This window comes from Facklamia sp. P13055, assembly GCF_050409445.1.
GTDB lineage: Bacteria > Bacillota > Bacilli > Lactobacillales > Aerococcaceae > Facklamia.
The window spans coordinates 1-57,671 of sequence record NZ_JBNUPL010000007.1; the positions used below are offsets into that span (position 1 = coordinate 1).

Sequence of the window (57,671 nt, forward strand, 5' to 3'; positions counted from 1 at the left end):
TTTCAAGCAGTAGATTAATGGCATCTTCTAAGGCCTGACGAAACAGTTCATGAATAGATTCTCCTTGGGCTAGTGCTGTGAATCATTTTGTGTTAAAGTCTTCCATAAGGGACCTCCTATTTGTGATTGTTTTGTGGTTATTACAATCTTACATAAGTGAAGTCTCTTTTTCTAGGGAGTTTCGGAGCTTACACAAGAAATTTTACGCTATGTCCCTTCTTTTTAAGGTTAATAATATTATACACTTTTAAACATAAATGTTAACCGTTTTCACAAAAATTTATTCTTTCAATTTTTGCTTGAATTGTTAAACTAAGTTCAATTCAACTTAATTCAATAAGAAAATACTTTTAGAATTTTTAAATTGAGAAAGTATCCATAGATTTTGGTCTAAAAAGTATATCATTCCAAATGAGCAAGTTTCTGAAATTTGTATATTAACCTATATTTACCTTATTGAGCACTCTAACTATCGCCATTATTTCTATAATTTTCAAATGATAGTTATAATGAAAAGAAAACGGATGATTTCAATAATTTCAGTCAATGGCAGATAGTAAAACATTTGAAGCACGTAATCAGGTGTTCTTTCACTCACTAAACATTCTCGTTCCTGAGAATTATTTTCTGAGAAAAATTGATAGCCATATTGATTTTTCGTTCATATATTCTTTAGTTGATGATTACTATTGTTTGGATAATGCACGCCCAAGTATTGACCCGATTACGCTTATCAAAACCTCCATTCTTCAACATCTCTTTTATACTCCAAGTATGCGGCAAACCATTCAAGAAATTCAAATAAATGTTGCCTATCGCTCGTTCTTAGGTCTATCTCTCACTGAATAGTGACACATTTTTGAACTTTAGGAAAGAATTACAAGCAGCGTTTTGAAAGGACAAGTATCGTCAAAAGATCTTTAGCCAAATACTCGTACTGTGTTTGGAGGCAGGACTAATCGACAACAAATCTAGTTTATAGATGTTACACACGTCAAACCTTGTGCAAATCGCCAAAGTATACGAACGAAGAAATGCTGGTGCCAACCATATGATTGGCAGATGAAATGAAGGAAGCTGTTAAAAAAATCGAACGATTCATGTAGAAAGCTACTAAAAAACACAAAAAGTAGTCTCAATGATACGGATACAGGGTTGTTTCATACAGGGGACTATAAAGAAGTCTTTGGCTATAATATTCAAATGGTTTTTGATTGCAATGGGTGGGTTTTAGGTTATAGTTTACACTCAGGAAATACCCACCACACACAATTTTTCTGTTCAATATTTAATAAGATTATTCCTTTTAACTTGAAGTTTTAATTGCGGATAGAGATATAAAACGCCCACCATCGCTCAAATTCTTTAAAAGCAAGCAATCACACCAATGTTCCCCCTTTGCACTGCCAAGACTTAAACCCGAGAATAGAGATATTGTATATGATGAATACTATGACTGTTATTTAGACAAAAACAATGTGGCCTATCATTATACGATTACCTATCGAAAAGGATATCTTGACTACAAGACTTCTAGTCAAGATTAGAAGAAATATCAAAATGAATCAGTTATTACTTGACATATGTGGCAAGAAGCTCTTGAAAGGTGTAAGAATATCAGGTATTCAGAAAGTGCGCGTGCTCTTTATAGAGAATGAAATGAGTCCGTTGAAAGATTATTCGGCACTACTAAAAAACAACATGGTTTTCGATACACATTTAATTGAACGGCCCTTGATGGAATTTAAAGCTGGCCTTACTTTTACGTGTATGAACTAGAAAAAATTGACAAATATACTGGAGATGAGAAGTTTCACTTTTTATATTATATAGCGAACTTTTAATGTAAACTAAGACAAACTGTTCTTTAAGGGCTAGTCAAAGAACGGTTTGTCTTCAATTTGAAGAATCCTTCTGAATATCCAGAAGGATTTTTTTTGCTAGAACTTAAATTAATTCTAAAGCTCTCTCAACATAGTTGGTTATAATGCGATCCACACCCGCATCAATCATCATCTGGATATGATCAGCTTCATTGACTGTGTAAGTGTTAATTTCGACTCCCTGACGATGACATTCTTCAATATCTTCTAAGTCCAAAGTCACAAAAGCAGGATGATAATGACCGACACCATGTTCCTTACAATATTTACCAGGGTTTAATTGACCCGACGCCGTTAAAAAGCCGTATTCAATTTTACTATCCCCTGCTAGGCGCATAAAATCACGCACACTGTGGTGATTAAAAGATGAAATCAAAACACGATCTTCTAATTTAAATTCCCTGATTAATTCTAAAACTTTAGCATTAAGACCCTCATAGCGAAAAATGTTAGTTTTCAACTCGATATTAACTTTAATATCTAGAGGCTGCATCCATTCAAAAAATTCGCGCAAAGTCGGAATTTGAATGTCTCTTGCGGACTTAACTTGTGTTTCTTTGAAGTTAGCATAATAGTTATACTGACGTAATTCAATTAAGGTCATATCTTTTACATAGCCACTACCTGTTGAAGTGCGATCAATCGCTTCATCATGAATGATGACTACCTCTTGGTCTTTAGTTAAATGGACATCTAACTCAATGCCTTCAATCGGAAATTTTGCCGCTTCTTTGAAAGCTAACATGGTGTTTTCAGGATATATTCCAGAATAACCGCGATGTGCAATAATTTTTACCATTATTTATCAAAATCCTCTCCCACTATTCGATTGAGTATCGACGCTTCTGTTTTCTGATCAAACAACATGATTTTATTCAAGTCCAACTGAACTTGAACTTCTTCGCCAATTTTAACAGGACGTGCCGGTGAAAAACGAGCCACCAACTCCCGACTAGAAGTAGGATGATCAAAATAAACAAAAGTGTCAGAGCCTACTTGCTCAACATTTTTAGCGATAACATTCAAACCTGAGGTGTTTAAACCCTCGGCCTTATGGTGCATGTCCTCCGGGCGAATGCCAATATAAACTTCCTGGTCTTCTACTTCAACAAGCAACTGATCTTTAACTTCTTCAGCGAGCTCAAACGATTGATCAGCAATTTTAAGGTTTACTTTCCCATCTTTAATGACTAATCTACCATTGAACATATTAATCATGGGTGACCCAATAAATTCAGCAACAAACTTATTACATGGATTATAATACAAATTGGCCGGTGTGTCATATTGTTCGATACTTCCAGCATTCATCACAGCTATTCGCGTTCCCATTGTCATGGCTTCTGTTTGGTCATGGGTAACATAAACAAAGGTCGTTCCTAATTCACGATGCAACTGGGTAATTTCAGACCGCATCGATACCCGTAATTTAGCGTCTAAGTTGGATAGAGGCTCATCTAATAGAAAAACCTTAGGATTTCGCACCATAGCTCGACCTAAAGCCACTCTTTGACGTTGTCCCCCTGATAAAGCGCCTGGTTTCTTGTCAAGTAGTTCCGTTAACTGAAGCGCTTTAGCAACTTGCTCTACGCGTAATTGACGATCCTTTTTACTGATTCCATTCATCTTCATTGAAAATCCCATATTATCACGAACATTCATATGTGGATAAAGCGCGTAAGATTGGAAAACCATGGCAATGTCACGATCTTTTGGCTGTAAGTTATTAACCCTTAAATCACCAATCCAGAGTTCTCCTTCTGAAATACTCTCTAAACCAGCAATCATACGTAAAGTTGTTGACTTGCCACAGCCAGAAGGACCTACTAATACGATGAACTCTTTATCTTCAATTTCCAAATCAATATTTTTGACTGCTTTAAAGCCATCATCATAGATTTTAGCAACTTTTCTTAAACTTAATTTCGCCATAAATATTCTCTCCTTATCCTTTCACTGCTCCGGCCGTAAGTCCCTTTACCATATTCCTTGATCCAACAATAAAAATAAGCAGACTTGGAACCATACAGATCATAACCCCTGCTACCATTAAAACCAGTGACTGTGAATCCACCGAATTCAGCATGCTAATACCTATCTGAACGGTACGATTCTGATCATTATTTGTCACTAGTAAAGGCCACATATACATATTCCATCCCGATAAGAATGATTGAACAGACATAGCTCCTAAGGTTGGTTTAATCAAAGGCATCAAAATGGTTAAAACAAATCTGAAATCTGTACAACCATCTACCTTAGCAGCTTCATACACTTCATAAGGAAAGCTCTGCAAGGCTTGAACGCATAAGAAGATATTAAAGGCTGAAATAATAAAGGGTATGATTAACACGTAGAGGGAATCATTCCAACCCCAAGATGAAATCATTAAGAATTGCGAAATAATAACGGCTTCGCCTGGAATCATCATTGTCGATAGGATCAATGCATATAACAGCCCTTTACCTTTGAAGTTCAAAAAGCGAAAGGCGAAAGCAGCTAAGACAGAAGTTATTAACTGACTAAGAGTGATGGCTACTGCAACAATCATTGAATTTCTTATATAAATTCCTATCGGTGCTATTTTAAAAACATCAAGAAAGTTAGTTAATGTAGGATTTTTAGGAAACCAAACACTTTCTGGATCGTATAGCTCTCCAGAAGGTTTAACGGACATCATTAGCCCGTACAATAAAGGCGAAAGAACAATCAGTAACATAACTATATTTAAAAGCAATCGTACAATACTCCATACAGTGATTGATTCGCGTCTTTTTTTAATTTTATTGTCCTTATTTTCTTTAATAAGTTCTGCCATTATGCACTCTCCTTTCCACGGATTTTAAACATGATACTGGTCAAGATCATAACGATTAAAAATAAAACAACTGACTCGGCTGAAGCATAGCCATAGCGATAATTCATAAAGGCATTTCGATAAATATCATAAACAATCACATTCGTTGCTTGACCTGGACCACCCTTGGTTAAAATATTTATCTGTCCAAACCCTTGGAAAGCGTTAATAACGTTGGTTACAACCACGAAAAAAAGGGTTGGCTTCAATGATGGAATGGTTATATAAATAAATTTCTTAATCCCGTTTGCCCCATCAATCGAAGCTGATTCATAAAGAGAATCGTCAATGCTGGCTAAGCCAGATGAGAAATACAAAAAATTCATCCCTGAATTCAACCAGCCGGTCAAAATACCCACAACTAATAAGGCACTGCTTGGTTGAGAGAGATAATTAATATAAGTTCCCAAAATCCGGTTCACAATCCCAACCGTTGGATTTAACATCACTTGAAAAATCATGGCCATTCCAGCAGACGCAATTGCCATTGGCATAGCGTATGAAGTTGAAAAAATTTTAATTCCTGGGAATGTTTTTTGACATAAAAGTGCTGTAATAAAGCCTAATACAACGCCTACAAAAACAACTATAACAACAAATTTAAAAGATACTAAAACACTGTTCCAAAAGCTTTCACTTGCAAAAAGTTCTGTATAATTCCCCAAACCAAGATATTCTGCATTTTGTCCTAAATTATTGGTCAAAAATAAACTCCGATAAATGGTCTGAAAAAATGGCCAGAACATAAATATAGATAAGATTGTCATCGCTGGGAGTAAATAGCCATATCCTTTTACTTTTTCCCAAGTACTTCTCTTTGACTCGATGATTACAATTTCTTCCATCTTTCCACCTCTTCCCATCAAAAATCTTCCACATAAAAAATCGAGAGAACACCAATAATGAAGCTCCCTCGATTATCTATACATTTAATTCATTAAATTATTGGTTGGCTTGATTGTAGTTTTCAATCGCTTTATTGATTTGATCTGCCATAGCTTGTGCAGCTGATTTAGGATCTGTTTCACCATTAATAACTTTTTCAAGTTCATTTTCAAAAACTTGACGCGCTTCTTGAGCAACACCTGCTAAAGCCCCTTGATCATCTGCGGTCGAATCATGCAGCTGATCAATCGCTGTTTGGAATTGCGGGAATGCTTCTAAATTGTCTTTAAAGTTTTGCTCCTCGTGGGCCGCTAGGTTAACTGGGAAATATCCTGTATCAACATTCCATTGTGCTTGTGAGGCAGGAGATACTAAGAATTGAATAAAGTCCCAAGCAGCATCTTTTTTAGCCTCATCATCTGATTCAATCATCCAAAGAGAAGCGCCTCCAATGGATACACCACCCTTATCTTCTGAGTCGATACCAGGATAATAAGCCGTACCAATTTCAAAACGCCCATCTACTTCAGTTAACAATTGACGTAAACTTGCAGTGGAACCAAAAGTAATAGCTGATTGCCCTGCAATAAATTCTGGATGTCCACCCTCACGACCTACGTTAGGCATAACACCCGCATCCACACCTTTTTTCCACATGGTTAAAATCTTTTCCATACCTCCATTTTCAATAAAGGCCACTGATTCAGGTGCTCCATCGCGTCCGTTAGCATGGTCAAAGATTTCTTTTTCCATTTTGTTAAACCATTGATCAATCCACCAACCATAGATTCCGATAGATGCTGGCATAGCGGCACCAGCTTCTTGTAATTTGGGTCCAATTTCAATTAAGTCTTCTAAGGTTGTTGGAACTTCTACGCCAGCTTTATCAAAAATATCTTTATTATAGTACATTAAAGGGGTCGAATTATTAAAAGGCATCGAGTGTAATCGATCCTCAATAGTGAAATAAGCCAATAAATTAGGCTCCAATAAATCTAAATCAAAATCTGTCTTATCTACATAATCTTGAATTGGAACCGTTAAACCTGAATCAATCATAAAGGTTGTTCCAACTTCAAACACTTGAACCACATCTGCACCCACTTCTGATCCTGAAGCAGAAGAACGTAATTTGGTTAATGTTTCGTCATAAGACCCTTGATACTGTGCATCAACTTCCACCGCATCTTGAGATTCATTATATTGATCTACTAGTTTTTGTAAAGCTTCTCCAACAGAGCCTCCCATTCCATGCCAGAATGATAATTTAACTGGCTCTGCAGCTTGAACAGTTTGACTTAAAGGTAATACACTCGTTACTGACATTGAAGCTGATAGTAATCCCACCATCAATTTCTTAATTACTTTTTTCATGGTGCTTCCTCCTTTGTTATCGATCCTTTTAAAGTGACCGTTGACAAAAATATAGCATGCTAGTATTAACTTTAAGTAAATTCATTGTAAATATTTTGTAAATTTACATGCAATTTTTTCAGAGAATAAAAAACACCTTTATAAGGTGGAAAATTACATTAAATCAAAAACGATTTTCAAGGCGCCTATAATACTAAATATACTAAAGGTAATTTCCCCCCATGCACCCATGTAGGTATGTCGCTTAGTTTCTTATGCAAAATACCCCTACAAACATTCGATATATCTTTATATTGATTAGCAAATTAATAAGTATTTATTTATATATACTTAATATCATCAACCTTTGCAACAAGTTTAAACTATATAATAATCTATTTTTTAATCAACATTAACTATATTATTAGCTTGTCTCTTAAAAGTAAAATAACACTCACCATGGTATGTACTCTCAATTATATAATCTTCTAGGAGTACTCTCTTTTAGATATAGATCCCCTCAGAAGCTTATAAAATAGACGATCAAGACAAAAAGTCGCATGAGTCACTTTCACACATTTACAACAATGTGACAGCGCTTAGATTATGTGTTGTTATGATAGCTTTTGATGACCTCATAAAAATATTCAAGAATATAAGAAGTTATCTTTTTGCTACCCTTTAAGTTTAAAAAATACTATAAAAGCCTATCTAATAAGGAAATTAGACAAAATAAAATAGGCACATGACTTCATCACTTATAGCTGCTACCTTCCGGTCCTGACTCGGTTCGTGAATCCATCATTGCCTTTTAATAGTATAGCATGAATGGCTCCTTTTGTAAAATTCATGTTTTAGAGCTAAGGTTCATTTCTTGCCTGTGTATAAAGTTGTGCATAAGTCGTCTTTTGCACAACTTTTCTGTGGATATCCTCCTATTTCGCCTTGTCTTTCTTCTTTGCTTTTTTCTTCTGTCGCAGTTGTCTAAAGAAATTAGACATCATCTGGCTACATTCTTCTTTTAAAACCCCCTCAATAACTTCCACTTGATGATTAAAGCGTTCCTCTTGTAATAAATTCATTAAGCTGCCACTGCAACCCCCTTTAGGATCTCTGGTAGCAAAAATTACTTGTTCAAGTCTCGCTAACACAGATGCTCCAGCACACATTGGACAAGGTTCTAAAGTTACATACAACTTAGCCCCTTGAAGCCGCCATGCTTGTAGCCTTTCATTAGCTTGATTTATCGCTAATATTTCAGCGTGACCTGTAGCTTGGTGCTGACTTTCTCTAACATTAAAGCCTCTTCCAATTATTTCATCATTGTATACAACGACAGCTCCAATCGGCACCTCACCAATTGCTTCAGCTTTTTTTGCTTCCTTAATTGCTTCAAGCATCCATTTTTTATGCTGGACCTGTTGATTTGAATCCAACTCTTTAAATAATAAATTCTCCATTCACTGACTCCTATTTAAATAAAAGTATTTCAAATTAAAAAGCAACCTCCATCTATAGGTTGCTTTTGACTATATATCTGTAATTATTAAAACAGATTATGCATTTTTTCACCAGCATCATCAGCTAGTTCTTTAGCACGGTTAATAATCTGAATAAAACCTTCACTCATTTGAGACTGAGTGGCCTTAGTCTTATTAGCAATACCTACTAAAGTATTTACTTCTTCATCAGAAAGGTCATTTACGATATTCACTAAATGATCGGAGCCTTTTAATTGATGCTTAACATAAGCTTTGACTTTCTCACGGTTAATCATGCCTCTTACACGTTCATTAGCATCATCATCTAAATATGTATAAAGAATAACGCCTGTAACGGCTGCAACAATTGCTGTACCAGCGATAATATTGGTCAATCTGTTCTTTTTATTCAACATAATATATTCCACCTCTTTATTAATTTCTTTTTACTTCATATAAACCTTATCACTAAACGTATAAAATAGATAGTAAAATGCTTTCAGCTTTTGATAGACTATCAATTATTATAATCAAAAAATAGTAGCTGAATAAGCTAGGCTTACTCGGCTACTATTCTAGATAAGATCATCGATTTTTCCAGCTATTTTGATCGGTTGTTAATCCGAATGGATCCTGAGCGACCACCAATTGTTATTTTATCTCCTAAAGCAATATCTCCATTCAAGAGCATCTCACTTAATTCATCTTCAATTTGTTTTTGAATAGCTCGGCGGATTGGACGCGCTCCATATTCTGGATCAAATCCTGCTTCCGCTATAATATCGATTGCTGTATCAGTTATACGCGCATTAATTTCTAATTCATCTAATCGTTTAACAATCTCATTGGTTTGAAGTTTAACAATTTCTTTAATATGTTCTTTATCCAATGAGTGAAAGACAATCGTTTCGTCGATACGGTTTAAAAATTCTGGACGGAAAGCACGTTTTAACTCTTCTAAGATACGCTTTTCCATCGCTTTAAAGTCATCAGCAAAGCTAACCGCGCTGAAGCCAACTGACTTCTCGTCGCGAAGAGCAGTAGCACCGATATTAGATGTCATGATAATAATTGTATTTCTAAAGTCGACCCGACGACCCTTACCATCTGTTAAATGACCGTCATCAAAAACCTGTAATAAGATATTAAAGACATCTGGATGCGCCTTCTCAATTTCATCTAGTAGAATCACTGAATATGGTTTTTGGCGAACTTTTTCAGTTAATTGTCCAGACTCGTCATAACCGACATATCCTGGAGGAGAACCGACTAAACGAGAAACGGCGTGTTTTTCCATATACTCAGACATATCAACACGAATCATATTATCTTGTGAACCAAACATGGAGTTAGCTAAGGTTTTGGCTAATTCTGTTTTTCCAACACCAGTCGGTCCTAAGAATAAGAAGGAGCCAATTGGTCTTTGTGGACTCTTCAAGCCTGAACGAGCACGCCGAATAGCACGCGCTACTGAAGAAACGGCTGAATCTTGTCCTATTACGCGTTCATGCAACTCAGCTTCTAAATGAACTAAACGTTTAGCTTCCGCTACATCCATTTGATAGATTGGCACACCTGTTGCCAGTGCTGTTACTTCAGCTACATGTTCAGCGGTTACTTTTGGATAACTTAATTCTTTTTGTTCATTTTTTTTCTTGGCTTTTTTGTTAGCCTTCTCAATAACTTTTTCTAAATCTTGCTCTTCTTTTCGAATATCGGCAGCTAATTCAAAATTGCGGTCGAGAATGGCTTGTTCTTTACGATTCGCTAGGTTTTTTTGTTGCAATTCTAGCTCTGCTAAATTATCAGTTTGCTTGCCTTCTTCGATTCTTACTTTAGCCGATGCTTCATCGATTAAATCAACCGCCTTATCAGGCAACTTACGCTCATTCATATAGCGTGAGGACAATTTGACTGCCGCTTCAATCGCTTCATCACTTATCTCCACATGATGATGCTGTTCATATTTAGACCTTAGTCCAGTTATAATTTGAATAGACTCAGCTTGAGAAGGCTCTTCAATCACAATTTTAGAAAAACGACGTTCTAAGGCAGAGTCTTTTTCAATATGCTTTTGATATTCATCGAAGGTTGTAGCTCCCACTGTTTGAATTTCTCCCCTTGCTAAAGCCGGTTTAAGAATGTTGGCAGCATCAATTGCTCCTTCGGCTCCTCCAGCTCCAATAAGTGTGTGGAGTTCATCTATAAAAAGAATTACTTTACCATCTTGAGATATTTCTTCGATTATCTTCTTCATTCGTTCTTCAAATTCGCCTCGATATTTAGTTCCTGCAACTAAAGCAGCTGTATCTAACATCATTAGACGTTTCTCAGCAATTTCACTTGGTACTTTCCCTGTCACCATTGCTTGAGCCAGCCCTTCAGCAATCGCTGTTTTTCCAACGCCCGGTTCTCCTACAAGAACAGGGTTGTTTTTCGTTCTGCGAGAAATAATTTGAATCATACGACGAATTTCTTTTTCGCGACCGATAACCGGATCTAATTTACCTTCGCGTGCCAATTGTGTTAGATCTCTTGAAACTCCATCCAAAGTAGCAGTATTAGATTGAGTATTCGTGTTTTGTTGACGTCGCCCTCTTTTACTTTGACTATCTGAACGCTTCTGCTGATTAATTCCAATTTCCTCGAATATTCCTTTACGTAATTCTGCCAGATTAATTCCTATATTTTTCAATAATACCGTAGCGAGTATTTCTTCTTTCAGTAAGCCTAAAAGTAAATGCTCTGTCCCTACTTTTGGAGCGCCAAGACGTTTAGCATCACTAGAGGCATTCATTATTACTTTTTTGGCGCGTGGGGAATAAGGAATGACCACTTCACCACGTCTACCTGCTTTTAAGCTTTTTCCATGAATCATTTCTAATTCATCTACAAGCACAGCATATTCTGCCCCATAATCTCTTAAGACTTTACCGGCAATTCCATTTTCTTCACGAGCTAATCCTAACAAAATATGTTCCGTACCAACTGCTTGATGGTGGAAAACATAGGCATGCTCGGCTGCAAACATCATGGCCTGGCGTGCACTTTCTGTAAATAATTCTTCAAACATTTATTTCACCTCTATTTAATAATCCTCGACTGAGAGCTAACTAGTTAATTCATAGCGTAATTGATGGAGAAAAGTTTTTAACAACATGGCTCGAGCCACTTGATCTTGATTTGAAATCGCATGAAGGACAGATTTTTCAATCACTGATAAAATAAGTCTTCCTTCCCTTTGTGTGATTATTTCTCTTTCAATCAACGTTTCAATAATATTCACACCATTTCGATATGAAATTTGATTGCCAATTAATTCTAACATTGAAGCAACTTCATCTGCATCCGAGGTCAATTGAGTTTTTAAAATACGGATATAACCGCCGCCCCCTCGTTTACTTTCAACCAGATAACCATGCTCTTGAGTAAATCGTGTATTAATAACATAGTTGATCTGTGAAGGGACACAGTCAAATTGATCAGCAATATCGCTGCGCTTTATCTCTACATGTTCTGCGTTTTGCAAGAAGGATTTAAGATAAGCTTCAATTATATCGGACATATTTTTTCTGGACAAATTCAACCCTCCTTCAAGCTAATTTTGTTTAACATTGACTTTCTTTGACCATTATACACAATCTTTTTATTTTTGAAAAGCTATTTGTTTGGACTTGTCTCTTAATCACGATTAAGTAGTCATAGGTATAATTTCATTCAATGTTTGTGTTTTTAAGATTGAAATTTTGTTTTTTAGCAAGTATACTAAACTACAGAACTTAATAAACACAATATATTGGGCTTTATTTTATCTTTATATCCTATATATTGTGTTTCTTACTATGTTTGTTAGAATATTCAAAATGTATCGAAGATCTTAATAGAGAGGCTGAACTGATTATGGAAACGAATACTTTAATTCCAAAGACTGTCGAATGGAACCGTCAAGATCTTAATGAGGCTATCAAACATTTCCCTCAAGTAACTCCTGTTACATCGGAAATGAAAATCACTCACTCTGGTGTCTCACGAATGGTTATGTTAGACAGGTATTCTTTTAAAGACACCGCTAAGAAAACTCTAAAAGCTGGCGATTTAGTAGTCTTAACTGTAAAGCCTGATCCATCCTATCCTGCAAGAGGTATTGGTATTGTGCAAGAACTTGATTGGGAAAAAGGTCAAGCTCTTGTTTTATTAGAAGAAGAATACCGTGGTAATCTTGAAAACGAAAAAGAGCGCCTTAGTGGCTTAATCTTGCGAAGCATTGACAGTTTAGATAAGCCTTTAGAAATATATTATGAACAAATCGCCCACCGTAATGCAGTCGGTTTAGCTGAAATTGAAAGTACAAAAGAAAAACAAGAAAGCTCTTTTGAAGCTTTTTATAATCAGCTTTCTAATTTAAACTTTGTCCCGGCTGGTCGTGTCCTATATGGAGCAGGCTCACAAACGGATGTTACTTATTTTAATTGCTACGTTATGCCGTTTGTCCCTGATTCTCGCGAGGGAATCGCTGAACACCGCAAAGAAGTAATGGAAATCATGTCGCGCGGTGGCGGTGTAGGAACTAACGGCTCCACTCTAAGACCTCGAAATACTCTGGCAAGAGGAGTAAACGGTAAGTCCTCGGGTTCTGTTTCTTGGTTAAACGACATTGCTCAATTAACTCACCTTGTTGAGCAAGGTGGCTCGCGCCGGGGTGCACAAATGATTATGTTAGCAGATTGGCATCCAGATATTATTGAATTTATCATTTCTAAAATGCAAAACCCCCGCGTTCTACGTTATTTAATTGAACAAACAGAAGATGAATTAATTCAAAAGCTAGCACAGGAAAAACTTAAATTTGTTCCACTCACTCCTAATGACCAAGTAATGCATGAAACAATTGCTTCCTATCAAAATAAAGAGGATTTTGGTGGCTTTAATGTAGATATCATTGAGCATTCTAGAGCTGTTTTACGTGATAAGGGTGCTTATGAAGTCCACAATGAAGACTTTTTAACAGGAGCAAATATCTCAGTAACTATCACTTCGGAATTTATGGAAGCGGTAGAGCAAAACCTAGATTGGGACTTACGTTTCCCTGATGTCGAACATTATAATAAAGAAGAAATGCATGCTTATAATACTCAATGGCATCAAGTAGGAGATGTACGTGATTGGGAAGAGATGGGATATGCAGTCAGAACATACCGAAGTATTCCCGCTCGTGAACTATGGAAATTGATTAATATTTGTGCCACCTATTCAGCAGAGCCTGGTATTTTCTTTATTGATAATGCTAATAAGGATACCAATGCTAAAGCCTATGGCCAAAAAGTCGTAGCCACTAACCCTTGTGGTGAACAACCTTTAGCTCCATATTCTGTATGTAATTTAGCAGCTATAAACTTAGCAAATATGGCTAATAAAGATGAACACACGGTTAATTTTGAAAAATTGAAAGAAACGGTTCGTGTTGGTGTGCGTATGCAAGATAACGTTATCGATGCTACCCCTTATTTCTTAGCAGCCAATCGTCATCAAGCTTTAGGAGAGCGCCGAATCGGTTTAGGTGTTATGGGGCTAGCTGACTTATTGATCTATACTAATCAACGTTATGGTTCTGCTTCAGGTAATCAATTGATTGATAAAGTCTTCCAAACGATTGCGATCACTGCTTATGAAACTTCGATTGAATTAGCCAAAGAAAAGGGAAGTTTCCCCTTCCTAATAGGTTCAACCGATGAAGAAACGAAACAATTGCGTCAAAACTTTATTTCAACAGGTTATATGCAGAAATTACCTAAGCACATTCATCAGGGTATTTTAGAACATGGCATTAGAAACTCTCACTTACTAACAGTCGCTCCTACTGGATCAACCGGTACGATGGTTGGAGTAGCTACGGGTCTTGAGCCTTATTTTGCCTTTAAATATTATCGCTCTGGACGTTTAGGTAAGTTTATTGAAGTAAACGCTGGAATTGTTCAAGAATATTTAGAGCGTCATCCAGAAGCAGATGCTGATCACTTACCAGAAACTTTTGTTTCAGCCATGGAATTAAAGCCAGAAGAACACGTCGATGTTCAAACAACTATCCAGCGATGGGTAGACTCATCCATCTCTAAAACAGTGAATGCCCCCAAAGGTTATACTGTTCAACAAGTCGAAGAAATATATGAACGTTTATACAGTGGGGGAGCTAAAGGCGGAACCGTTTATGTTGATGGTTCAAGAGATTCTCAAGTTCTTACTCTCAAAGCAGAGGAAAATGAAAAAGATCAAAATATTGCTCTTTTTGAGGTTGAAGATCAAGAAATACGTGTTGTCGATGAAGTTGAAGAATTGCGTCAGTTAGTTGATTTAGCTGAGAAAGATCATTATACCCAAAGCGGTCATACTGATGATGTGGTCTACGGTTCAGAAGTAGGAGATACTTGTCCAATTTGTCGTAAAGGAATCGTTGAAGATATTGGGGGTTGTAACACTTGTACAAATTGTAATGCTCAGTTACGATGTGGTCTCTAAGTATTTAAATTTGCTTGCACAAATGTAATCTCTAATTGATAAACCTTATCTTAATCTTGAGATAAGGTTTATCAATTTCTCTTTTAATCGACCCCCCAATCTTATTTTGTGAGTTTTTCACTTATCTATGTTATATTAAAGAAAAATTAAAAAGGAGCGGCTTATGAAAAATAAACTATTCAAATTTATAACGATTTCTATCGCAGTTACTGGTCTTCTCATAGGAAATCTTGCGCCGATATCAGCTCAAGAAATAGATCCCAATGTCGAACAAAAATTATCTATTATGTCGATTGGAGAACTAGCAACTCTAGACGCTATGCTTTATAATGATACCCCATCTTCAGATATGATCGGACAAATTTTTGAAGGACTTTACCGTGTTTCAACTGGTAGTGAAGTCGAATTGGGGCAAGCTGAAAATGTCGATATCTCTGAAGACGGTTTAACCTATACTTTCACCTTAAGAGATGGTTTAACTTGGTCTAATGGTGACCCTGTTACAGCTAACGATTATGTCTTTACTTATCAAAGATTAGTCGATCCGAATAACGCCAATACCTCTTCTTCTGTTGAAGTGTTTAAAAACGCTAGCAAAGTTCGTAATGGTGAAGCTGAACTTTCTGATTTAGGAGTGACTGCTCCTGATGAGAAAACTTTGGTAATTGAGTTAGAATATCCAGCTCCATATCTACCAAAATTACTCACAGGTTCTCGTTTTATGCCAGTTAACCAAAAGGTAGTTGAAGAAAAAGGTCAAGCTTATGGAACAAGCGCAGACAGTATTGCTATGAATGGTCCTTTCCTCATTGAAGGATGGGAAGGAACCAGTTTAGAATGGAAATTGATTAAAAACCCAAATTACTGGGATGCTGAAAAGGTCTTTTTAGAAGAAGTCCTAGTGTCTGTTGTTAAGGAAACAGGAACCGGAGCTGACTTATTTGACGCCGGCGAACTAGACTATACTATCTTGAATGATCAATTTGTAGGACAATACAATGGCGCTGATTTCTTCAACCAGATTCCTAAAGCAACTGTCGGACACCTACAGTTCAATGCCACCAAAGAACCAACCAATAATATTGCTTTGCGTAGGGCCATTATTCAAGCGATTGATAAAGACACTTATACCCAGTCAGTCATTCAAGATGGGTCAACTTCTTTAAACGGTTTCGTTCCTTCAGGATTTGATGTAAATGATGAAGGCGTGGATTACCGTGAAGAAGCGGGTGAAATGCTTACATTCGATATTGAGGCAGCTCAAAAAGATTGGGAAACAGCTCAAAAAGAATTAGGACAAGATAATATTGAGTTACAATTACTAATTTCTGACTCAGATTTAGCTAGTCGTACAGCTGAGTATATTCAAGCTCAATTAATGCAAAATCTTCCCGGATTAACGATTACAATTCGTTCTGTCCCTCTACAAAATCGTTTAGAATTACAAAGATCACTTGATTTCGATATCTTCTATGGAACTTGGGCTCCAGACTATCAAGATGCGATCAACTTTGTAGAACAAATGGAATCAGACGGAGGCATCAACTTTGGTCAATACTCCAATGAGAAAGTGGATCAATTAATTGATCAAGCCAGAAACGAGTTTGCCAATGACCCAGAAAAACGTCGTCAAGCTCTTATTGAAGCAGAAAAGATTGCCGTCGCTGATGAAGCTTCTCAGTCTTCATTCTATCAAGCATCTACTACCTACTTATTGGATACTAGCGTAAAAGGCTTCGAAGTTTTACCATTTGGTCGAACAATCAATTTAAGAACTGCATATCGAACTGCAGAGTAAATCTATAATAAATGAAACTCTAAACTTTCTTTATTAAAATAATTAGGCTACCTAGCAGTGGAAGATCCACTACCAGGTAGCCTAATTTTCGGTATTTATCATCCGTTCAATAGATACCAACCTGCTCAACTTCCGTTAGGAATCTCTTTTTTAAGAATAGCTAATATTATCTAACATACCATGTGATTGAATCACAAGCATCTCTCTTGGCTCAAGTTTTACCACAAATAATGCCTGCTTCCCTTCAATTTCAGCTTTAGGATATTCTCCTTCTTGCTAAAGTATTACGTTCAAAGTCGTCAAAGGTCACTAACTTATCCGATTGTTTAATAGCTTCTACTCAACGAATTCTAGCTATCGAATATCTGTTCTATCTAAATCTTTGAGACAAATCGCTTTCTTAATATCACCCATGTGTCACTCCCTTAAAATTAATCATTCTTTAATTATTTATAGTTCGAATAACAAATTTATTTAGTTTAAAAGCTTTAATTATTATTGGACTTTATCCATTTATCAAGTATTATACAAGCTAGATCATTAAACAGCCATGTAGTATTATTAGCTAGAACTATTAATAGTCTGCCAATATTCTACTAAAGCTTTAAAATTTAATGGCTTTCCATTATAAATTTTTGACTCTATCAGCTCATGAAGTGGATAATTCTTACTTAATTGTATTAAAATAAAAGATAATATAAGCAATAATGGCATGATTGACACAAAAGGGTTTATACTGTTTAACTTTAAAATACGAAAGGTGGATAACCATGAATTCCTACACAAAATTTATAATCCGGCGTGTTTTTTATATGTTAATTACGCTTTGGATTATTATTTCCGTTACCTTTTTCCTCTTACAGTTCTTACCTGGTTCCCCTTTTGCCAATCAAGATCTTTTAACCGAGACCCAACTTCAACTTTTAAATGAAAAATATGGTCTCAACCAACCTTTACTTGTTCGCTATTTTTCCTACTTAGCAAATATATTAAAAGGGGATTTAGGGGTGTCCTTTCAATATAATAACTTACCTGTTACTAAAATTATTTTAGATCGAGCCGGCCCCTCTATGATTTTAGGAGCTCAAGCCATGGGTTTTGGTGTGGTAATTGGAACTATCTTAGGAATGATTGCAGCTGTTAAACAAAACACTTGGATCGATACCTTCACCTCCGTTTTTGCTATTGGCGGAAGATCTGTTCCCAACTTTGTTTATGCTGTGGTCCTTCAATTTCTGTTTGCTGTTTGGCTAGATTGGCTACCAATTGCTTTCTGGCGTGACGGCTATGCCTCAACTATTCTTCCAAGTCTTGCTTTAGCCATTTCACCTATGGCAGAGTCTGCTCGTTTCGTTCGAACTGAGATGATTGAAGTGCTTCACTCTGACTATATTGAATTAGCAACCGCTAAAGGCTTTTCAAAATTTTATATAATTACTAAGCATGCGCTGCGTAATGCGATTATACCTCTATTAACAATAGTAGGACCCATGACAGCAGCTGCCATGACCGGCTCACTGGTAATTGAACAAATTTTTTCAATTCCTGGAATTGGTGAGCAGTTTACCAAGTCAATTTTAGTGAATGACTACCCAACCATTATGGGAATTACAATTATGTATTCTGTCTTATTAGTTGTTATTATTTTAATCGTCGATATTCTATACGGCTTTATAGATCCTAGAATGCGACAAGTTGAAGGAGGTGGCTAGATGCCAATCGAAAATTCTTTAAATACGGCGAATAATGCTTCAACAAAACACACAGCGGATATAGATCCAAAGCTCTTTCAACCGAAAATTTCTATCCAAAGTGAAGACAACGAAAAGATTGAAGCCCCTTCACTGAACTTTCTACAAGATTCATGGCGGAGATTAAAAAAGAATAAAGGTGCTATGATTTCACTCTTTTTCGTTATTTTAATTCTACTTCTTGCTATTTTAGCCCCATGGATTGCACCCGCTTCACCGTTCCAACAAAATCCAGCTCAAGCAAACCTCCCTCCTAAAATACCAGGTTTAGAAGATTTTTCATGGTTTAGTGGTAAAAGTGTCAACCGAGGTGGTGCTTTGACTGATGCCTATCAAAATGCCAATGTGGCTGAGGGAACCTACTACTATCTTGGAACAGATGGTTTAGGTCGTGACCTCCTCTCACGTATTTTATATGGAACTCGAATTTCACTTTTAGTCGCATTTATTGCTGTTCTAATCAATGTCATTATCGGTGTAACCTATGGCATGATATCTGGTTGGCTAGGCGGTAAGGTAGATACACTGATGCAAAGAATACTGGAAATTATTTCAGGTGTTCCCAATTTAGTAATCGTTGTTCTGATGCTTTTAGTATTGCAGCCCGGTTTACTATCTATTATTATTACGATTGCTCTCACCTCTTGGATATCAATGTCCCGGGTGGTAAGAGCGCAAACACTTCGTTTAAAACAACAAGAATATGTCTTAGCTGCTAAGGTATTAGGCCAATCGACTGGCAAGATTCTATTAAAACATATCCTTCCCAATATGTTAGGAATTATTATTGTCCAAATGATGTTTGCTATACCATCTGCCATCTTCTTTGAAGCTTTTTTAAGTTTCATCGGGATTGGAATCCCTGCACCCAACGCTTCCTTAGGAACTTTATTGAGTGAAGGTTACAAGACTTTTCGCTTTTTACCCCATTTAATGTGGTATCCAGCAGCTGTTATCTCATTAATCATGTTGTCCTTTAACTTATTAGCAGATGGACTGCGTGATGCTTTTGATCCCAAAATGAAAGAGTAGGTGACTTCATGAATAAGGCTATCATTCAAATTAAAGACTTAAATATTTCCTTCAAAACCTTTGCTGGCCAATTAAAAGCTATTCGTGGAATCAACTTATCCTTGTATGCCGGTGAAACATTAGCAATTGTTGGCGAATCAGGCTCAGGTAAATCAGTAACCACACGTGCATTGATGGGGCTTCTAGCTAAAAATGCGACCATTGAAGCAGGCGAAGTGATATTTGAAAAACGAGACCTTTTAAAATTATCTAAAAAAGAAATGGAAGCTATACGTGGTAGCAAAATTGCCATGATTTTTCAAGATCCAATGACCGCCCTCAATCCTACCCTAACCATCGGAAGACAAATTACTGAAGTTTTAATTCGTAAACGCGGTTTTAATCACTCACAAGCGCGTAAAGAAGCCATTAACCTTTTGGATTTATGTGGAATTGTTCAATCAGAGAAAAGAATTAATCAGTATCCACATCAATTTTCAGGTGGTCAAAGACAGAGGATTGTGATAGCGATTGCTTTAGCGGGAGATCCTGAAGTGCTTATTGCCGATGAGCCCACAACTGCTTTAGATGTAACCATTCAAGCACAAATCATTGAATTACTTAAAAAAATTCAACAAGAAAAGAATATGACCATTATCTTTATCACTCATGATTTGGGTGTGGTTGCCAATGTAGCAGACCGAATTGCCGTTATGTATGCGGGTAAAATCGTTGAAATAGGGACAGTGGATGATATTTACTACCATCCTCAACATCCCTATACCTGGGGACTTTTGACAGCTATGCCAACCATTTCCAAACAAGATCAATTATATGCTATCCCCGGTAGCCCACCTGACCTTTTAAATCCTCCTAAAGGAGATGCTTTCGCCTATCGGTCAGAATATGCTTTGGCTATCGATTTTGAGGAGGAACCGCCCATGTTTGAAGTCAATCCTGGACATTATGCAGCCACTTGGTTACTCCACCCAATGGCTCCAAAAATGACCCCGCCAACTGCTATCTTAGAAAGATATCAACGTTGTCGAAAAAAGCAGTCACAGACCGATAAGAGTGGAATGGAGGAGCATTATGAATAAGCATGCACCTATTCTACAAGTTAAGCACTTGAAACAATACTACCACCAAGGAACTGATAAGGAAGTCAAAGCGGTAGACGATGTTTCCTTTGAAATCTTTCCTGGAGAAACTTTTGGGTTAGTTGGAGAATCAGGTTCTGGTAAATCAACGATTGGCAAAGCAATTGTTAACCTCTATCAACCGACCAGTGGTGAAATTATCTTTCAAGACAAAGCTTTATCGAGTAGCTACAACAAAAAGGAACGTTTGAAATTCCATAAAGAAATTCAGATGATTTTCCAAGACCCTTATGCTTCTTTAAATCCTCGTATGAAGGTTCGTGATATTATTGCTGAAGGCATTGATATTCATGGACTCGCACAATCAAAAGAGGAAAGAGACGAAAAAGTCAATCGACTCTTAGAAGATGTAGGGCTCAATATTGATCACGCTGGTCGCTATCCTCATGAATTTTCTGGCGGTCAACGTCAACGTATTGGGATAGCACGAGCTTTAGCAGTTGAACCAAAATTCATTGTTGCCGATGAACCGATATCAGCTTTAGATGTTTCCATTCAAGCTCAAGTGGTCAATTTATTACAAGAACTAAAAGAATCAAGAGGACTAACCTATCTCTTTATTGCCCATGATTTATCCATGGTTAAATATGTCAGTGATCGCATTGCCATTATGAACCGTGGTCGGATTTTAGAGTTAGCCGAAGCTGAGGAATTGTATGCAAACCCTTTACATGCCTATACCCAGTCCTTACTCTCAGCAATTCCTTTACCAGATCCTGATTACGAACGTCAACGTCAACGTATTCATTATCAGGTTGATCCAGAAAAGTTGGCTGAAGAGATCCTTAAAGAAGTCAAACCTAATCACTGGCTTGCTCAATAAACTAAACAAAAATCACCATTGAATAAGTTTATTCAATGGTGATTTTACTTTTAACTCTTTAATAGTTGACAAACAGCTTGGCTACTGCTGTTAAATTTTCCTCTGTATGAGTTAGTAGGTCTTGCAAGGAGCTTGGCCCAGGCGTAATACTCAAAATCGCATCAAAGCCTAACTGATATAAGATTTCAATATCATTTCTGACAGAACCACATAATGCGATCACTTTCGACCGGAAAGCTACTTGTTTAGCTAATTGCATGACTCCAAAAGGGGTTTACCGTATTGCGTTTGAAAGTCAATCTGACCCTCTCCTGTAAAACAAATATCGACATCTTGTAAAGCTGTCTTCAAATTGACTGTTTCTATAACAATATCGATGCCTCTTTTATGTTTTGCAGAAGTAAATGCTAATAATCCTGCCCCTAACCCACCAGCAGCCCCAGAACCAGCAATATGAGCCACTTCACGATTCAAGTCACGATAAATAAGGCGTGAGAAATGTTCAAGATTCGCATCAAGCTTTTCAATCATTTCTGGACTTGCCCCTTTTTGCGGACCGACTACAGCCGAAGCTCCTTGCGGACCACACAGCGGATTATTGGCATCACAGGCAACCTTGAAGATAGCATGCTCTAGACCAGGATGAATAGTCTGACAATCAATCCTATCCAAATGCGATAAGCCTTGATTGCCGAAAGGAATCTCTTGGCCTTCTATGTCTAATAAACGATAGCCTAAGGCTTGAGCCATACCGGCTCCCCCGTCATTCGTAGCAGACCCTCCAATCCCTAAAATAAATGAGCGAACTCCTCGATCTAGACATGCCTTAATGACTTGACCTGTTCCATAGGTTGATGTTAATAAAGGATTACGATCTTCTTTTTCAATAAGATGAATGCCTGATGCACTGGCCATTTCAATTACGGCTGTTTTGCCATCTCCTAAAATACCATACCGGGCTTGAATTTTTTCTCCTAAAGGTCCCTGCACTTCGACTGTATAATAAACTCCCTGACTCGCATCAATCAAGGCTTCAGTGGTACCTTCACCTCCATCTGCCATCGGAAGCTGAAGAATTTCTGCTTGAGGAAAGACTTGTTGCACACCTTTTTTTATAGCCTGGCAAGCATGTTTTGCCGAAACCGCTTCTTTAAAAGAATCACAGGCCATCACAATTTTCATTAATTTTACTAACCTCCTAAAACGCCATAGATACTGGTTGAAACAATAGTTAAAACGAAACCTACTAATGATTCATATGGAATTAGTTTTAGACATTCTTTAAAATCGGCTGATACGGATCCTCCTGTCGCGTGGAAGAATGAACCATGAGGTAAATGGTCTAATACTGTCGCCCCTGCGTGTAACATAGCAGCTCCACTGATAGGAGAAACACCTGACGAGAGAATAGTTGGTGAAAAAACAGCTGAGCCAACTGCCGATCCTGAAGTAGTCGAAGCGGTCGCCGCACTCATAAAAATTCCTGCTAAAGGTGCTAAAAGATAGGCAGGTAAACCTAAAGAGTCTAGACTATTAGTAAGGACATCTCCTAAAGTAGAATTGGTAATCACTCCTGCGATTAAACCTGTTCCTAAAAGGATAATAGCCACATTAATCATCTTACTTAAACCATATTGAGTATATTCTTGTAAGTGCTTAACATGTCCCACCATTATCAAGCCAAAAAGACCTCCCAGAGGAAGAGCCAACATAGGATCAATCATTATATTAAACAAGGGGCGTAAAGATAGTAAAACAATCGCTAAAATAGGTCCTGACAAGGCTTTCCATAAATAAGGTAAATTTTCTGCTGTTTGATCGTCTCTTGAAGTTCCTGTTTGTTCAATTTGACTGCCTTTATTAATTAATCGTTTGGCTAGCCAAGCTGTAAACATCACCCCAATCAAGGCTGGAATAAGACCAGCTAACATGACTTGAGTTAAGGAAACACCAAAACCATCGGAAACAGCAATAGAGTTAGGATTTGGTGAAATAATATTACCTGATTTGCCGCCACCAATCATAGCCATCAAAAGTGCAGTCCGTGAATAACCCAATTCTTTACCAATCTCTAAAGCGATAGGCGCAACTGTTATGACAGATATATCAATAAAAACCCCCACAAAAGTTAAAATCATAGTAGCAAGTGCGATCGCTAATAAAGCTCTTTCGCTTCCCAAACCCTTAATAATAGCATGGGCAATGGCAGCTGCCGAACGTGTCTTAATTAAAACACCTGCAAGGATTCCAGCTGCTAGTATCCTTAAGATAGAGGTAATCATGCCTTGCGCACCATTTGTCATGAGACTGATGGTTTCACTTAGATTCGCTCCTCCTAATAATCCTCCGAATAAAGCGCCGATAAATAAAGCATAAAAAACTGGAAACTTTTTAAAGATTAATAAGATAGCCAATAATAGACCTAACAAAGCGCCGATAGCCGTTACTGTTACTACTTCCATTTCCCCACTCCTAATTGATTATTGAATGGCTTCATTATATTGTTTCTTAATATCTTTGCCAATCTTATCAGCCAATCAGTGACTATATAAAAAGACAGCTTCAAAAGAGAAGCTATCTTTTTCTAATGATTTAATAAATGGATTTAAAAAGTTGATAAAGTTCTACATTGGCTGTGTCTTTAAAATGATGAACCGCTAAATTGTCAGGTCCTTCCATGGTAATCAAAACTCTTGGGATTCCTTGATCTTCAACAAATAAATAAAAATGTCGTTCCGCTCTAGGATTATCTTGATCACGAATATCAGTCATTGCCATTAAGACATTGATTTCATCATTAATAAGCTGTTCAGCTTGATAATGAGCCTTTCGTTCCTGACCATCTAAGTGAATTACCATTGACTTTAAAGGAAGGTCCCCACCTAAGAAGTCTATAGGCGTCTCTGGAGTGACAAACTCATATTTTTGACCCATTTTTGCTTGCCAGTCTCTGACTGCTGTCATCAATGCTTGTTTTTGCTTTGATGACCCATTTAATGATTGCTCTTTTGCTTCAGTCGATAATGACTGGACTTGATAATTGGGGTAATAATTATTAATCACTCGACCATATACTTGTGACCAATCGTAAGCTACTAAAGGATGTAGCTCAGGACTAGCCAAGTGACCCTCTGTGATTTTACCAGAAGGAATATGGAAATAATAAGGAGTCGTTCCCCCAATATCTTGTACAAATGCTCCGTTGGTGATGGTATACATTTCATATTGTTCACTCGGATACTCTAACTCTTCAGGAATAGTAAACATCTCGTCACCAAAACCAAAACTATAGGCTTCTGGTGCATAGCTAGAAGCTAGACTGATGCGAATTAATTGGTCGAGATGTTGATCATCAAGTGCTAAATATTTCACAATGTTTTTTGCAAAATCAGTCCCCTCTAATAGAAAATAGCCCGGTAAGTTCTGATTGATACCGGCTTGATAAGATTCCATAATCGCACTGACTATGAAAAGACGTAATTGATTCAAAGCTTTTTGATCTGCTGAACTTAATTCAGCTAACAACATCTTTTCTAGACCAAAAGAATGTGAAAATATTTCTCTTAAATTGCCAATATGATTCGCGTCTTCTTCAACACTTTGATATTCAATAAGATTCTCATAATAATCATTGTAAAGCTTTGGAATGATCCAATGATAGGAGGTATCAAAATTAGCCGGCCCCATTTGCTGTAAACTAGCAATAGTATATTGGGGAGCATCTAATGAATAGGATTGTACCGTTTCTTGCCACAGTTCCATTGCTTGTCGAACTTCTTGAATATCTACTGCTTCTTCGGCAAAGACTAAATTCTCACCTTGAGCAAAGTAACTTTGATGAGGAGAATGAACCATCCCCATACCACTGAAGCCAGTCACCATCATCAGGCCAAGTCGTAAAATTTTCTTCATTGCTAACACCCTTTCCCTTATTTTTTATTCATAACGATTGAACACTTTTAGTTGATAACAACTTGGTAAGTAGCATTAGCTTTCATTAACTTATGCATGGGACAGCGTTCAAGAGCAACTTCTACGATAGAATCAGCTAAATCTGCTTGAACATGGGGCATAGAGATTTGAACTTTAACCACAAATTGATAGCCGGGATTATCTTGGTGTAGTTCGACCAAGACAGATACTTGAGTCTGGTGTTTAATCCCTCGACGAATTTCTTCTGCTTCTATGGTAGCATTTAGACAAGTTGCTATGGCCATTCCCAGTAGCTGCTCCGGATTACTACCTTCTATTTCACTTAATGGACTGGAAACCTTAACTTCAAAACCTGCTGGATCTTCAACAAAGGTTTTGCCTTGAATACCGTCTCGATTAACTACTTTAGTTTGATAAAGCGTTTTTCCTTCCATCATTTGCAAAAAACCTCCTGTACTCTTTCTGATACTATTGTATAAGCTTTTTTTAGAATATGCTATCTATGTCTCACTAAAAACTAAATCTTTCGCTTTCATTACTTGATAGCTCACACTCTATTTTTTTATAATCATCGAAATAGCTTGCTCTAGTCGTTGATTCTGCTTTTCTGAATCTTTATCACCAGTAGTTAAACATTCTTTTAAATTTTCAACCATGATTATGCCCATAATACGATCCACACTCGAACGAATAGCAGTTAGTTGGGTTACTATATCCATACAGTCTCTGTCCTCTTCTAACATCTTTTGGACCCCTCTTAATTGACCTTCTGCTCGTTTTAAACGATTAAGTAGGTTTTTCTTATTATTATCTTTATGCATGATAAACTCCTCTTATGTATTTGTTCTTAAATTTTAAAACTTGACAAATCTTTTGCATTGATGTTTAATATACCCTACCGGGTATGTTAAGTATATAATTTATTGGCTTAAACTACCACTTATTTATAAAAAATCACTTTTATATGTCAAACAGAAAGGAAGATACCATGTTCCCAACGATTTCCATTGAAGAACTTTATCAAAAATCTCAGGAAAAATCGCTTAATATTATTGATGTTCGAGGTGAAGCTGAATTCCAAGAAGGACATATCCCTGGATCTAAAAACATCCCCTTGAATCAGCTCCCAAATGAATATACATCTCTTAATCAAGATAAAGAATACTATTTAGTATGCCACTCGGGTGGACGTTCTAAAAGGGCTAGCCAATTCTTATCTAAAATGGATTATCAAGTGACTAATGTTACACCTGGAGCACCTTCTTGGCCTGGTGAACTAACCACCGACTAAGCAGAAATTATTAAATTATAAAAGCCATCAGATCTAATAAGGCACTGCCCCCAAATAGTGAGGCAAACATAAAAACACCTCCGTTAAATTCGTATGAAATGAATTTAATGGAGGTGTTTGATTAGGGTTAATCACCTAGCTTATTCTGCAGAAACAAAATGGAAATGTATTGAATTGAAACGTCATCAAGCAGCGATGGATGTCCTAAAAAACACAAAGAGTTGAAGAGGAGTGGGTACCAAAAGTGGTCGTCGAAACGGTTGAAAGTTTAAAAGCGCATGATTCGGTGAGTTTAATCCTCTCCTGCTTAGGGATCCGCTCGATCTACTTATTATCGTTGGAAAGTTCGTGTAAATGCTAACCTAGAAAATGAAGGGAAAATTAAAATTGGACAATTATGTAAGAAACAGCCTTTCACCTATGGTTACCGTAAAATCACCCATTTAATCAACTTAGAAACAGAAAAAACTGTTAATCATAAGCGAGTTCAACAAAAATTAGGCTAGGTGTCACCGATTCAATACCGACAACAAGCAGCCTAACAGAGGTATTTTTTATTCTGTCCCATTTATGGGGTACAGTGCCACAACAGATCATGATGGCTTTTTGTGCTAATTATTTGACTGAAGTATCCTCATGTTCTAACCAAAGCGGCGCAAAATAATCAATAAAGATAGCGCCTAATGGAGCTGTTATTAAAATAGATACAGTGGCGGCTATTAAAATTAAAGAACCACTAGCAATACCAGCCATTAATGGGAGTCCACCGAGGGAAGCTTGAACCGTAGCTTTTGGTAAATAAGCTCCCATAATAAAATAACGCTCTTTCTTTGCAAATGGTGTCTTTAAAATGGATAAAGCAACCCCCAACATACGGAAAATAAGACCTATTACAATAATGATTACTATCGGCCAGCCCGCTTCTAAGGCTAAACTCGGATTGACAATCACTCCTAGGAAGACAAAGAGGAAAATTTCAGCAAACTGCCAAATTTTTTGATACGAGGCTGTTAAAGTGACAGCCCTTTGCGGCGCTTTCTTTTGCACAATTAGGAAAATCACTAAAACAGCAAGCACACCTGAATAAGGCAGGATGTCAGTTAATAAGCTCTCTAAACCAAGAACTAAAAAAGAAATAGCTAAAGAGACAATTAAAGCTTGTTGCCCTTCCCACTGATAGCGGTTTAAGAAATAACTTAAGCTATGCCCCACTAAAAACCCCAAAAATATTCCTGTGACTACTGAAATAGGTGCAGATAATACCGTTGATGCTGAAACACCTTGACCTTGAGCTAATTGCATAAAGGCTGCAAATAATACAAAAATTAAAATATCATCTGCTGTCCCGCCTGCTAAAATCATTTGAGGAATGGCCTGTTTAGTTCCTAATCCTCGGTCAATTAACCCCACCATTCTCGGTACTAATACCGCAGGTGATACAGCCGCCAGTACACTAGCTAATAAAAATGAATCAACATAAGATATGTTTAAAAGATAAGGTCCAATCAAACCAATAGCTAAAATTTCACAAATTGCAGGTAAAAAACACATTAAAATAGCTGGTCTTCCTACTTTAATTAAATCCGAAAATTTTAAAGTTAGTCCAGCTCTAATCAAAATAATCATCAAAGCAATTTGACGAATTTCTCCCGCCAAATGTGTTAATTCACTAGATAATAAATTGAAAACATTTGGACCTAAACAAATACCTAATACCAAATAGGCTAACAGTTTTGGTAAGTTAATTTTTTCGAATAGTTTTCCAAACAACCACCCCAATATCAAGACAAGCCCTAAACTCCACAACATTGCTTCTCCTCCTTTAAAATACAAAAACTTCTGTATGCCAAAAAAGCATACAGAAGTCATCAGCTAATTAGCGGTTTATCTACCTTGCTGAAGGTAAATAGGAAGTACTTCATTTCCTTTAAATCTTAGTTTACCCTATTCTATTTTGTTAGGCAAGCTAAACTTTTAAGAAAAGCAATAATTTTAAAAGGGTAATTTTATTTGCCAAATTCCTAGTTCGTGCTATAATTTTTATAGTATCGTTTTACGATGGATACTGGTTCGTTCATTTCGATCAGTAGGGTTTATCTGATGCTTATATCGTCGATAAAGAGCCTAGTTGAAACCTGATGTGGGGTCTGCAAAGGCTAAAAAGATTACTAGAAGCTCAGAGTTTTACCAAAAGAAAAATTAGCAAACAAAAAAAGCATCCATACCATCTTAAGATTGCCGTACGAGGTTAGCCTACGACACAAGCAGTCTTTTTTTGTGTCCTAATGAGACTTCGTGTAATAAAAATTAGGAGTGTAAATATGCTTAAGCGCTTTTTGAGTCGCTTTTTATTAAGTAAAAAAGAAATATTGGTTATTGCATTAGGAGCCTTTATCATGGCTTTTGGCTTGGTGAACATTCATATACCCGCTAAAATTACAGAAGGGGGTGTCATTGGTTTAGTTCTCTTCTGCTATCATTTCTTTGACTGGGAGCCATCTAAATTAAGTTTTTTAGCAGATATTACTTGCTACCTTATTGGCTTATCCTTATTAGGTAAAGATTTTATTCGCCGTGCCATTCACGCATCCTTTCTATTTGCTGTTTTCTATCGCCTTTGTCTTTGGATGGGACCTGTTCTTCCAAGCCTTTATGATAGGCCTTTATTAGCTGCTATCTTAGGAGGCGTTGCAATCGGCGTAGGATGTGGTTTATGTATCAGTCAAGGTTGTGCCGCAGGGGGCGATGATGCTTTGGCAATGGTTATTTCTGAGAGGGCCTACGTCTCGATTACAAAAGCCTATCTGTTAACAGATGGCGTGGTTTTATTACTTTCACTGCTATATATTGCTCCACAACACCTGATCTTTTCTTTTATTACCACTTTAGTTTCATCAACAATTATTGGTCAATTCGAACTACATTTTCCTAGCTTTGACTTACCAAAAGCTTCATCCGTTGCTAAAGCCCAATAAAGGAGTGTGCCTATGACTTTAATTATTTTCTCTCCCAGTAAAGAGATGGATACGATAGTCGGTAATGGTTTAATACCACAATCAGATCCCGTCCAAGCCATTATTAAAGAGCTTGCCTTAAAAGATACGACTGAGTTAGAAAAACTCTTTAAATGCTCAGCTGAACTTGCTCAAGATATCTATCATCGTTATCAAGTCATTAATAAAAAAACAGCTCGTCCTGCCTATCAAGTCTATCAAGGCCTAGCCTTTCGGCAAATCAAATGGGATAAAATAGACTTGAACTATGCCATTGACCATCTGAAAATTCTGTCTGCTTTATATGGGCCAATCTCTCCCATTCAACCAATCAATCCCTACCGTTTAGACTTTAATACCTCGCTAAAAATCAAAAATCAAAGCTTGAAAAGCTTGTGGAAAGCTCACTATAATAAAGCTTTCGAAGAACAAACCGTCATTAATCTCGCTTCTAATGAGTTTGCTTCTTTACTAGACCCTAAAAAAATGCAACTCATTCAAATTAACTTTTATAAGGATATAGAATTAAGTAAAAAAGCACCCTCAGCCACCAGTAAAAAATTGAGAGGGGCTCTACTCAACTATTTACTACAAACAAAATCTTTAGATTTAAATACCTTTAAAGCATTTAAGGCCTTTGAATATAGCTATGCCAATGGTGATTTCGAAAACAAAGAAATTAATTATTGTCTAAATCAATAAAGTAATTAAAATATTCAAAATCTAAAACCCTCTTAAAACAACTTGATAAGGTGTTTAAGAGGGTTCTTATTTAAATCAATTTCATTTATCTGCTGGAAACTCTACAGATTTTACCTACATTTTAAACTATATTCTATAAAATCTTAGTTAAGAATAAATTTTGATTAAAATATCGTATTAATTATCTCCAGTAGATAGATAAAAAATTTCTTCAAATTTCTTATCGAGTGCTAAACATAGTAAATAGGCCAATTTTGCAGTTGGGTTATACTGACCTGTTTCTATTGAGGAAATAGTATTTCGAGATACTCCAACCATTTTTGCCAATTCTTCTTGGGTTAGTTTTAATTCTTTTCGTAAACCTTTTAGATTATTCTTTAGTTTTAACTTTTCATCCATAATAAAGATCCTTTAAAAAAAACACTATTGCAACTAATCCCACTGTAAACAATAGGATAAACAAAAATAAATATTTTATTTCTTTCCTTGCAAAGTATTTATATAATTCTCCTACCCCAATTGAAAGACACAGCATGGCAAGAATATCCAAAAAAGGGAGATTCTGCGATTCTTTAATAGCGGAAATAAATGCAGCGATACCAATTAATGCCCTCGAAATCCAAACGCTCGATTTATCATTAACAAAAATCTCTCCCTCATCTTTTTTTCCTTTTGAGCCAGCTTTAAAAAATCATCTTTTTCCAAGTTTATCTCCCCTTTGCCATGTTTACTTTTCTTAAATTGTATATTTGCAAAGTTAACTTGTCAAGATAAAAATTTATTATCTTCAATAATTACGAAAAAACTATGAATTGATTGGCTCAAACATCTCCTTCGCATAAATCCTCTGACTTAGAAAGCTTTTATGAGAATAAAGCTTTTAACTACGCTTATATGAAAGGTAATTTCCAAAAGAAACAAATCAACTATTGCTTAATGAAATAAAATCATTATAAAAATCCCTTCTAACTACCTAGTACAGAGGTGTTTTAGAAGGGATATTAATTTAAATCAATTTCATCTGTTCTTCAGGAAATTCTACCGACTGTGCAAATTTAATATCATTGTATAAGTGACATGCCACAAAGTGACCCGGTTCAACTTCTCTGAGTTCAACTGGAGTTGTCTTACAAATCTCCATACAGTGTTTACATCTACCAGCAAAACGACAACCCTCTGGAGGGTTCACCGGACTTGGTACATCTCCTTCTAAGAAAATCCGCTCTCGTTTAACTCCAACTTTTGGAATCGGAATAGCTGAAAGTAAAGCTCTCGTATAAGGATGTAATGGATTTTCAAAAATCCGATCATAAGTACCTAATTCTACGATCTGACCAAGATACATAACAGCAATCCGGTCAGAAATATGCCGAACAACTGATAAGTCATGTGAAATAAAGAGATAAGTCAGACCAAATTCCTCTTGCAGTTGATCCATCAAGTTTAAGATTTGAGCCTGAATGGAAACATCCAAGGCAGAAACCGGTTCATCTAAAACAAGAAACTTCGGTTGAAGAATAAGTGCCCTAGCAATACCAATTCTTTGACGCCGTCCGCCATCTAATTCATGTGGGAATGAACCTGCTAACCGTCTAGCTAGACCTACCGTCTCCATCATTTTATACACTTTTTGCTCTAATTCAGCCTGGTTTCTTGTCAATTTATTAACACGTAAGGGCTCAGCTATTAAGTCAAAAGTGGACATCCTTGGATTAAGAGAAGAGTAAGGGTCTTGAAAAACTATTTGCATCTCTTGACGCATCAAGCGCATTTCTTTCAAGCCCTTGTATTCCATAATGTTCTTACCTTCAAGGTAAATCTCACCGGCCGTTGGTTCATGTAAACGAATAATGGCACGTCCTGCCGTAGACTTTCCACAACCAGACTCACCCACTAGACCCAAAGTCTCACCTTTTTTAATATCAAAACTAATATTATCAACCGCTTTTAAATCACCGGCTTTAGTGGGGAAATATTTTTTAAGATTACGCACACTAATCAATGCTTCTTGATTATTGTTAGTCAAGGTTTTCTCCCCCTTCCTGGTTATATAAATGACAAGCTACATAGTGACCAGGTTTTACTTCACGATATTCTGGAAATTTATACTTACAAATTTCCATGCAATGTTTACATCTTGGATGGAAGCGACAGCCTGACGGTAAATCCGAAGGGTCCGGTGTTGAGCCAGAAATGACTTTTAATTTATCCACATCTTCATCGGCACTTGGAATGGAATCAAACAAACCTCGCGTATAAGGATGCAGTGGTTCTTCATATAAACTCTCAACAGAAGCATGTTCCACAATCGTACCAGCATAAATAACCGATACATAGTCGCAAATTTCAGCGACTACACCTAAATCGTGAGTGATTAAAATCATTGATGTATCGTATTTATCTTTTAAATCTTTCATTAATTCTAGTACTTGTGCTTGAATGGTTACATCGAGAGCCGTTGTCGGTTCATCGGCAATAATTAATTCCGGATTACATGCAAGAGCCATCGCAATAACCACCCGCTGCTTCATACCACCAGAGAATTGATGTGGATAGTCATTCAATCTTTCTTTACGGATTCCAACTAACTCTAACATTTCTTCTGCTTTTGCAACGGTTTCTTCTTTAGTAAGATCTTGATGGAGTTCGATAACTTCCTTAATTTGATCTCCAACGGTCATTATCGGATTTAATGAAGTCATTGGATCTTGGAAAATCATCGAAATTTTATTGCCTCGGATATTGAACATATCCTTTTCTTTAACATTCATTAAGTCTTGATCTTCAAGTAAGATTTCACCTGAGGTAATCTTACCAGGAGGATCTTGAATTAATTGCATAATAGCTAAAGCCGTTGTTGTTTTTCCTGCACCAGTTTCTCCAACTAACCCCAAGGTCTCTTTCTTACCGATTGATAAATTCAAATTATTAACTGCGTATACAGTTCCTGAATCTGTCTCATATTGTACACTAACATTTCGTAAGTCTAATAATTCCACCATAATCTTTCCCCCTAGCGCTTCAGCTTAGGATCGAGTGCATCACGCAGACCATCCCCTAAGACATTTAATGCAAAAATCGTTGTAACAATAGCCAGTCCTGGGAAGAGGGTCATATGTACAGCATCTCGAATGTAAGAACGACCACCTGATAACATAGCTCCCCACTCTGGTGTTGGTGGCTCTAATCCTAAACCGATAAAACTTAAACCAGCAGCATTAATAATTGCATAGGCAACCCCGAGGGTCGCTTGAACAATAATCGGTGCCATACAGTTTGGAATGATATGTTTTAAGATAATTCTAAAATCACTCGAACCATTTGCTTTAGCTGCTTCCACAAATTCCATATCACGAATAGAAAGCACAGAGGAGCGTACTAAACGCGCATAACCGGGAATAGCTGCAATCCCCACAGCAATCATAAGGTTTGCCAATCCGGGCCCTAAAGCTGCCATAATAGCAATCGCTAATAGAATATCTGGTATCGATTGTAGAATATCAATAAAGCGCATAAGCATATTATCTACTCGACCACCATAATAACCTGTCACTGCTCCAATCGCTACACCAATAATCAGTGAAATCGATACCGAAATAAATCCAACTTTTAGGGAAATTCTTGATCCATAAATAACCCTAGAAAAAATATCACGACCCAAATCATCTGTTCCAAATAGATGTTCTGAACTTGGTGGTGCAAATTGATTTTGTAGGTTTTGTTCAGCAAAACCATAAGGAGCAATCTGATCTGCAAAAATAGCCACTAATACCAAAAGTCCAATAATAAAGAGACCCACCATTGCCAATTTATTACGTTTCATACGAATCCAAATGTCTTGCAGACCACGGAAGCGACCACGCTTGTGTTCTTGCTCTTTCAGATAATGGTCCTTTACAACTGAATGCTCTTCTTCCATTCCGCTAACTATCGGATTACGGTCTAATTCAGCTACTTCATCTTTTTCAGAGTTTAATTTAGGATTTTCCATGTTGATACCCCCTTACACATATTTTGTCTTAATTCGTGGGTCAACATAGGTATATAGGATATCCACAATTAAGTTAACAATACTAAAGGTTACCGCCACAAAGAGAACACATCCCAGAACCATCGGCATATCACGCATCTTGATGGAGTCAACCATCAAACGACCAATACCAGGAATTGAGAAGATTACCTCTGTCATTAAGGCTCCCCCCATAAGCTGACCAAACTGAGTACCGACAATTGTAATGATTGGAATCAAGGCGTTTCCAAGCGCATGCTTCCAAACGACAACATTTTGCCGCTGACCCTTGGCTTTTGCTGTTTGAATATAGTCTTGTCGAATAACTTCCAGCATTGAAGATCGAGTCATCCGCGTAATAACCGAAACGGACTGGGATCCCAAGGCAACAGCAGGAAGAACCATCTGAGATGGCATTGAAAATCCTGATGATGGGAACCAGCCTAGTCTAACAGAGAATAACATAATAAGTAAAAGTCCTAACCAGAATACTGGCATTGAAATACCAATTAAAGCAAAAACCATAGCGATATTATCAAAAATAGAATACTGTTTAATCGCACAGATAATTCCAATTGGAATACCTAATAGAACAGCAAAAGAAATGGAAAGAAATGCTAATTTTATTGTAGCACCTGCTCGGTTAAAAATCTCAGCTGCAACTGAAGACTTAGTAATATAGGAAGTTCCTAAATCTAATTTAGTAAATACATTCTTAATGTAACGACCAAATTGTACTAAGAACGGATCTTCTAATCCCATTTCTAGTCTTAAAGCCTTAACTGCTGCCTCAGAAGCAGAAGGTCCTAAAGCATTTCGTGCAGGATCTCCTGGAGTGATATAAAGCAAAGCAAATACAATAAAAGAGACGCCTAAAATGACAGGAATTAAATACAGTAGCCTTTTTAATATATATTTTAGCATGTTTTAACGCACCCTCTTCTTTAGATAGAGGAGATGTTTCCATCTCCTCTAGAATACAATGAACTATTTTTCTCCCTTAGTTACCGGCGCTAATTGATACCATCCAAATGGAGAAAGTTTAATATTTTTAACATCTTTTTGAGCACCCACTGTCAATTCTTTATTGTGCTCTGGAATCCAAGCTGTGATATCCATTAAATGTTCTTGTGCTTGACGGTAAAGGTCTGCACGCTCCTCATCATCTTGAGAGAAACGGGCTTCTTCTAACATCTTATCTAACTCATCATCTTCAAGATAGATGTAGTTACCACCTTCACCTTTAGCTGAAGAGTGGAAGCATGGATATAAGAAAGTATCTGGGTCTGGAGAATCTGCTGTCCATGCAATTTCAAACATATCGTGTTTACCATTCTTAATTAACTCGTTAAATGCTGACCATTCTAATACGTTTATTGAAACATCAATACCTACTTCTGATAATTGTTCCTTCATAGCAGTTGCCATATCAATCCGGTCTTTGTTTTCATTAGTTGAAATAGAAGTTTCAAAGCCATCTGGGAAACCAGCTTCTTCTAGTAATTCTTTCGCTTTTTCAACGTCGCGTGCACGTGGCTCATATTCATCAGAGATAGAATAAGCTAACGTAGGTGACATTACACCTGTAGCTGTTTGACCTAATCCTTTAAATACAGCTTTAACGATCGAATCAATGTCAATTGCATAAGAAATCGCTTCACGAACTTTTGGATCATTAAATGGTTCTTTAGCAATATTAAATCCTAAATAAGTTGTCCCATAGTCAAAAGATTTCAATAATTGTAATTTATCATTGTTTTCAACCTTCTCAAGATCAATTGCTGAGATGTCATAAGCAATATCTACCCCACCAGATTCCAACTCAATCACACGGTTACTTGGTTCAGGGATTACACGGAAAATTAAATTCTTGTATTCAGTTTTTTCCCCATGGTAATCATCAAAACGTTCCATTTCAACAGAATCTGCCTTGGTCCACTTAACAAATTTCACAGCGTTAGTTCCTACAGGATTACGTGCGTAATCATTACCTGCTTCGTTTACTGCTTTTTCATTTACGATATATGCACCAGGGTGGCATAAAGCAGCTAAAATACCAGAAAACGGCTCAGTTTGTTTAAATTCTACTGTATAGTCATCAGTAGCTTTTACAGAGTCAATATCGATTGTTTCGAATAAGTGCTTCACGTTTGGTGCTTCAATCGCACGTTTTAGAGAAAAAACAACGTCAGATGCCTTTAATTCTTCTCCGTTATGGAATTTGATTCCTTGTTTTAATTTAAAAACGTATGTTGTTTCATCAGGTTGATCAAAACTTTCAGCCAAGCTAGGTTCTGCCTTACCCTCATCATTGATTTTAACTAATCCCTCATATATTTGAGTCATAACATGACTGGACTGGTTATCATTGGTGGCAATCGGATCGAGTGAAATTGCATCCCCAGATACAGCAACTGTTAAAGTTTCGCCACTTCCTCCACCAGAACAGCCTACTAATAAAAATACGCCCATTAACAATAACGTAAATAATCCTAATTTTCTTTTCATCATAATTGCTCCTTTATTTATTTGAAAAATCAACTCTCTTAAAAGTGAAATTTTTCACAAAGACCAGATAACAATAACTTACCCATTATCCTCCTTCCATAAATATTCATTCCGTTGCAAGCGGATTCATATTTTCAGTCTACCTTTTACCTGTTTGTTTGTCAACGCTTTCTTTATTGACATACAGCTATCTTTTAAAATTTTTATTTTGCTCTAAAATATAATATGAGTAACTATCAAAAAATTTATTGATTTATTTAGTGAAATTTTTTAGTTAATTTTTGGTTAATATTTTATTTATATTGTGAATAAATAAATATGAACGACCTTCATTTTTTTGTTGAGCATATTATTCATTTAAATAGTTTCTTTTCTTTGATTTTCTTCACAATCTTTATTGGATAAGAACGACTTTATTTCAATGAATTAAGTAATTATAGATTGTGCATTCTCTAGATCAAAAAATTCAATAAAAAAATACTGGATCTAAGTCCAGCATTTTTATATCACTTTATTGAAATGTTAATTTGAAAATAAATTATTAAAAATTTTATTAGGCTAATGCTTTAATTTCTTTAGACAGTAAAGTCTAAGCTTTGGGAACGGTCGACAAAAATAACACTGACTAAAGTTCCAAGGACGAGAGTTGGAATCCATGCAAAGCCAATTTTTACTAGGGGCATATCTACAAGCCACTTCCACTCGATGACTTTAGCGTTCAATAGAACAGAAAAAAAGCTAACTAATAAGACGAACAGTAGAGGTAATAAAAATTGCATTCTGTTAAGTGGTCGCACTTTATGTAAGATGACAAGGAAAATAAGAGACATAGTGACAGGATAAATTATCTCTAAAACAGGACCACTAGTCGCTATAATTTGATCCAATCCTTGATTGGCCATTAACCATGACACAGCAGTCATTATGATAACATGATTTTGATAGGAAATCTTAGGGTATAGATCATGAAAAAACTGACTAATTGCTGCTACTAGGCCACAAGCGGTGGTTAAACAAGCTAAAAAGACAATAATTCCTAACAAAGCAACACCGGATTGCCCCATAGCATTATTTGCTATAGTCTGTAATAGAAAAGTTCCAAGATTTTGACCTTCAGGCAGAGCCTCTGTTAGACTAATATGATTACCAACCCATGCTAGACCAAAGTAGAAAAGTCCCAATAAGCTTGCTGCAATTAATGAAGCCTTGCTTCCTTCTTTTAATAGTGTTTTTTGATCAAAGACACCTTTTGTTTCAAAAGCACTTTTAACAACAATAGCAAAGGCTAATGTGGCAAGTGTGTCCATAGTAGCATAACCCTTAACAAAACCTTCAGCCAAAGGATTGTTTTGATATGCTATTTTCATCGGAGCAGAAGGTTCATTTGTTCGATAAAGGAAATAGGATCTTACTAGAAAAATGACTAAGGAAATTAACAAAGCTGGCGTCAGCCACTTGCCAATCGCATCAACTATCGAATTCTTATTTAATGAAATCCACAAAACAAGGCCAAAAAAGACGAAGGTAAATAGGGCTAAAGTAATCCCATTAGCGTTAGATATATATGGAAGAGCGGACATCTCATAAGTAGTTGTGGCCGTCCGCGGAATAGCAAACAAGGGCCCTATGATTAAATAGTTACAAGTTAATAAAACAATCGCAAAGACAGAGTTAATTTTACTCAAAGCATTAAAATAACCGCCTTTTAAACTTGAGCCAACAATCATCGACAATAATGGCAACCCGACGCCGGTAATGATGAAACCTAAAATAGCTGGTAATAAACTCTGACCAGCTTCGTGGCCGAGAGCAACTGGAAAGATTAAGTTGCCTGCTCCAAAAAACATGGCAAATAACATAAAACCAATAGCTAATAGATCTTTCTTCTTCATACTAATCCCTCCAGAAAATAAAGTAGGTTTATTTTATTAAAATTGCATGAGGATTTCAAGAGGAATTTCTAATAAAAATTAAGTAAACGAATTCATTTATACAATCAAAAAAGCTGGCCATTAGCCAGCTTTTACTTTTTCTATTATTCTGCTTCTTCTGAAGAATCATCTTGATCATCAGATGCTTCTTCATTCTGATCGTCTTCATCGTCTTCATTGTCTTTAGAATCAAAAGCTGGTTCTAAGTGTCCTTCTTCCGCTAATTTATCGACAAATTCACGTACTTCAGGAGATGAGAAAGCTTTTTGTAATGCCTTAGCTGCTTCACTATCTTTATTTCCTTCACGAACTGAAAGAATAATAGCAAAAGTATTTTCATCATCTTTTTCTAAGAACAAAGCATCTTCAGGTTTTAAATCAATTGAAGCAATATAAGTTGGGTAGTTGAAAACTAATTCAACGCCATCCTCATAAGCACCTGTTAGGTTTAATAAGTCAACACTTGTAAACTCGAAGTTATAAGGATTTTCAGTAATGTCATCTACTGTCGGGAAAAGACCTGCTTCATCATCTAATTCAATTAAGTCATTTTGTTCAAGGACGAATAATGCACGTGCCTCATTTGTTGGATCTGAAGGAATAGCCACTTCTGCGCCCTCTTCGATATCTTCCATTGACTCATAAACAGGTGAATAGAACCCAACAACAGCGTTATATACTGGTTGAATGGCTACTAAATCTGCTTCACGCTCTTCATTGAACATTTCCATAAATGGAAGGTGTTGTGCAAAACTTCCAAAAGCTTCATCATTAAACACTGCTTCATTGTATTGAATATTATCAGAAACCTCTACTAATTCAATAGAGTAAGGCTCTTCAATTACATCCGCTGCAATTTCAACGATATCAGTCATCGGTGGCATATGAGAAGCAATCTTTAATACATTATCTTCTTGTGCCGAAACGGATAGTAGACCGCTTAAAGCTAGTGACACTGATGCAAAAGTAACAAAGCTCTTAAATAAATTTTTATTAAACATCTAATTCCTCCTATTATCTCTTATCTAACTTACGCGCAATTTTTAAACCTAACCATTGTAGAATTTGAACAATGATTATGATTAGAATAATCGCAAAATACATGATATCCGTTTCATACCTCTGGTAACCATATCGGATAGCAAAATCTCCTATCCCACCGCCGCCAACTACCCCCATAATGGTCGAATAAGATAGAAAGGATACAAAAGCAGTGGTAAATCCAATAATTAAAGATGACCGTGCTTCAACAAATAGAAATTGAGTGACTAACTCCCAAGTATTCGCTCCAAGGGAATCAGCTAATTCCACCACGCCTTTAGGAATGTCATGCAAAGACTGTTCCACGAAGCGAGCATAAAGGGCAATGGCAATCAACATCATCGGAAAGGATGCTGCAATCGGATCGCCAGTTGCTCGCCCATAAACCATTCGAATAAGGGGTTGCATTGCGACAACAAGTAACAAAAAAGGAAAAGAACGAACAATATTTACAAATAGGTTTAAGCTAGAATTCAAAAAATAATCCTTTCTTGCTTTACCCATTCGCTGACCCGGACTAGTCAAAAATAAAAGAGTACCTAAAGGAAGACCTAACAAAATAGCTGCTGCTGAGGAGAAAAAAAGCATAATACTTGTTTCTTGAAGACTTTCCCATAATTTTGGCCAATATTCAATGACGCGCACTATTATTTCTTCCAACATCTTAGCTTAGGACCTCCTTCACTTTATCATAATAACTTCCTACTAGTTCTTGGTCACGGTCGGTCAAATTATCAACTATATCTATTAAACCACCTTTTTCCATAATTGCCACTCTGTCGCAAAGTTGCCTTACAAAACCCAATTCATGGGTCACCACTATAATTGTCATGTCGAATTGTTGATGTGCTGCTTTTAATATTTGAACAATTTCATTCGTTCGCATGACATCCAAAGCAGAGGTCGGCTCATCACAAAGCAAAATTTTTGGTTTAGTAATTAACGCTCTTGCAATACCAACTCTTTGTTTTTGCCCCCCCGACAACTGACCAGGATATTGATCTTTTTTATCAGCTAGACCAACAAAATCAAGAACAGAATCAAGAGACAGGGCATTTGAATATTTAAACAATTTAAGGGGTAAGGTGATATTTTCACCAACTGTTTTATTATTCAATAAATTAAAATGCTGAAAAATCATACCTACAGACTTACGATGGAGTCGCAGTTCTTCCTTGCTGAGTTGCAATAGATCTTGTCCATCAATTAATACCTTTCCTTTATCTGGTTTTTCTAAAAGATTAATAAACCTTAAAAGAGTCGATTTTCCAGCACCACTTTCTCCTACCAAACCAAAAATTTCCTTATTTTGGATCGTTAGGGAAACACCATCAACCGCTTTAACTTGTTTATTATTCAAATAGTAATGTTTAGCAACATCAAATAATTCGATCACAACCAATCACCACCTTTCTGCCACAAGTCATAAGAGCATTATAACATAACTTTTTGATATTTCACATTAAATGAAGATTAAAAGGTATTGTGAAAATATAAATTGAAACGTTAGTATAAATGCTTTTATTTAACTTTTTATTGTGATTGGTTTAAATTTAATTTAAAAATGTGCACAAAAAAAGTAGTGGAGAAATATTCACTACTTTAAATATAAACTTATTATCTATATAGCTTACGATCGAATAAACGAGGGGCTGCTTGATAGACTAGGATTAGAATGATTGCCGAAGCAAAAGATGTTAATAAGGCACTCGCTCCATTCATGATAAATGAGAAGACTAAGGGTGACATCCCTTCAGGTGCATAAGATCCCCAATAAATATAGCCAGCGACAAAGTGCCAGAAGAAACGTGCAAATGTTCCAATGAAAGTTGCTAAAATTAAAGGCCAAGCTTTATTTTCAGACTGATAAAAACGCTCAGACATTAAGCCCGCAAAACCACCAAAAGCAAAAGCAAGGAGGTATTCAATTAATACCTGACTAACGCTTAAAAAATATACATTCCCTAGGGGGAAATGTAGCAAACCCCATAGAAAGCCGCAAAACAGCCCCCATTTAAATCCTCGTTTTAAGGATAAAATTGTCAATGGTACCATGCCTAAAGAAATCGATAATGAAGCACCGAAATTTGTCGGTAATAAAGACAGGACCACTGCGATAGCAGCAAAAATAGCTGCTTCTACTAGAAGTAAAACATTTTTATTCTTTCCCATAAAAAAACTCCTTACATTTTTGCAAAGTAAAGAGAAAAGGCATAAAGTCCCTATTTCAAAGTAATTCCTACGCACGTTTGACCGTGATCAGGTTCAAGGGTCTGGAACAAGTCCACTCTCAGCTTCAAGGCTCCCCTTTACTTTACGATTATTTAACTGACATTATTTTAGCATTCAAATGTTTGCTTGTAAATTAATTCTTTTCAATTTTCATTTTAAAAAAGCTAATATTTCTTGACCGTTTTTGAAATATAAATTGATGATTGCTTCTAATAATCTATCACTTAGCGTCTTAAATCGATTCGCTCACTGATAAAATAGATAATTATTCCTCCAGCCAATAGAGATAAGCCTTCACTAACCATCATACTTACAAGTCGGGTTATAAAAGTTTCCCAAGGAGCTCCTAAAAAAACAACTAACAAGGCAATATTAACCATCGATATAGTCATGGATAGGCCAATAATTAAATATTTGAAAAACAGCGACTTATTAATTTCATCTTTCTTACTATCAATTAAAGGAAATAGTTTTTCAATGATAGAGCAAGCTAAATGTAAAAAAATAAAGCTAGTGAGCGAGCCAATGATCATATCCCAAATACCGTAAGAAAAATAATTGACAATAAAAACGCCTAAAGTAACTCCTAAAATATAACGTTTATTATAAAGGGCTAAAAAATTCAATCCCTCACTGATACGAATTCCCAATCCAAAGGAAAGAGGGGAAATTATCAAAGTCAACACAATGTAGCAAGCAGCAACTAATGCTATTCGCGTTAAATCATTAGTAGTATATTTTTTTTTCATATTAGTCTCCTTTATAGAGCAGGCTCTAGTAATTACTATGACCAAAGGACTGAGGGCGGCTTGATCCACCGAAGAATCATAGTGTTCATAAAGAACAGACCGTAGTATATCATAAGTAGATTGCACAAGTAAAGACTCAGATTCCTAATAAAAAAGCCAAGAATCGGTCTATTTTCGACTAATTCTTGGATAAATTATTAGTAGTTTCTATTCAGCGATAATATCTCTTAACTTATCTTTTGCTCGTCTCAAAGCATTTTTGACTCGATTTTTATCAATGCCTAAATACTCAGCAATTTCTCTTGGTTTCATTGATAAATCACTATAACAGAAGATAATCTGTCTTTCAAAAAGACTTAGCTTAGCAAGATAACGTTCTTTTTCTTCATTGACAATAACTTGTAATTCGGGAGTAGTTGCTAATTGATAGTCATAGCTTAAGCTCTTATGACTAATACTATCACCAATTTCAAGCTGATCGCGTTCAGCGTCCATTCCAAAGCGAATGGTCTGAGCTTCTTTGGAATTGCGACGGAGTAAATTAATCAGGTAATTATACAATGATCTTTGAAAATAAGGGGCAAAATAACCACCATAAGCAGGATCATAATGTTGAATTACCCGATACATCAGGATAACTCCTTCTTGAATAATGTCTTCTGGTTCATAGCCATCCACTGGCATTTGATAAGCAAATTTTTTTAAGAGGGGAATAAAACGTTCAACTAGTAACATAAATGAAAACTCATCAGCGATATTTTCTTTCAAGCGCATAATCAACATTTCATTGGTCAAATGGTCAAACTCGTTCATTTCATCTCTCCATTATTCATTCTTGTCATCATCTAAGCGAAATCTTAGATCATCTAATAGCTTCAATTGGTCAAGCTTCCAAGGGCTCCGCCGCCTGATTAACTGTGAATAGTGGTCTTCAACTGTTTGTCGAACTTGTCTTTTATTAAATTGTAACTGCATATAAAGCTCATTAGCAGACATTCGCATGGCACCTTTTTGAAAAATTAGCCATTGCTCTGCCATATCGCTTGTCGCAACTACCACACGATTAAGAGGAGAAATCCAATGAGCTACTTCTCTTTCAATATAGGAATCAGCTGTTTCCCCTTCTTGTGTAAAAACAACTTCGACTTGATAGTGTTCATAAATTTGTGTTATTCCGGGAACAAATTGTGCATCAAAGACAACGATAATTTTGAGGTCTCGGTATTTTCGATATTCTGAAAGCTCAAATAATAATTGATCGCGCGCTTGATTTAACTGGTCCATTTTTTTAAGTTGGGTAAGTTCTGGCCATGCACCAATCATGTTATAACCGTCAACAAATAAAATTTCCTGACGTTTATATCGCATGATAATCCCTACTTTCCAATACGGTGGCGTGCTACTTCATACATCAAGACTGCACTTGCAACAGATGCATTCAGACTTTGCACATGCCCAACCATCGGAATAGTAACGATTCCATCTGCTGATTTTTTTACAAGTTCAGAAACCCCTTGACCTTCATTACCAATTACTAATGCAATTGGTCCATGTGAATCCCACTGACGCATATCTTCTCCAGCCATATCCGTCGCAAAGATCCATATTCCCTTTTCTTTTAACTGATCCATAACCTGTTTAATGTTAGCTACTCGGATCACTGGAACATGTTCAATGGCTCCAGTAGATATTTTTGCAACTACATTGGTTAATCCAACTGAACGTCTTTTAGGGATAATCACCCCATGAACGCCTGTAGCGTCTGCCGTTCTTAGAATAGAGCCCAAGTTATGTGGATCGACAATCCCATCTAAAATAAGAATAAAAGGATCCTCTCCTCTTGAAGCTGCTAACTGAAGAGCATCTTCTAGTTCAGCGTAATCAAAAGGAGGAATAGTTAGAACAACACCTTGATGATTTTCACCATCAACCATTTCATCTAGCTTCGACTTTGGCACTTCCTGGAATACAATTCCTTTAATTTTAGCCATTTTTATTATACTAGATATTACTTCTCCTGCAATCCCTATTTGAATAAATAATTTATTAACTTGCTTTTTTGTTTCTAAATAAGCTTGAACAGCATGTTTACCGTAGATCGATTCACTATTTTCAAAAGCTTTTGAGTCTACCAAAGGCTCTTTGAAAGAATTTATATTGGAGCGTTTTTTCTTATGAAAATCCGCTGTATGATTTTTCTTTCTCATTATTAGGCTCCTTCTTCATTAATATATTGAATCGCTAGTTGAATTAAATGATAGCAACGCTCTTCTTGTCCACTTAATTTAAGCCAACCCAATAATGCCTCAAATCCGCTTGCTTGACGGTAATCACCGATCGAAGCATTTTTAGCTTTTGTATTGGCCTTATGATTGCGCCCACGTTTATAGATTTGAATTTCTTCAGCTGTTAAAAAATCGTCTTGCTGAATCCAATGATGCATCACTTTCGCTTGCCCCTTAGCCGAAACATATTTGATGGCGGCTTTGTGCAATTTATTGGGATGCGTTTTTCCTAATTCAATCACATGCTTGCGTATCTCTACTTCAAAAACAGCATCTCCTACATAGGCTAAGGCTGCGCCATTTAGCAAAGAATACTTATCTGGTGTATTTTCATTTGTCACTTTTATCCTCTTTTCCACCTTGTTCCTTGCGGAGTATCATCTAATAAAATATTTTGCTCTTTCAACCAATCACGAATTTCATCCGCTCTTTGAAAGTTTTTCTCTTTACGCGCTTGATTTCTTTCCTCAATTAAATTTTCAATTTCGCTATCAAGGACTTCTGTCGAATTTAATTCCAAACCGAAGATCCCTAAAAGTTGATACATCAATTGATTGATTTCTTTTAACAATTGAAGCGCCACAGCTTCTTGATCAAGATAGCGATGAATTTGCTTGCTCATTTCAAAAATAGCTGATAAAGCATTAGCCGTATTGAAGTCATCTTCCATCGCTTGATTAAAAGCATCCACGCCTTCTTTGATTGCTTCTCTTACTTCCTGTTCTCTATCAAGACTAGCTTGTCCACTTCCTAAATGATCCATTCGATAGGCTAAGCGATCCATCAGTTCTTTCAAACGTTCAACTTCACGACTTGCAGTAGCGATGGCATTAGCATCATAACGGATAGGACGACGGTATTGCACACTGGCTAAAAGATAGCGTATAACCATTGGATCGTATTCTTTAATAATATCCCTTAGAAGCACAAAATTACCTAACGATTTCGACATTTTCTCTCCATTGGATCCCATAGTTACAAACCCATTATGTAACCAATATTTAGCAAAGGGATGAGAATAATCAGAATGGGCTTCGGACTGAGCGATTTCATTTTCATGATGAGGAAACTGTAAGTCTTGACCACCCCCATGAATATCAATCGTTTCTCCCAAGTATTTCGTAGCCATTACCGAGCACTCAATATGCCATCCGGGTCTACCTTTACTCCATGGCGATTCCCAAGAAACCGCACTTTTTCCAGCTGCCTTCCATAAAGCAAAATCAATCGCATTTTCCTTTTTTTCACTCTCTTCATCAGTAATTCGTTGACTAGCGCCATCACGCAAATCGCTGATAGACTGGTCCGATAATTGGCCATACTTCTCAAATTTAGCTGTCCGATAATAGACGTCTCCTTGGCTTTCATAAGCATAGCCCTTATCGATTAAAACTTTAATAAAATCAATGATTTCTGGGATATTTTCCATAACACGCGGGTTATTGCTGGCGGGCTTAACATTAATCGCACGCATATCTTCTTTATAGGCAGCAATATACTTATCAGAAAGCTCTTTGGCTGTTAATCCTTCCTTTTCAGCTGCCTTAATAATTTTATCATCCACATCAGTAAAGTTACTGACAAAATTCACTTCATAGCCGCGATACTCTAAATAACGACGAATAGTATCAAAAGCAACAGCAGAACGTGCATTACCAATATGAATATAGTTATATACTGTTGGCCCACAAAGATAAAAGCTCACTTTTCCTTCTTCTAGGGGAATAAAGTTTTCCTTTTGACGTGTTAAGGTATTAAATAATTGAATAGCCATCTTATGAACCCTCTTTCTATCATTAAACTTGAGGCTTATTATATCATTACTAGCACTTACTTTCGAATAAATATATTGGCATTTAATGAGTCCATAAAGAATTAAAAAAGCCGGAAATATTTCCGGCCAATAATTTATTGCACTTTTATGAGAAAATCATTTCAACAAGCTCTTCTGCTTCAACATTTCCTAAATATTTTTTAAGATCCATATTTTCTAGGGCCTTTAAAATACTTTGACGTTCAAATTTAACGCCAGTTATAGCATTTTCTACATCTTCAATTTCACCAAGTCCAAAGAAATCACCATAAATTTTGGTATCGGTAATCATGGCATCTTTAATGTTGAAGCGCATATCTACAAAACCGAAAGGGAATTTGTGAGAGGCTTGAATATCAAATTTTGGTGAGTGACCGTAGTTCCAATCCCAATTACCAAAACGCTCTTCACGAATTTGATAAACCTTTTCCCAGTCTTCTTTTGTCAAATGATATTCTTTAACATCTTCGCGTTTTTCAACATTAAAGATTTCTAATAAGACAAGGTCTCTGAATTGCTCAGTAGTTAACTCTTTATACTTATCATCCACGTAAGGCTTTAAGTTTGTCACCCGTGAGCGTACTGACTTGACACCTTTAGATTCAAACTTTGCTTTGTTTGGTTTTAATGCATTATTGACTTCGTCTAAATCAGAATCGAATAAAATCGTTCCATGAGCTGTCATACGCCCACGTTTAGCATACATTGCATTACCAGAGAACTTCTTGCCATCTACTAGTAAATCATTTCGGCCTAACAATTCAGCTGAAGTGGCTCCCATCTTATGTAAAGCATCAATGACGGGTTGAGTAAATGCTTTAAAATCTCTAAATGTTCCATCATCATCTTTGATAAAGCAGAATGAGAAGTTTCCTAAATCATGGTAAACGGCTCCCCCACCTGACATACGGCGAACTACTCGAATATTATGTTCATCAACATAAGCTTGATTAATTTCTTCAAAAGTATTTTGATTACGGCCAATAATAATCGAAGGTTCATTAATGTAGAAAAGTAAAATTGGCTCATCGACTAAGCGATTCTCTACTAAATAAGTTTCCAAAGCAATATTGACACTCGCATCATAGTTATTTTCATTATCTACGAAATACATAAGTAGCCTCCTTCAAATTTGTGCATATTTATTATGACATTCCATTATTTAAAGCTCAAGAAAAAGCTCTCAAACAAAAGTGGAAACCATCGGTTTCCACTTTGTATTCACTAAAGCGATAAAACTTGCTGAATATGGTCTAAGGCTTTTTTCTTGCCTAGTACTTCAATCATATCCGGCAATTCTGGACCATGCATTTGACCAGAAACCGCAATTCGGATTGGCATAAAGAGGGTTTTCCCTTTAATACCAGTTTCCTTTTGAATTTCCTTAGTCAATGGTTTGATATTGCTAGCTACAAAATCTTCATCTGACAAAGCCTGTAATTTGCTTTGCATAGCTTGAACGACTGTTGAAGCACTCTCAGCTTGCATAATTTCTTTTGCTTCCTCACTCAGCTCTAACTTATCATTGAAGAATAAGCTAGATGCTTCAACAATCTCAGCACCATAAGAAATTTGCTCATGGTATAAGCTAACTAGCTTTTTAACCCAGGCTAATTCTTCTGCATTAGGATCAGCACTTACTTTTCCTGCTTTTTGTAAATGAGGTAATGCATAGTCCACCACTGTCTCAAGATCTGCTGCTTTCATGTAAGTGTTGTTAATCCATTCTAATTTCTTCTTATCAAATGAAGCAGGCGAGGTTGATAGACGTTCTGGGTCAAATTGTTCCACTAACTCTTGTGGCGAGAAGATTTCTTCTTCACCTTTTGGTGACCAACCTAATAAGGCAATAAAGTTAAACAAAGCCTCTGGTAAATAACCTAAGTTACGGTATTGCTCAATAAATTGTAGGATTCCACCATCACGTTTAGATAACTTTTTATTAGTTTCGGCATTAATAATTAATGTCATATGACCAAATTCTGGATATTCCCAATCAAAAGCATCATAAATCATCATTTGTTTAGGGGTGTTCGCAATATGGTCATCTCCACGTAAAACATGAGTGATCTTCATCATATGATCATCCACAGTTACAGCAAAGTTATAAGTAGGCATACCGTCTCTCTTTTGAATTACCCAATCGCCTGAAATATTTTTCGATTCAAAGCTTACAGGCCCTTTTACAATATCATCAAATTGATAAGTAACATTTGCTGGTACTCTAAAACGAACAACAGGCTGACGGCCCTCAGCTTCAAAAGTTTCTTGTTCTTCCTTGGTTAAGTGGGCATGTTTTCCCCCATAATGAGGCATTTCTCCACGAGCCTTTTGTTCTTCTCTTTCTGCTTCTAACTCTTCTTCAGTCATATAGCATTTATAAGCCAAGTCACGAGCTAATAAGTCATCAATCAAGGGTTGATAGATATGCAAACGCTCTGATTGTCTGTAAGGACCATATTCACCAGGATTAACCGGGGATTCGTCCCAATCAATACCTAGCCAAGTTAGATTGTCTAATTGGCTTTGTTCACCATGTTCTAGATTACGTTTTGTATCTGTATCTTCTGTCCGAATGATAAACGTTCCATCTTGTGAACGTGCATATAGATAATTAAACAAAGCTGTTCTCGCATTCCCAATGTGTAAATCGCCCGTAGGGCTTGGTGCATAACGCACACGAATTTTATCGCTCATTGTATTTCTCCTTTAATTCCATCTAGTCTACAAAAGCTATTGTACTCCTTCATCTAATGAGATTCAAATGCTCTTAATTTTCAAAAATTTTAGCAAAAATCATTCTACCAGCAGCTGTTTGCAAAGATGAAGTAACTACTACATTTAAATGCTTATTAATATAATTTTGGCCATCCTCAACCACTACCATGGTGCCATCATCAAGATAGGCCACCCCTTGGCGGCGTTCGGTTCCTGCTTTTATAATTTGAACTTGCATTTCCTCACCAGGTAACACTTCTGGTTTTACCGCATTGGCTAACTCATTAATGTTCAAGACAGGAACATTTTGAAATTCTGAAACTTTATTTAAATTGTAATCATTGGTTACCAAGATCGCATTTAAATCTTTAGCTAGCCTTACTAATTTCGCATCAACTTCTTCGATATCCGCATAGTCTCCTTCAAAAAAATCAATATTTATTTTGGAAGACTTTTGTAAAAGGTTTAGAATATCTAACCCACGTCTACCTTTTGCCCTTTTTAAAGAATCAGAAGCATCTGCAATATGTTGCAATTCAGATAAGACAAATTTTGGAACTAATAAACTTCCTTCTATAAAGCCTGTTTGAACCACTTCTGCTATTCTTCCATCAATAATTACACTAGTGTCTAATATCTTCAATCTTTGACCTGCTTTGACTTCGCTTTGTTTAGGTTTTTTATTCAATTCAAAAGAAGCAGATTGTAGTTTTTGGCCAGATTTTGTAAAGAGATGTAAGACTTCATCTCGGCGATTGATCATCATTTGATAACCAATCATTCCCCCTAAAACAGTCAGAACAAGCGGCATTGTACTCGATAAGAAAGGGATATCTAAAGACCCAATCGGCAACGAAAGTAAATAACCGATTAATAGTCCTAATAAAATGCCTAAAGCACCGAATAACAGATTTGGCGTTGACTGCTTTTCCAAAATAGATAGTAATTTATGAATTAATTGTTCAAAAAGCGGCGCAAGTAAAATACCTAATAACATAAAAATAAGTCCGAAAATCATACTATTCACAAAAGGATTGATTAATAATTGATGGTATAAGCGAAGACTACGCCAAATTTCTGCTCCTAAAGTATAGCCAAAGCTTAAGCCAACAATCATTGATACACTAATCGTCATTTTTTTTATCATTTTTTCACCTCCTTTGTAAGAATTTTCAATTATTTAGGAAAAACGATTGAAATAGCTTGTTTGATCGTTTTAACTGGGATGACTTCAATCGATAGGTCCAGTTGTTTTAGATGCGATTGATTATTATAAGGGATAAAAACACGCTTAAAGCCTAATTTACTTGCTTCCTTAATTCGTTCTTCAATCTGATTGACTCTTCTAATTTCTCCAGTTAGACCAATCTCACCAATAAAGACATCATCTACTCTCACTTCTCGATTCCAATAGCTAGAAGCAATGCTTACAGCTATGGCTAAATCAATGGCGGGTTCATCTAAGCGAACCCCTCCAGTCGTTTTAAAAAAAGCATCTTGGTTTTGAACTAAAAGACCACAATGTTTCTCCATGACTGCTAATAAGAGCGATATACGTTGGTACTCTATTCCTGATGCGGTGCGTTTGGCGTTACCAAACACCGTCGGAGTCATTAATGATTGGATTTCAGCTAATACCGTTCGCGTCCCTTCCATGGCAGCAACAACTGTGGATCCGGTAGCACCTTCTATCCTCTCCTCTAAGAATAACTCTGAGGGGTTGGTTACTTCTACTAAACCTGTATCAATCATTTCAAAGACGCCAATCTCATTGGTAGATCCGTATCGGTTTTTTACAGCCCTTAAGATTCTGAAGCGATTATGTTTTTCACCTTCAAAGTATAAAACCGCATCTACCATATGTTCCAACATTCTAGGTCCCGCTATATTGCCTTCTTTAGTTACATGGCCAACTATAAAAATAGCAATTTTATGGTCTTTGGCTATTCGCATCAAAATATTAGTCGCTGCCCGTAACTGAGAAACAGATCCCACTAAGCCTTGATTGTCTGGTGATGCCATCGTTTGAATAGAATCGATGACTACGATTTCAGGATTCACTTCTTGAATTTGAGTCACAATATTACCCAAGTCCGTATCAGATAATAAATAAAAATCTTTACCACTTAATGCCAGTCTTTCAGCTCTGAGTTTAATTTGGGTTAAACTTTCTTCACCAGAAACATAAAGGACCCGCTGTTTCAAATTAGCCAAGCGAATGGATACCTGAAGTAATAAAGTCGATTTCCCAATTCCAGGATCGCCTCCAATTAAAACTAAACCACCTGGAACAATTCCCCCGCCTAATACTCGATCGAACTCTCCCATTTTTGTATTAATTCTTTCTTCAACTTGACTTGGAATTTGATCCAATTGAGTGGCTTTGCCGACCATTGATTGTGATGTATGAGTCAAAGTAGTTGAAGTAGTGGTTGTAGGGACCAATTGTTCTTCCATTTGATTCCAACTGCCACAATTTGGACATTTTCCTAACCACTTAGGTGACTCATAGCCACAAGCTAAACACTCATACATTACCTTATTTTTTGCCATTCAATCACTCCCTTAACCAGATGACCCAAAACCACCCTGTCGATCACTATTAACTACTTGATCGTCATCTACTTGTAGAAATTTAGAAAAAATTCCTTGAGCAATCCTTTCACCCTTATGAATGGTTCGATCCTTCAAGCCATAATTAATAAGTTGAATATATATATGTCCTTCATTTTTTTCATTATTATAATAATCTTGATCAATAATACCAATACCATTAGGTAGGGTTGTTTGGTGCTTATAACTTCCCGACGAGCGGTTAACAATCTTCAAATATTCGTTTTCCATCATGTAGGCCTTTAAACCCGTTGGAACTAAAGTAGCCTGCCATAAGTCATCTTCCTTCATGGTTTCCTGACCCTTAATCATTAAAAAGGTATTATGTATTAAATAATAAACAGACTGTTTCCAAAAGGAAGGAAGTACAACCGTTTCGGCAGCTTCAATGTCATAGCCAGCTGAGTACTTGGTTTGCCGTTGAGGAATTCGAATCGCTTTATCCTTATACGAACGGATAACTTCAAAGCCCCGATTTTTCTTTTCCATTTTATTCACATCCTTTCATTCCCATGCTAAATAAGCCGTTTATATGAAAACGCTTAATAATATTATACGTGATTCTTTTAGATATATCTATCTTTAATAGTTTTAAATTTATCTTATTTCACTAGTCCCATATAGCTTTTTCATCAATCCAAACAGATACTGAGGCTTGATTAACTGGGAAAAATCCTTTTCCTTGCTCATCTAATTCTACTTTGCCTGAGTGATTATTTAGATAATCAACATAAATAGCTCCTGCATTCAATTCACCCATACTCATCTCTTTAAAACCTGCCTCACTATTAGTCATCACTACTGCTATCCCGTAGGGATGTTCTTGTGTTCCTAGACAAGTCCAGCCTACGGTATTTCGATGGTCAAGGTAATCCACTTGCTCTCCGTAAGTATGATATTTTCGCAAGTGTAGTAAAGGATCGATTTGCTCTTGATAGGATGGGGACTTCTCTCCATTTTGTACTCCATAATAATCGCCATAAAAGAGAGTAGGAAGTCCTTGCTGACGCAAAAGAATTAAAGCATAGGCATGTTGTATAAACCATTCTTCGACTTGAGACTCAAGAGATTGTCCTAGTTGTGTGTCGTGATTATTAACAAATGTTACACTGACTAATGGATTGTCCTTAACTAAGCTTCCTGCAAAAATTTTACTTAAATCATACTGATTACCCGCTTGACTGGCTTGGTATAAATTCATATGTAAGCCTACATCAAAGAGATCTAACTGATAATTAATCGATTCTAAATAATCTAATTTTTTTTCAAGATCAGGATTCCAATATTCACCAATTAAATAAAAATCATCACCTTGTGTAAAATTAATTTCTTCACAGAGTTCTTTTATATAGTGAGAATCAATATGTTTTAATGCATCGAAGCGTAAACCTTTAACTCCCGTTTCATTCACCATCCATTTTAACCACTGTTTGATATGTTCGTTTACTTCAGGATGAGAAAAATCAATATCAGCAAACATCAGATAGTCATAATTACCATAGGTACTATCTACCGATTGATCATCAGCCCAACCTTTTTCGTCGCCTAAAATTAAATAAACACCCTCTTCATTATTAGTCGCATCATAATCAATGCCACTAAAATGGTACCAGTGCCATTCAAAATCTGAGTATTTATTCGCTCTACCTGGAAAATAGAAATGGGTCCAACCTTCAATTTCATAAGGATCAGAAATCATTTCTTGACGGTTTTCAGGATTCACTTTCATCACATGAAATTTTTCTTTACCATCTGCATAAGCCTTATGATTAATCACAAGATCAGCAATTGGTAGAATATCTTTTTGTTTGAGTAATTGAATAGCCTTCAATAAGTCTTCCTTTTTACCATACTTAGTGCGCACATTTCCTGCTTGATCAAACTCGCCCAAATCCCAAAGATCATAGACTCCATACCCCACATCATTAATAGAAGTGGCTTTACAAAAAGGAGGAAGCCAGATATGATCCACACCTATTTCATACAAGTGATCTACATCATTTTGTAAGTTTATCCAATGTTTTCCTTCATTAGGCAGATACCATTCAAAATACTGCATCAATAAGTTATTTTTTTCCACTGTACTCTCTCCTTTATATACTCTTCCATTAAAACACAGGACTTAAAAATAGTCACAAATAAGCTCTTAGAGATTCTCATTTAGAATTTAAATTTACCGAATTGCGATATGATTACAAATTTTTTAGTTTTGTTTTTCGATAGGTTTCCCTTATAATTTATGCTATCATAAACAAGAATTTACGGAGTAATGCTCCATTGAGGAGGAAAACCATGCATTCATTTCAAGACAAAATAAATCGTCTTGCAGCCTTCTTATCCCTTATAACCATCCTATTAAGTCTAAGCTTAACTTTCTACTTAAACCATCTTTCTACAAAAGAAAATACCAGTCCAGAGAAAGTTACAACATCCAATCAAGCACTAATTAAAAAAAAATTACCGAGTGTAAAAAATGAAACCATTAATGAAGAAACCGCTACAGAAGAAGAAAAAATGCTGGCCCTTGAATTAAATAAATATGGTTCCAAAACAGCTTCCATTCAAGATGTTCAAGAATCGATTGCTGATATTATAAGAACAGATTATCAAGGAAATATTATGAGTGCTCAACAAGATATTGTACAAGCCATCAATGAGAACCAGATGAGTATTGAAAGAGAAGGAACCCTCTTTCTCCCTGATCAGCCTTCCTTCGCTAGTAAAAACTCTTATTTACAAATGGATGTTCCATTAATTTTACAAAAGTCACCCCTTTATTCAGACATCGATTATGGCGCTAGTCAACAAGATACTTTAGGTGACAATGGTTGTGCAATCGTATCTTTAGCCATGGTGTATTCTTATCTATCCAACCGATTGGTTGAGCCAGAAGAAGTGCTTGAATGGTCCGGTCGCGATTATTTTTTCGAAAATGAGGGTACCTCCTGGACTATATTTTCAGATTATGCAACCGATCACGGATTTAATTTTTATAATCATGGTAATAATTTTTACTCTGCTATGGAAGCTGTCCAAAAAGGCCAAGTGGTAATTGCATCTGTCAAACCTGGTTTCTTTACCGATGTAGGTCACATTATCGTAATTCGTGGCTATGAACCTGGCTATGTCTATGTCAATGATCCCAATGATAATCCTGAAAAAATGTATAGTTTCCAGCCCATTAATGAGCAAATTTTGCTAGATGAAGGATTAAACTACTGGTCTTTTTATAATGATTAAATTTAATTTCATAGAAATAAACCGTTAGGAGTTTTCAATCTTTATGAATAATTACAAACTCGCTTCCAAAGGTGCAGTGATTGGAATTACAGTTTATTTATTACTGACAACAATCAAGTTAACTACCGCTTCAATCTTTAAAGCAAATTCTTTACAAGCTGATGGTCTGAATAACTTATCAGACATTATTGCCTCTTCTGCTGTGTGGATTGGATTATATTTAGCAAAGAAGCCTGCTGATCATAACCATAAATTTGGACATGAAAAATACGAAATTATATCCAGTTTCATTGTCTCTTTGCTAATGTTCACAATTGGCTTTCAAGTAATTCTTTCAGGAATGAGTCAACTTTTTTCCAAAGACTATTCACAAACAAGCCAACAAGTTCTTCTTACTACACTTCTTTCAATCGTAATTCTGACTTTAACGAAGTCCTATTTAAAAAAATTAGCCACCCAATCAAATTCTGTCGGTTTAAAAGCTACTGCTAAGGATATGCAAGGTGACTTACTTATTTCAATAGCAACTCTTATCGGAAGTTTAAGTGTCAGCTGGGGCTTTCCTATTATCGATACGTTTCTTTCAATTACAGTGGGCATTATTATTATACTGTCTGCCTTTGAAGTCTTTAAAGAATCGACTTTTACTTTATCAGATGGATTTGACCCTGAAACATTATTAATTTATGAAAAATGTATTCTCTCCCACTCTGATGTGATTGCTATTAATTCCATTCGCGCAAGAATGGCTACACAACAGATCTATTTAGATGTTACCATTGCTTTAGATCCGAGTATGTCCGTCTATCAATCACATTGTATTACAGAAGAAATCGAAGCTATCTTACAAGATCAATTTCAAATTAAAGATATCGACATTCATGTTGAACCCTATGAATAAATTAAAGCGGCTGGAACAAAAATGCTTCTCAGCCGCCTCAAAATTTTCAGCGAGCCTAGATTGGAAAGTGACTTTCCAATCTAGGCTCGCTACTTTGCGTATTTACGTAGATTATTGACCACAAATATCAGCTTGACTTCGCTTTTTCTTTTCCGTTTACAAGCGCTTCTCAATCGTAACGAGGGCTTCCAGGAAAGTGTCGGCTTGATCGAAAGACATGGTTTATATTTTTAAAGAAAAAGTCCGATTAACGATTGTCTCGTTGACCGGACTTTCTTTAATTATTCAAGGCTTTTGTCCCAGCCCCTTTATTTTTTGTAAAATTATGCTCGCGTTCTTTCTATTATGACAGCATTTCCTTGTCCGCCACCTATACATAAGGTCGCTAATCCTCTTTCCACATTACGTATCTTCATTTCGTGAATCAGGGTGACAAGAATTCTCGCTCCACTACAGCCAATTGGATGCCCTAAAGCAATAGCTCCTCCATTAACATTAATGATTTCGTCCTTAATTCCTAATTCTCGATTGACTACTAAAGATTGGACTGCGAATGCTTCATTTCCTTCGATTAAATCCATATCTTCAATGGTTAAACCGACATTATTTAAAGCATTTTGAGTAGCTGGAATAGGTCCTGTTCCCATTAAAGAGGGTTCAACGCCTGCTTTACCTATTGAACGAATACTAGCCATTATTTCTAGTCCTAACTCTTTCGCTTTACGCTTAGACATTAGGAGTAAGACAGCAGCACCATCATTAATAGTTGAGGAATTGCCTGCAGTCACAGTCCCATTCTCTTTAAATACTGGTTTCAATTTTTCTAAGTCGGCAAGAGTTTGTCCCATGCGAATATTTTCATCCTCTTCAAAAACAACTTCTTGACCACGCTTCATTTGGACAATAGGAATAATTTCTTGCTTAAACCGACCAGAAGAATAAGCTTTTTCAGCTTTCTTTTGACTGCTTAACGCAAATTCATCTTGTTCTTCGCGACTGATTTGATATTTTTCAGCCAAGTTTTCAGCGGTTACTCCCATGTGATAACCTTCAAAAGCATCAGTCAAACCATCAAAAACTAAAGTATCCACTACCCTATCATTGCCTAGCTTGGAGCCCCAGCGATGATTGGAAAGAATATGAGGGGCTTGACTCATATTTTCACAACCCCCCGCCACCACAATTTCATTTTCACCT

Annotated in this window: 50 protein-coding genes, 1 other RNA gene, 3 pseudogenes and 2 riboswitches (1 of these 56 running past the window's edge); of the genes and pseudogenes, 13 read left to right on the plus strand and 41 right to left on the minus strand. The window is 36.4% G+C overall.

Annotated elements, in window-relative coordinates; all coding sequences use genetic code 11:
• Window positions 1–546 precede the first annotated feature (546 nt).
• The gene (locus ACQV2O_RS03975; RefSeq protein WP_428875054.1) at window positions 547–849 is read left to right on the plus strand and encodes a transposase; all 303 of its coding nucleotides are present in this window, start codon (window positions 547–549) and stop codon (window positions 847–849) included.
• Window positions 850–1,947: 1,098 nt separating this feature from the next.
• Here ACQV2O_RS03975 and ACQV2O_RS03980 read toward each other — a convergent pair.
• From ACQV2O_RS03980 to ACQV2O_RS04025, 10 genes are all read right to left on the minus strand, one after another.
• Window positions 1,948–2,682, minus strand: a complete 735-nt coding sequence (locus ACQV2O_RS03980; RefSeq protein ID WP_428873103.1) for a glycerophosphodiester phosphodiesterase — start codon at window positions 2,680–2,682, stop codon at window positions 1,948–1,950.
• Entirely contained in the window at window positions 2,682–3,815 is a 1,134-nt protein-coding gene (locus ACQV2O_RS03985) for an ABC transporter ATP-binding protein (protein ID WP_428873102.1), read from the minus strand. Before ACQV2O_RS03985 ends, ACQV2O_RS03980 begins: the two co-directional genes overlap by 1 nt.
• Before the next feature lie 13 nt (window positions 3,816–3,828).
• Window positions 3,829–4,701, minus strand: coding sequence for a carbohydrate ABC transporter permease (locus ACQV2O_RS03990; RefSeq protein WP_428873101.1), 873 nt, complete (start codon window positions 4,699–4,701; stop codon window positions 3,829–3,831).
• Window positions 4,701–5,585 carry a carbohydrate ABC transporter permease gene (locus ACQV2O_RS03995; RefSeq protein ID WP_428875055.1) on the minus strand — a complete coding sequence of 295 codons (885 nt, stop codon included), beginning with the start codon at window positions 5,583–5,585 and terminating at the stop codon, window positions 4,701–4,703. Before ACQV2O_RS03995 ends, ACQV2O_RS03990 begins: the two co-directional genes overlap by 1 nt.
• Before the next feature lie 97 nt (window positions 5,586–5,682).
• Entirely contained in the window at window positions 5,683–6,999 is a 1,317-nt protein-coding gene (locus tag ACQV2O_RS04000; protein WP_428875056.1) for an ABC transporter substrate-binding protein, read from the minus strand.
• Between the two features lie 706 nt (window positions 7,000–7,705).
• Window positions 7,706–7,795: signal recognition particle sRNA small type (gene ffs, locus ACQV2O_RS04005), an RNA gene on the minus strand.
• 118 nt (window positions 7,796–7,913) lie between these two features.
• Entirely contained in the window at window positions 7,914–8,438 is a 525-nt protein-coding gene (tadA, locus tag ACQV2O_RS04010; protein WP_428873098.1) for a tRNA adenosine(34) deaminase TadA, read from the minus strand.
• A gap of 86 nt (window positions 8,439–8,524) precedes the next feature.
• The gene (locus ACQV2O_RS04015; RefSeq protein ID WP_428875057.1) at window positions 8,525–8,875 is read right to left on the minus strand and encodes a hypothetical protein; all 351 of its coding nucleotides are present in this window, start codon (window positions 8,873–8,875) and stop codon (window positions 8,525–8,527) included.
• Between the two features lie 185 nt (window positions 8,876–9,060).
• Window positions 9,061–11,532: an ATP-dependent Clp protease ATP-binding subunit gene (locus ACQV2O_RS04020; protein WP_428873097.1), complete on the minus strand. Its 2,472-nt coding sequence runs from the start codon at window positions 11,530–11,532 to the stop codon at window positions 9,061–9,063.
• A gap of 36 nt (window positions 11,533–11,568) precedes the next feature.
• Window positions 11,569–12,039 carry a CtsR family transcriptional regulator gene (locus ACQV2O_RS04025; protein ID WP_428873096.1) on the minus strand — a complete coding sequence of 157 codons (471 nt, stop codon included), beginning with the start codon at window positions 12,037–12,039 and terminating at the stop codon, window positions 11,569–11,571.
• Between the two features lie 320 nt (window positions 12,040–12,359).
• On the opposite strand from ACQV2O_RS04025, the gene ACQV2O_RS04030 reads away from it, so the two are divergent.
• From ACQV2O_RS04030 to ACQV2O_RS04055, 6 genes are all read left to right on the plus strand, one after another.
• Window positions 12,360–14,972 carry a vitamin B12-dependent ribonucleotide reductase gene (locus tag ACQV2O_RS04030; RefSeq protein ID WP_428873095.1) on the plus strand — a complete coding sequence of 871 codons (2,613 nt, stop codon included), beginning with the start codon at window positions 12,360–12,362 and terminating at the stop codon, window positions 14,970–14,972.
• 163 nt (window positions 14,973–15,135) lie between these two features.
• Window positions 15,136–16,770 carry a peptide ABC transporter substrate-binding protein gene (locus tag ACQV2O_RS04035; protein ID WP_428873094.1) on the plus strand — a complete coding sequence of 545 codons (1,635 nt, stop codon included), beginning with the start codon at window positions 15,136–15,138 and terminating at the stop codon, window positions 16,768–16,770.
• A 770-nt stretch (window positions 16,771–17,540) separates the two neighbouring features.
• Window positions 17,541–18,482, plus strand: a complete 942-nt coding sequence (locus ACQV2O_RS04040) for an ABC transporter permease (RefSeq protein WP_428875058.1) — start codon at window positions 17,541–17,543, stop codon at window positions 18,480–18,482.
• Entirely contained in the window at window positions 18,483–19,553 is a 1,071-nt protein-coding gene (gene opp3C, locus ACQV2O_RS04045) for an oligopeptide ABC transporter permease (protein ID WP_428873092.1), read from the plus strand.
• 8 nt (window positions 19,554–19,561) lie between these two features.
• A complete protein-coding gene (locus ACQV2O_RS04050) occupies window positions 19,562–20,632 on the plus strand; it encodes an ABC transporter ATP-binding protein (RefSeq protein WP_428875059.1) in 1,071 nt (356 codons plus the stop codon).
• Window positions 20,625–21,515 (plus strand): ABC transporter ATP-binding protein, encoded by an 891-nt coding sequence (locus tag ACQV2O_RS04055; protein ID WP_428875060.1) that lies wholly within the window; start codon window positions 20,625–20,627, stop codon window positions 21,513–21,515. Before ACQV2O_RS04050 ends, ACQV2O_RS04055 begins: the two co-directional genes overlap by 8 nt.
• A 58-nt stretch (window positions 21,516–21,573) precedes the next feature.
• Here ACQV2O_RS04055 and ACQV2O_RS04060 read toward each other — a convergent pair.
• From ACQV2O_RS04060 to ACQV2O_RS04080, 5 genes and pseudogenes are all read right to left on the minus strand, one after another.
• A pseudogene (locus ACQV2O_RS04060) lies at window positions 21,574–22,697 on the minus strand (glycerate kinase).
• 8 nt (window positions 22,698–22,705) lie between these two features.
• Window positions 22,706–23,977, minus strand: a complete 1,272-nt coding sequence (locus ACQV2O_RS04065) for a GntP family permease (RefSeq protein ID WP_428875061.1) — start codon at window positions 23,975–23,977, stop codon at window positions 22,706–22,708.
• A gap of 130 nt (window positions 23,978–24,107) precedes the next feature.
• Window positions 24,108–25,427: a DUF4767 domain-containing protein gene (locus tag ACQV2O_RS04070; RefSeq protein WP_428873087.1), complete on the minus strand. Its 1,320-nt coding sequence runs from the start codon at window positions 25,425–25,427 to the stop codon at window positions 24,108–24,110.
• 47 nt (window positions 25,428–25,474) lie between these two features.
• A complete protein-coding gene (locus ACQV2O_RS04075) occupies window positions 25,475–25,885 on the minus strand; it encodes an OsmC family protein (protein ID WP_428873086.1) in 411 nt (136 codons plus the stop codon).
• 117 nt (window positions 25,886–26,002) lie between these two features.
• Entirely contained in the window at window positions 26,003–26,269 is a 267-nt protein-coding gene (locus tag ACQV2O_RS04080) for a metal-sensitive transcriptional regulator (protein ID WP_428873085.1), read from the minus strand.
• Window positions 26,270–26,436: 167 nt separating this feature from the next.
• Between ACQV2O_RS04080 and ACQV2O_RS04085 the strand changes: the two genes are divergently transcribed.
• Complete coding sequence (locus ACQV2O_RS04085) at window positions 26,437–26,739, plus strand: rhodanese-like domain-containing protein (protein ID WP_428875062.1); 303 nt, start codon at window positions 26,437–26,439, stop codon at window positions 26,737–26,739.
• 377 nt (window positions 26,740–27,116) lie between these two features.
• A pseudogene (locus tag ACQV2O_RS04090) lies at window positions 27,117–27,245 on the plus strand (IS3 family transposase); the annotation flags it as partial.
• A gap of 109 nt (window positions 27,246–27,354) precedes the next feature.
• Here the strand turns inward: ACQV2O_RS04090 and ACQV2O_RS04095 are convergent.
• On the minus strand, window positions 27,355–28,548 hold the full coding sequence (locus ACQV2O_RS04095; RefSeq protein ID WP_428873083.1) for a cation:proton antiporter: 1,194 nt from the start codon (window positions 28,546–28,548) through the stop codon (window positions 27,355–27,357).
• A gap of 43 nt (window positions 28,549–28,591) precedes the next feature.
• Window positions 28,592–28,674, minus strand: a riboswitch (Fluoride riboswitch).
• 386 nt (window positions 28,675–29,060) lie between these two features.
• Here ACQV2O_RS04095 and ACQV2O_RS04100 point away from each other — a divergent pair.
• Window positions 29,061–29,714 carry a YitT family protein gene (locus ACQV2O_RS04100; RefSeq protein WP_428875063.1) on the plus strand — a complete coding sequence of 218 codons (654 nt, stop codon included), beginning with the start codon at window positions 29,061–29,063 and terminating at the stop codon, window positions 29,712–29,714.
• 12 nt (window positions 29,715–29,726) lie between these two features.
• Window positions 29,727–30,434, plus strand: a complete 708-nt coding sequence (locus tag ACQV2O_RS04105; RefSeq protein WP_428875064.1) for a YaaA family protein — start codon at window positions 29,727–29,729, stop codon at window positions 30,432–30,434.
• A gap of 177 nt (window positions 30,435–30,611) precedes the next feature.
• Here the strand turns inward: ACQV2O_RS04105 and ACQV2O_RS04110 are convergent, their stop codons facing one another.
• The 24 genes and pseudogenes from ACQV2O_RS04110 to ACQV2O_RS04225 form a co-directional block, all read right to left on the minus strand.
• The gene (locus ACQV2O_RS04110; protein WP_090289833.1) at window positions 30,612–30,833 is read right to left on the minus strand and encodes a helix-turn-helix transcriptional regulator; all 222 of its coding nucleotides are present in this window, start codon (window positions 30,831–30,833) and stop codon (window positions 30,612–30,614) included.
• A pseudogene (locus tag ACQV2O_RS04115) lies at window positions 30,826–31,092 on the minus strand (hypothetical protein); the annotation flags it as partial. The pseudogene ACQV2O_RS04115 and the gene ACQV2O_RS04110, both read right to left, overlap by 8 nt.
• A gap of 348 nt (window positions 31,093–31,440) precedes the next feature.
• Window positions 31,441–32,460, minus strand: coding sequence for an ABC transporter ATP-binding protein (locus ACQV2O_RS04120; protein WP_428875065.1), 1,020 nt, complete (start codon window positions 32,458–32,460; stop codon window positions 31,441–31,443).
• Window positions 32,453–33,436, minus strand: a complete 984-nt coding sequence (locus ACQV2O_RS04125) for an ABC transporter ATP-binding protein (protein WP_428873078.1) — start codon at window positions 33,434–33,436, stop codon at window positions 32,453–32,455. Before ACQV2O_RS04125 ends, ACQV2O_RS04120 begins: the two co-directional genes overlap by 8 nt.
• An 11-nt stretch (window positions 33,437–33,447) precedes the next feature.
• Window positions 33,448–34,425, minus strand: coding sequence for a nickel transporter permease (nikC, locus tag ACQV2O_RS04130; RefSeq protein ID WP_428875066.1), 978 nt, complete (start codon window positions 34,423–34,425; stop codon window positions 33,448–33,450).
• Between the two features lie 12 nt (window positions 34,426–34,437).
• Window positions 34,438–35,367: an ABC transporter permease gene (locus ACQV2O_RS04135; protein ID WP_428873076.1), complete on the minus strand. Its 930-nt coding sequence runs from the start codon at window positions 35,365–35,367 to the stop codon at window positions 34,438–34,440.
• Window positions 35,368–35,430: 63 nt separating this feature from the next.
• Complete coding sequence (locus ACQV2O_RS04140) at window positions 35,431–36,951, minus strand: ABC transporter substrate-binding protein (protein ID WP_428873075.1); 1,521 nt, start codon at window positions 36,949–36,951, stop codon at window positions 35,431–35,433.
• 575 nt (window positions 36,952–37,526) lie between these two features.
• Window positions 37,527–38,843: a branched-chain amino acid transport system II carrier protein gene (gene brnQ / locus ACQV2O_RS04145; RefSeq protein ID WP_428875067.1), complete on the minus strand. Its 1,317-nt coding sequence runs from the start codon at window positions 38,841–38,843 to the stop codon at window positions 37,527–37,529.
• 143 nt (window positions 38,844–38,986) lie between these two features.
• A complete protein-coding gene (locus ACQV2O_RS04150; RefSeq protein WP_428873073.1) occupies window positions 38,987–39,883 on the minus strand; it encodes a MetQ/NlpA family ABC transporter substrate-binding protein in 897 nt (298 codons plus the stop codon).
• A 13-nt stretch (window positions 39,884–39,896) separates the two neighbouring features.
• Window positions 39,897–40,586 (minus strand): methionine ABC transporter permease, encoded by a 690-nt coding sequence (locus ACQV2O_RS04155; RefSeq protein WP_428873072.1) that lies wholly within the window; start codon window positions 40,584–40,586, stop codon window positions 39,897–39,899.
• Between the two features lies 1 nt (window position 40,587).
• Entirely contained in the window at window positions 40,588–41,319 is a 732-nt protein-coding gene (locus ACQV2O_RS04160) for a methionine ABC transporter ATP-binding protein (protein WP_428873071.1), read from the minus strand.
• Between the two features lie 221 nt (window positions 41,320–41,540).
• On the minus strand, window positions 41,541–42,095 hold the full coding sequence (gene thiT, locus ACQV2O_RS04165; RefSeq protein ID WP_428875068.1) for an energy-coupled thiamine transporter ThiT: 555 nt from the start codon (window positions 42,093–42,095) through the stop codon (window positions 41,541–41,543).
• A 47-nt stretch (window positions 42,096–42,142) separates the two neighbouring features.
• A riboswitch (TPP riboswitch) is annotated at window positions 42,143–42,242 on the minus strand.
• A gap of 137 nt (window positions 42,243–42,379) precedes the next feature.
• Complete coding sequence (locus ACQV2O_RS04170) at window positions 42,380–42,904, minus strand: QueT transporter family protein (protein WP_428873069.1); 525 nt, start codon at window positions 42,902–42,904, stop codon at window positions 42,380–42,382.
• 207 nt (window positions 42,905–43,111) lie between these two features.
• Window positions 43,112–43,717 (minus strand): sigma-70 family RNA polymerase sigma factor, encoded by a 606-nt coding sequence (locus tag ACQV2O_RS04175; protein ID WP_428873068.1) that lies wholly within the window; start codon window positions 43,715–43,717, stop codon window positions 43,112–43,114.
• 12 nt (window positions 43,718–43,729) lie between these two features.
• Complete coding sequence (locus tag ACQV2O_RS04180; protein WP_428873067.1) at window positions 43,730–44,272, minus strand: NYN domain-containing protein; 543 nt, start codon at window positions 44,270–44,272, stop codon at window positions 43,730–43,732.
• An 8-nt stretch (window positions 44,273–44,280) separates the two neighbouring features.
• Window positions 44,281–45,111, minus strand: coding sequence for a 23S rRNA (guanosine(2251)-2'-O)-methyltransferase RlmB (gene rlmB / locus ACQV2O_RS04185; protein ID WP_428873066.1), 831 nt, complete (start codon window positions 45,109–45,111; stop codon window positions 44,281–44,283).
• 2 nt (window positions 45,112–45,113) lie between these two features.
• Window positions 45,114–45,530, minus strand: coding sequence for a Mini-ribonuclease 3 (locus ACQV2O_RS04190; protein ID WP_428873065.1), 417 nt, complete (start codon window positions 45,528–45,530; stop codon window positions 45,114–45,116).
• A 2-nt stretch (window positions 45,531–45,532) separates the two neighbouring features.
• The gene (gene cysS, locus ACQV2O_RS04195) at window positions 45,533–46,963 is read right to left on the minus strand and encodes a cysteine--tRNA ligase (RefSeq protein ID WP_428873064.1); all 1,431 of its coding nucleotides are present in this window, start codon (window positions 46,961–46,963) and stop codon (window positions 45,533–45,535) included.
• Between the two features lie 145 nt (window positions 46,964–47,108).
• On the minus strand, window positions 47,109–48,116 hold the full coding sequence (locus ACQV2O_RS04200) for a lipoate--protein ligase (RefSeq protein ID WP_428873063.1): 1,008 nt from the start codon (window positions 48,114–48,116) through the stop codon (window positions 47,109–47,111).
• Between the two features lie 110 nt (window positions 48,117–48,226).
• A complete protein-coding gene (gene gltX, locus ACQV2O_RS04205) occupies window positions 48,227–49,699 on the minus strand; it encodes a glutamate--tRNA ligase (protein ID WP_428873062.1) in 1,473 nt (490 codons plus the stop codon).
• A gap of 73 nt (window positions 49,700–49,772) precedes the next feature.
• On the minus strand, window positions 49,773–50,867 hold the full coding sequence (locus tag ACQV2O_RS04210; protein ID WP_428873061.1) for a PIN/TRAM domain-containing protein: 1,095 nt from the start codon (window positions 50,865–50,867) through the stop codon (window positions 49,773–49,775).
• Between the two features lie 29 nt (window positions 50,868–50,896).
• Window positions 50,897–52,273, minus strand: a complete 1,377-nt coding sequence (radA, locus tag ACQV2O_RS04215) for a DNA repair protein RadA (RefSeq protein WP_428873060.1) — start codon at window positions 52,271–52,273, stop codon at window positions 50,897–50,899.
• A gap of 12 nt (window positions 52,274–52,285) precedes the next feature.
• Window positions 52,286–52,822 (minus strand): dUTP diphosphatase, encoded by a 537-nt coding sequence (locus ACQV2O_RS04220; protein WP_428873059.1) that lies wholly within the window; start codon window positions 52,820–52,822, stop codon window positions 52,286–52,288.
• Window positions 52,823–52,943: 121 nt separating this feature from the next.
• Window positions 52,944–54,413 (minus strand): alpha-amylase, encoded by a 1,470-nt coding sequence (locus tag ACQV2O_RS04225; RefSeq protein WP_428875069.1) that lies wholly within the window; start codon window positions 54,411–54,413, stop codon window positions 52,944–52,946.
• A 212-nt stretch (window positions 54,414–54,625) separates the two neighbouring features.
• Between ACQV2O_RS04225 and ACQV2O_RS04230 the strand changes: the two genes are divergently transcribed.
• Both ACQV2O_RS04230 and ACQV2O_RS04235 read left to right on the plus strand, forming a co-directional pair.
• Complete coding sequence (locus tag ACQV2O_RS04230) at window positions 54,626–55,573, plus strand: C39 family peptidase (protein WP_428873057.1); 948 nt, start codon at window positions 54,626–54,628, stop codon at window positions 55,571–55,573.
• A gap of 43 nt (window positions 55,574–55,616) precedes the next feature.
• Window positions 55,617–56,474, plus strand: a complete 858-nt coding sequence (locus ACQV2O_RS04235; RefSeq protein WP_428875070.1) for a cation diffusion facilitator family transporter — start codon at window positions 55,617–55,619, stop codon at window positions 56,472–56,474.
• Between the two features lie 323 nt (window positions 56,475–56,797).
• Here ACQV2O_RS04235 and ACQV2O_RS04240 read toward each other — a convergent pair whose 3' ends face one another.
• Window positions 56,798–57,671, minus strand: partial view of an acetyl-CoA C-acetyltransferase gene (locus ACQV2O_RS04240; protein WP_428875071.1) — the 3' portion only. It continues 317 nt past the right edge of the window; the window shows 874 of its 1,191 coding nt (coding positions 318–1,191); its start codon lies beyond the right edge, outside the window; it ends in the stop codon at window positions 56,798–56,800.

Bases quoted from the DNA above. Each gene is read 5' to 3' on its own strand.
- ACQV2O_RS03975 (WP_428875054.1), top strand. From the start codon at position 547: ATGGCAGATAGTAAAACATTTGAAGCACGTAATCAGGTGTTCTTTCAC.
- ACQV2O_RS03980 (WP_428873103.1), bottom strand. From the start codon at position 2,682: ATGGTAAAAATTATTGCACATCGCGGTTATTCTGGAATATATCCTGAA.
- ACQV2O_RS03985 (WP_428873102.1), bottom strand. From the start codon at position 3,815: ATGGCGAAATTAAGTTTAAGAAAAGTTGCTAAAATCTATGATGATGGC.
- ACQV2O_RS03990 (WP_428873101.1), bottom strand. From the start codon at position 4,701: ATGGCAGAACTTATTAAAGAAAATAAGGACAATAAAATTAAAAAAAGA.
- ACQV2O_RS03995 (WP_428875055.1), bottom strand. From the start codon at position 5,585: ATGGAAGAAATTGTAATCATCGAGTCAAAGAGAAGTACTTGGGAAAAA.
- ACQV2O_RS04000 (WP_428875056.1), bottom strand. From the start codon at position 6,999: ATGAAAAAAGTAATTAAGAAATTGATGGTGGGATTACTATCAGCTTCA.
- tadA (WP_428873098.1), bottom strand. From the start codon at position 8,438: ATGGAGAATTTATTATTTAAAGAGTTGGATTCAAATCAACAGGTCCAG.
- ACQV2O_RS04015 (WP_428875057.1), bottom strand. From the start codon at position 8,875: ATGTTGAATAAAAAGAACAGATTGACCAATATTATCGCTGGTACAGCA.
- ACQV2O_RS04020 (WP_428873097.1), bottom strand. From the start codon at position 11,532: ATGTTTGAAGAATTATTTACAGAAAGTGCACGCCAGGCCATGATGTTT.
- ACQV2O_RS04030 (WP_428873095.1), top strand. From the start codon at position 12,360: ATGGAAACGAATACTTTAATTCCAAAGACTGTCGAATGGAACCGTCAA.
- ACQV2O_RS04035 (WP_428873094.1), top strand. From the start codon at position 15,136: ATGAAAAATAAACTATTCAAATTTATAACGATTTCTATCGCAGTTACT.
- ACQV2O_RS04040 (WP_428875058.1), top strand. From the start codon at position 17,541: ATGAATTCCTACACAAAATTTATAATCCGGCGTGTTTTTTATATGTTA.
- opp3C (WP_428873092.1), top strand. From the start codon at position 18,483: ATGCCAATCGAAAATTCTTTAAATACGGCGAATAATGCTTCAACAAAA.
- ACQV2O_RS04050 (WP_428875059.1), top strand. From the start codon at position 19,562: ATGAATAAGGCTATCATTCAAATTAAAGACTTAAATATTTCCTTCAAA.
- ACQV2O_RS04055 (WP_428875060.1), top strand. From the start codon at position 20,625: ATGAATAAGCATGCACCTATTCTACAAGTTAAGCACTTGAAACAATAC.
- ACQV2O_RS04065 (WP_428875061.1), bottom strand. From the start codon at position 23,977: ATGGAAGTAGTAACAGTAACGGCTATCGGCGCTTTGTTAGGTCTATTA.
- ACQV2O_RS04070 (WP_428873087.1), bottom strand. From the start codon at position 25,427: ATGAAGAAAATTTTACGACTTGGCCTGATGATGGTGACTGGCTTCAGT.
- ACQV2O_RS04075 (WP_428873086.1), bottom strand. From the start codon at position 25,885: ATGATGGAAGGAAAAACGCTTTATCAAACTAAAGTAGTTAATCGAGAC.
- ACQV2O_RS04080 (WP_428873085.1), bottom strand. From the start codon at position 26,269: ATGCATAAAGATAATAATAAGAAAAACCTACTTAATCGTTTAAAACGA.
- ACQV2O_RS04085 (WP_428875062.1), top strand. From the start codon at position 26,437: ATGTTCCCAACGATTTCCATTGAAGAACTTTATCAAAAATCTCAGGAA.
- ACQV2O_RS04095 (WP_428873083.1), bottom strand. From the start codon at position 28,548: ATGTTGTGGAGTTTAGGGCTTGTCTTGATATTGGGGTGGTTGTTTGGA.
- ACQV2O_RS04100 (WP_428875063.1), top strand. From the start codon at position 29,061: ATGCTTAAGCGCTTTTTGAGTCGCTTTTTATTAAGTAAAAAAGAAATA.
- ACQV2O_RS04105 (WP_428875064.1), top strand. From the start codon at position 29,727: ATGACTTTAATTATTTTCTCTCCCAGTAAAGAGATGGATACGATAGTC.
- ACQV2O_RS04110 (WP_090289833.1), bottom strand. From the start codon at position 30,833: ATGGATGAAAAGTTAAAACTAAAGAATAATCTAAAAGGTTTACGAAAA.
- ACQV2O_RS04125 (WP_428873078.1), bottom strand. From the start codon at position 33,436: ATGGTGGAATTATTAGACTTACGAAATGTTAGTGTACAATATGAGACA.
- nikC (WP_428875066.1), bottom strand. From the start codon at position 34,425: ATGGAAAATCCTAAATTAAACTCTGAAAAAGATGAAGTAGCTGAATTA.
- ACQV2O_RS04135 (WP_428873076.1), bottom strand. From the start codon at position 35,367: ATGCTAAAATATATATTAAAAAGGCTACTGTATTTAATTCCTGTCATT.
- ACQV2O_RS04140 (WP_428873075.1), bottom strand. From the start codon at position 36,951: ATGAAAAGAAAATTAGGATTATTTACGTTATTGTTAATGGGCGTATTT.
- brnQ (WP_428875067.1), bottom strand. From the start codon at position 38,843: ATGAAGAAGAAAGATCTATTAGCTATTGGTTTTATGTTATTTGCCATG.
- ACQV2O_RS04150 (WP_428873073.1), bottom strand. From the start codon at position 39,883: ATGTTTAATAAAAATTTATTTAAGAGCTTTGTTACTTTTGCATCAGTG.
- ACQV2O_RS04155 (WP_428873072.1), bottom strand. From the start codon at position 40,586: ATGTTGGAAGAAATAATAGTGCGCGTCATTGAATATTGGCCAAAATTA.
- thiT (WP_428875068.1), bottom strand. From the start codon at position 42,095: ATGGGAAAGAATAAAAATGTTTTACTTCTAGTAGAAGCAGCTATTTTT.
- ACQV2O_RS04170 (WP_428873069.1), bottom strand. From the start codon at position 42,904: ATGAAAAAAAAATATACTACTAATGATTTAACGCGAATAGCATTAGTT.
- ACQV2O_RS04175 (WP_428873068.1), bottom strand. From the start codon at position 43,717: ATGAACGAGTTTGACCATTTGACCAATGAAATGTTGATTATGCGCTTG.
- ACQV2O_RS04180 (WP_428873067.1), bottom strand. From the start codon at position 44,272: ATGCGATATAAACGTCAGGAAATTTTATTTGTTGACGGTTATAACATG.
- rlmB (WP_428873066.1), bottom strand. From the start codon at position 45,111: ATGAGAAAGAAAAATCATACAGCGGATTTTCATAAGAAAAAACGCTCC.
- cysS (WP_428873064.1), bottom strand. From the start codon at position 46,963: ATGGCTATTCAATTATTTAATACCTTAACACGTCAAAAGGAAAACTTT.
- ACQV2O_RS04200 (WP_428873063.1), bottom strand. From the start codon at position 48,116: ATGTATTTCGTAGATAATGAAAATAACTATGATGCGAGTGTCAATATT.
- gltX (WP_428873062.1), bottom strand. From the start codon at position 49,699: ATGAGCGATAAAATTCGTGTGCGTTATGCACCAAGCCCTACGGGCGAT.
- ACQV2O_RS04210 (WP_428873061.1), bottom strand. From the start codon at position 50,867: ATGATAAAAAAAATGACGATTAGTGTATCAATGATTGTTGGCTTAAGC.
- radA (WP_428873060.1), bottom strand. From the start codon at position 52,273: ATGGCAAAAAATAAGGTAATGTATGAGTGTTTAGCTTGTGGCTATGAG.
- ACQV2O_RS04220 (WP_428873059.1), bottom strand. From the start codon at position 52,822: ATGGAAAAGAAAAATCGGGGCTTTGAAGTTATCCGTTCGTATAAGGAT.
- ACQV2O_RS04230 (WP_428873057.1), top strand. From the start codon at position 54,626: ATGCATTCATTTCAAGACAAAATAAATCGTCTTGCAGCCTTCTTATCC.
- ACQV2O_RS04235 (WP_428875070.1), top strand. From the start codon at position 55,617: ATGAATAATTACAAACTCGCTTCCAAAGGTGCAGTGATTGGAATTACA.